Below are 57,671 nucleotides of genomic sequence, written 5' to 3'. Positions count from 1 at the left end.
TGGTTATCGCCTTTGTTGTTGATAGTTATAAAAATAGAAGCAATGGCACTTCTATGACAGCCTTTCGCTTTGCAAGAGAGCTTATCAAAAAAGGACATGAAGTCCGCATAGTAGCTACCAATATCACTGATGATAAAGGGGAAATGGCAAGGGGAGCAATAGGAGAAGAGGGTGAGAGACTATATGGGGTAAAAGAGCGATATATCCCGCTTGTTACAGAAGTGTCTAAACGACAGCACATGATATTTGGAGCGGCAAATACAGCGGTATTAGAAGAAGCGTTTAGCGGTGCAGATATCGTGCATTTATATATGCCTTTTCGCCTTGAGATTGTATCACTACATCTTTGTAGAAAAATGCGTATCCCATATATCACCGCATTTCATGTACAACCACAGCATATAAGCTATAATATGAATATGGATTTTGAATGGTTTAATCACTATCTCTACAAGCGTTTTTATCGTGCATTTTATCGCTATTCACACCACATTCATTGCCCAAGTAAGCTTATGGAATCTGAGCTTAATCGTGTCGGCTATGTCGGCAAAAAGTATGCAATCAGCAATGGCTTTAAATTTAAGCAAACATCGGCAATAGAAGAGAAATTTAATGACTCTTATTTTCATATCGCATCTGTTGGTAGGCTATCAAAAGAAAAGCGGCAAGATATACTCATTAAAGCGATTGCAAAAAGTAAATATGCAGATTTTATCAAATTGCATTTACATGGAGTAGGACCTAGAGAATCTTATCTTAAAGGGCTTTGTGAAAAACTACTAAAAACCCCTTATGAGTTTGGATATATTGAAAATAGTTTATTAATGGAAAATATTGCTAAAATGGATTTATACATACACCCAGCTCAAGTTGAGAGTGAAGCGATCTCTTGTCTTGAGGCGATTTCATTTGGGATTGTGCCTGTGATAGCTGATTCTAAAATCTCTGCTACAAATCAGTTTGCCCTTGATGAAAGAAGCCTATTTCAAACAAATAATATTGATGATTTGTGTGCTAAGATTGAATACTGGATTGAACATAAAGATGAACGCCTAGCTATGCGTGATAAATACAAAGAATCCGCAAAACAATATGCCCTAGATTTAAGCATAGAAAAGATTGAAAAAGTATATGAAGAAGCTATAAAAGACTTTAAAGATAACCCTATGCTTTTTACACAGATTAATCCACTAAAGCAATCTTAGATTTTATTAAAAACCTTATTCATGATTGTATAGATATAATGCTATAAATAGTAGGGGCAAAAATAGATACATGCTAGATTAAAATCTGTGCGGCGTATTTGTTTTGTTGTAAGCAACTTAACTGCTCTATATGCTGTAAAACGATACACAATAAAACAAGATAAAAAGCAAAAAAAGACTTAAGGTTTCAAATACTTTTTATTGTTATTAAAAAGGCGGGAACAAATCAGATTCTATTCTTTAAAGTAACTTATTAATGAAAGATAACAAGAAAATATTATGCGTAGAAAAAGTGGCGGAACGGACGGGGCTCGAACCCGCGACCCCCTGCGTGACAGGCAGGTATTCTAACCAACTGAACTACCGCTCCAAATGGTGGTCGCTACAAGACTCGAACTTGTGACATCCACCTTGTAAGGGTGGCGCTCTACCAACTGAGCTAAGCGACCTAAAGAAATTATTATGTAGTGTAGAAAATATCGTAAAGCTTGGTGACCCCTAGGGGATTCGAACCCCTGTAGCCACCGTGAAAGGGTGGTATCCTAACCGTTAGATGAAGGGGCCACAGCTTAGACTAAATGGTGACCCGTGTTGGATTCGAACCAACGGCCCATTCCTTAAAAGGGAATTGCTCTACCAGCTGAGCTAACGGGTCTTTTTAAAAGTATTTAAAAATTAAAGACATAATCATATCTTTTTTTTTCTGTAAAGTCAATATATTTTTACATTTTTTCTTATTTTTGTATAAATTATGTAAAATACATATCGCTTTAATAAATTTTTATGACTAAATCTACAAATCTATTTTAAAATAGACCGCCTATATAGCCTTTAAGACAGAAAGCAATCTTTAGAATCTATCTTTAATTTAAGGCGTATTTGCCCTAAATCGTAAAAGAAGCTAAATATAACCTATTTAATATCCGTATAATATTTATCAAGGTTATTTAGAATCTCATCAAGTGGCTTTTTCATTTCGCATGAGACTGGTTCGTAGTAGTCTTTCATTTTACATTTATCGCTTACTACACAACCATCTTCCCTAAGTTTAGTCCTCAAAGTGTAAAGTTTTTGCTGCAAAGATTCAAAATCTTTCTTCATCGCATTCATTAAAGCATCGGATTTTTTCATATACTCAAACTTCTCTACCTCTTTTAATCCATCACGCAAAGAAAACTGACACAAAGCATCATCACTTGGCACTATGGCGTAAAACACTCCCCAACCACCATAAATTATTGTCTCAATATCCTTATAACAATAATGTGTTATACTCTTACCTGCATTATCATCATAATACGCCTTATACAACTCATCTCCACCCACCTCAACAGCATACGCATTTGAGATAAATGCACCAAGCACCAACGCTATTAAACCTTTTTTCATATTGCAACCTTTTTGTAAAATATCTGCCTTTTACCGCCCTAAATCTTAGAATCTACATAAAATCCTACATGCAATATCCTAAAATCACACACAAAGCATTCAAAAGCCTATGCGCAATTTACAAAAAAACAAAGTCAAGGCTAAAAGCCACTTTTACATTATTTTGCTTTATTTCATGTCATGTTATAAACCAAAACAACCCACCAAACATTCCCATATTTTCTTAAACATGCTAGAATCTCATTCTCATATCAACACAAGGCTATCAATGGAACAACAACTCATGTCGCTTGCCATACAAACCTATAAAATCACGCTATTTTTATCCCTGCCTGTCTTGCTTGTCGCACTCATCATGGGTCTTTTGATTAGCATTTTTCAAGCTACAACGCAGATTAATGAAATGACACTCGCGTTTGTCCCAAAGATTCTAGCTGTTGTTGCTATGATTATTTTCACTATGCCGTGGATGCTAAACATGCTTATGGACTTCACTAAAATGGTGATTAATATGATACCTACTATTATCTCCTAAATATGCAAGAAATACTTATTGACTTTCAAAAATATTCAAGCCTAAAGATTGGCACAAAGCTACCTGTAAAAGTCTTTGATATAGCTGATGTGGGGGCGTATTTTAGCAATAAAGATTCTAAAATAACAAGTAAAAAAATCACATTTTTTGAAAATACAACACTGCAATTTAGCACGCCTCTCACTCATACAAAACGCACATTTTTAGAGCTAGATTCTAAACAATGGCATATCATTGGCAAGGCAAATAATCTGCTTGTATCCCCAAACGCAAAGAATCTTGCGATACTGGGTGATAGCTTTAAGTATATCGCATTAAATGAAAATTGCATTGAAATGGGCGCGAGCGTGTCAAGTTTGCAGGCGTTTTTATTCTTTAAAAAGCATGATCTAAGTGGATTAGAGTTTCTTAAGAATCTGCCCGGAAATATCGGTGCATTATGTAATATGAATGCGGGTATGAAGCAATATGAGATAGCACAGATTTTGCAAAGCTTAAATATCAATGGCGAGTGGATTGATGTGGAAAAAGCAGGGCTTTTATATAGGACAAGGGAGAGTGATGGCGTGATATTTGCGGCAAGATTCCATAAAATACCGGGCTTTCGATATGATTTATTGCCGCTTTTTACACAAATGAGAAGCACTCATCCGCATGACCCAAGCTGTGGGAGCTGCTTTAAGAATCCACCAAATGACTATGCAGGCAGACTGCTAGAACTTGCTGGTATGAAAGGCTTTTATATCAATAATGTAGGCTTTAGCGATAAACATGCAAATTTTTTAGTAAATCTAGGTGGTGCAAGGTTTGAAGACGCGATAGAAGTTATAGAGCTAGCTAGACAAAAAGTCTATGAGATAAGTGGCATAAGGCTTGAATGCGAGGTGCAAATATGCGAGTAGAAGTTGATGAGAGCTTTTTTCTACTAAAGCCTTGTAAAAATTTATGGAATCACTTTAAGACAACACATATTTTTCCATATATGCAAGAGAAAATGAGGGGGCTTAATCATGAAAGATTGTTAGATTCTAGTAATTGTCATGTTGAGCGAAGTGAAACATCTAAAAGTCTAGGTGCTATGTCAAATCTGGGTGAAGCACAAGACTTAGGACATAATCTATGGAATCTAGATTCTAATCAAAATGCAATGGATAAGCCCCCACACACAGAGATTTTACAAGCATGGCAGGATTTAAAGCAAGATTCTAACAATGATTTAAACACAGATTTAACACAAGATTCTAGCATAGAGATAAATGGCTATATAGAGTTTTTAGCTGATTTTATCATGCAAACAATACGACTAGATTCTATAAAAAAAGACTTAAAGCTACAAGAAAGTATCTATAAATATATAGAATCTTTAGATAAACAAAATCTCTATATAGAATTAATCTTTGTAGATAGTGAATCTATGCAAGAGTTAAACAAGCAATACATGGCAAAAGATTATCCCACAGATGTGCTAAGCTTTCCTTTAGAGATACAGGATATAGAATCTAGCGATATGCCCCAATGTTTAGGCAGCATTATCATAAATATTTATGAAGTGTGCGATAAAGCCGCATTATATAAGCATAATCCCTATGCAGAGTTTTCATTGCTTTTTATCCACGCATTTTTGCATTTATTGGGCTTTGATCATGAATGTGATAATGGCGAACAAAGAGCAGTGGAACAAGCAATTATAGAATCTTTAGGTTTGCCAGATAGTCTTATTGTGCGGGTAGATTCTAAAAACAAAAGTTAAAGATTGAACTAAGGATTAAGCGAACATATTTCATTCAAAAAAGTAGCCATATTAAGCGTGTGTCTTCTATTGATATTCATCAGGTCTTTTTCTGTTAGGGCTTTGCCATTATGGCATTTACCACTTATAATCCCATAACCCGTTGTTTTAAGTAGGGCAAGCGGCTTCTTATCTTCTGCGTAGAATTTTAAGTCCCCATGTAAGACATTGTTTAACATTGGTATTTCTGCCTGCAAGTTCCCATTTTTATAATACAACTTGACAATACCCACTGCTTCATTATTTTTATATGGTATTATACGCGAAAGATTTCCATTCTCATAATATACCTTACTTATTCCCTCCAATCTACCATTTTTATATGGTATTTCTACCGTAAGAATACCATTTGTATATATTCTTTCTATGCAACCACTTATTTTATCTCTTTCACTTTCGCATTCTTTTTGCACATTTGTGCCTAAAGTATAAAATGAGAAAAAAACCAACAGCACACTTTTTAACAACATAACCCATCCTTTTTACTACAACATTAAAGCTTGTATTTTACAAAGTAACTATTGAGATAAGACTAAGATTCTAATACCCTAGATATGAAAAGTTGAGATTTTAAAGCCTATCACAATGAATTGTTTATTGAATAGTAGGAAATATCCGAGATTGCACCTAACCCATAGCCCACCCATATTTCATACAGAAAATAGATTCCACAATGTATTTTTATATATCCTTTATTTTATGTTATAATTCCTGCTATTTCGCGATGTGAGGTGTGTATGAAAACTTTATTATATAGTATGTTTCTATGTTGCTTTGGATTTTGTATTGCAAATGCACAAGACACAGAAAACTTGCCCCCGGTTGAAGTCATACGCATAGGACCAGATACGCCAAGTGGTGGTATGAAGACCACAGATTCTAAAAAAGAAAAAAGTTTTGATACCCTAGATGAACTTCGCGTAGATGAGCTAACGGGCGTGCAAGATACGCCACCCAGAAATGAGCAGTTAGTTACCTCCAAAAGTCGTCAGCAAACCTATAAAATCGATGATAAATTTAGAGAAATGCTAACACAATGCGTAAATAATAACAAAGCAATGTGTGCTCAAGCCCTAGCATTTGCGGATAAAAACTCAAAGCAATGCAATCTCAATAGCACCGAGGTTTGCAGGGCTTACGCACAAATCTATCTTTTACATAATCAACGACAAAAAGCCCTAAATGCAAGGCAAATCGCATGTAATGGCGATAATGCTACTGCATGTTTTGAAGCATGGAATCTTTATGAAAGTGGTAAAGGCATTAAGAAAAATCCAAAGCAAGGATTTGGGCTACTTACTCGCTCATGTGATTTCAAAAACGCACAGGCTTGCTATCAACTTGCAGGATATTATCGCACAGGAGTTGGAGCGGAACTTAATCTAAAAAAAGCAAAAGAATTATATAGCAAATCATGTGATTTAGGGAATTCTGAAGCATGTGATGCGTATAATGAGTTTTTATAATCCTAAAGAGATTTGATGTATATACGATTTTTCATACTTCTTTTATGTAGCACATTTTCTTATACAATCTTTGCAAAAGATATTGAGTCTTATGTAAAGATTCCGTGTAGTGAGACAAACGCTACGCTGTGTGATTGTGCGAAAAGCTTGTATAAAGCACTCACAATACTTGAAAAAATACAAAATCACAACTTTAAACTTATGCAACAACAAATAAGAAAACAAGCACAAGAAGGCACAAACACACACATAAAAGAAGCGAAAGACATGCAAAAAGACGACATTTTTACAATCACAACCGATGAATATCATGCGTTAAGCAATAATATGCAAAAGTTTTGTAAAGATTTTAAGAATCTAGATGAGAAGGAACAACAAATCCTTTTTACACTAGAATGGAATAAAAAAGCGTTATTTCAAAGTCGTAATGATGTAGCAAGATTCTGTAAAAATCAAATGTAAAGGGATATAATGTTAAATGATAAAAGCATACTGATTACAGGTGGCACAGGTAGTTTTGGCAAGAAGTTTGTAGAAATCGTGCTGAAACTCTACAAGCCAAAAAGACTAATTGTATATAGCCGCGATGAGTTAAAGCAATATGAAATGGCTCAAATCTATAATGATAAATGTATGCGATATTTTCTAGGTGATGTGCGGGATTTACAACGATTGGAATCTGCATTAAAAGATGTGGATATCTGCATACACGCAGCCGCCCTAAAGCATGTCCCAATCGCTGAATACAATCCTATGGAGTGTATCAAAACAAACATTCATGGTGCAAGTAATGTCATTGAAGCATGTCTAAAAACAGGTGTGAAGCATATCATCGCTCTCTCAACAGATAAAGCCGCAAATCCCATAAATCTCTATGGTGCTACAAAACTTTGCAGTGATAAACTCTTTATCAGTGCGAATAATATTAAGGGCGATAATCCAGCGAAATTTAGCGTTGTGCGTTATGGCAATGTTATCGGTAGTCGTGGCAGTGTCGTGCCATTTTTCCGCAAACTTGTGAGTGAGGGAGCAGCTGAGCTACCAATCACTGATGTAGATATGACAAGGTTTTTTATCTCGCTTGATATGGGCGTGCAGTTTGTGATTAAGAATCTAGCTAGAATGCAAGGTGGCGAGATCTTTATCCCAAAGATTAAGAGCATTAAAATTACGGACCTAGCACATGCTATCGCACCAAATGCAAGTTTTAAGATTATCGGTAAGAGAGCGGGGGAAAAGCTACATGAAGTAATGATAGGGGAAGATGATTCTCATCTCTCTTATGAGTTTGATGACTTTTTTATTATATCACCTAGCATTATGTTCCAAACACCAATTGATTATACAACTACACTTTTAAATGAAAAAGGCAAACCCGTCCCACCACATTTCACTTATGCAAGTAACACAAACACACAATGGCTTACTAAAGAAGAGTTATTGCAAGAACTTGCTAGGCTATCTTAGATTGAGTGTGATTTGCTTAGATTCTATAAATAGACATGAAACTATTGATTTAAGCAAATGTAGGGCGTAAGGTGCATAAACGCTATTACTCTAAAAACATAAAGGAAAAGTATGCTTACTAATATTTTATATCTTTGTGTAGGCATATTGCTTTGCTTTGTATTGTGGCGTGTTATGCTTGGATTTTTTTTAGCAGGGCTTGGTGTGTCTTATAAGATAGTGAGATATGCTATGTTGCATTATATGCTAATTTGTATTTATGTAGTGTTTGCGTATATTATGGGTTTATATTGTATAAATGGGGCTATCTATATAGATATGCTATATACACAAGATTCTATATTTGTAGCCCTTTGTTGTCTTATGGGCTTTGTGCTTTTACATATATTAAGTGTGCTTGATTTTTATACGCAAAAAGTGCCAAATATATTGCTTGCTATTCTCTTTATTTGTGCTAATATTCTTTATTATGTAACACATGAAATGTATGATTTGTATGCTTTTGGTGTTTTAGGTATTGTGTATGGGGTGTATTTTATGTTGCATTTAGTAGGCAATCGGCAATATATGGGTGAAGGTGATGTGTGGATTATCGCTAGTCTTGCTGTTATTTTAGAATCTTTTTTTGCCTATCAAATAAGCTTTATTTTTGAAATGTTATGTGTGGCTTCTTTAATGGGTATTGTATATTCTTATTTTAATGTATGGAGATTAAAGAGAGTGTGGTCTAGTGACTATAATGTTAAATGTGATAATGCAGATTCTATTGAGTGTGATGAAATATCTAAACTAAATGACATAAGGGATTTTTCGCCTTCGGCTCGCACAATCCGCAAGGATTTTGCCCACACTTGCAAAAATGACAAGATTCTAGATTCTAAAAACCATATAGACAACACAAAACAGAATCTAGATTCTATAAAGTTTGCACCCTTGCACCCTGCACCCGCCCATTTGGATAAGAATCTAGATTCTACACAAAAACCATCTCAAAACCCCGCATACATTCAAGCGGTTGAGAACCTAGAATCTAAAAAAATGCACCCTAAACCCTGCACCCACCCAGATTTGGTAGAGAATCTAGAATCTAAAAATTGTCATACTGAGCAAAGCGAAGTATCTCGCATAAAATCTAGGCAGGGCTTAGATTCTATAAAAGATTTGAAAAAAGATATTTCGCCTTTTTCAAAGGCTCAAAATGACAAGATTCTAGAATCCAATAATCCTGCTGCTATTCAAGCGATTGAAAATCTAGATTCCAAAAATTTCACACAAAAAAACCACGCACATAATCAGACAAAAAATAATATAGAATCTAAATCCAATAATTTAGCAATAAAACAAATCCCATTTATCCCCTTTCTTTCACTTAGCTTTTTATGTGTGAGTGCTTATCATGTTGCTTAAAAAATATGTATTACGCTCGATTGGCGAGATGTTCTTCCCATTCTTTTTTGTGTTATTTTTCATCGCTTCTATCATTCTTTTATTAAACATCGCCATGCTTACAAATGGGGTAAAATTAAGCATGATTGACTTAATGCAGCTTTATCTCTATGGCATTCCTGCAAATACTTTTTTTGTTATTGCCCTTACTTTTTATAGTGCATGTATTTTGGGGTTAAGTAAGCTTTCTTATGAATCTGAAATGCTAGTCTTCTTCTCACTTGGTGTAAGCCCTAAGGATATTATACGCATTTTACTGCCCTTGTGTGTGTTGGTTAGCTTTGTGCTTTGTATGTTTTCATTTGTGATGACGCCTAATTCTAAACAGGCATATAAAGATTTCATAAGCCTTAAAAAAAATGAGATTAATATCGATTTAAAGCCCGGTGATTTCGGACAAAAGATTGGCGATTGGCTTGTATATATTGATTCTAAAGATAAGAATGTCTTTCATGGGCTTGTGCTATATGCAAACACGACAGAACAGATAAAAGATAATTTTATCATCGCAAAAACAGGTAAAATTGAGAATAGGCAGGGCATATTAGAGCTTGTGCTATATGATGGTGATGCGTATTTTAATGATAAGGATTTCTTACAAAAAATAGAGTTTAAAGAAATGATTGTGCGGAATTTCCTTGATGGCACGCAAGATAGCGATTATAATGTCTTTACATATTGGGCGAGTGCGTTTCAGGGTGATTATAAGCAGCTAAAAAGATTCTCACAATCATTTTGCACTTCTTTATTTCCACTCGTAAGCATATTTTTGATACTCTTTTTTGGGATTAAAAATCCTAGATTCCATAAAAATTATGCGTATTTTTATGTGCTAGGCAGCGGAAGCTTTTATCTTTTAGCAATGTATGTATTATCTATGAATTTCCCTGCTTTAAGCCTATTGCTACCACTTGTATGGCTTCTTGCAGGATATTATTTGTATAAAAAATATATTAAAAGATTTTATTAATGAGTTGTAATATTGTTTGCATTATCGCTTATGATGGCTCAAAGTTTTGTGGCTTCAGTCATCAAAAGCATACAAAAGGTGTGTTAAGTGTGGCTAATTTTTTTGAGCTTACTTTGCAAAAGATTGGCATAAAAGCAAAAATTATTGGCAGTGGTCGCACAGATAAAGATGTGCATGCGACAAATCAAGTGATTAATTTTCACGCAAAGCTATACATGCCTTTAGACAAGATGAAAAAACTACTCAATGATAGATTATATCCATTTGTTTTAATTAAGAGAATCTTTATCGCAGATTCTAGCTTTCATGCGAGATTTAGTGCGAAATTGCGGATTTATCGCTATGTTTTCACACAAGCTGAATTGCTGCCCTTTTATAGCAACTATATTGCAAAAGTAAGACATGGCGATATTTCACTCTTACAAACCGCCCTTAATGAGTTTATCGGCACACATGATTTTTCACTTTTTAAAAAGAATGGCAGTGAAACAAAAGATTTTATACGCACGATTGTAAAAGCGCATATTTTTCCTGCAAAGATTCATAATATTTCGTGTTTTGTAGCACATATTGGGGCAAATGGCTTTTTGCGTTCACAAGTAAGAATTATGCTTAAAGCTTGTTTTGAGTTTAGTTTAGGTAGAATTACACTTCAAAATCTAGTGCGTCAAATACAAAATGATATAACACTAGAAAAAAGCCTATGTGTGCGAGAGTTAGCCCCAGCTTGCGGGCTATATCTACACCGCATTATATATTAATTTTAAGGTAAGATTATGCAACAATTACAGCAAAATATCGCAGAAGATGATGTCAAAATCCACTTAGCATGTAAAAATGTCTTTTTATCTCTATCGCTTGGATTCTATTTAAAGGGGCATTTGAGTGCGATTGATAAGGCAGATTTCATTATCACAGATTTTACTCTTGCAAAGGAAAAATTCGCACATATTCCCATTTGTGTGATTGGCAGTGACTTGCGTATCCCTTGCAGTGTGTATGAGATGTTTTCCCAACTCCACGAATTTTATAGCCATGTCAATGCAAAACAAGCTCAAATATTCCAAAAAGATATACATACGCTGCAGCAAAATGAATTAAGATACAACAAAGCACCTCAAACAAAGAATCTCAACACGCAAGATTCTAAAACAACAAAACAAACCCCAACAAATAAAGATATAGTAGAAGCTATAAAGCAGCAAAAAATGCAAGAGATTATCCAGCAAACAAACCCCGCCCTAAGCGGACAAATAGAGTTACTTTTCAATGAACTCTCACAAAAGATTTATGATACTTTGAATAATAATAAAGGGTAGTAAAATTCTAGAATCTACTTTCAAATCAAATCTGCTACAATACCACATAAAATTAACACAATATGGATTTCACTTGCAACGCATAAAATATAGCATGAATACAAAATATGGCTTTAGCATACTAGAAGTGCTACTTGCGATATTTGTTCTTGGAATCTTAGGGGTAAGCCTTATGAAAAGCATAAGTGCCTTAAAAGCACAAAACTACAAAATACAGCATTTTCTTGTAACAAATGCAAGTCTTTTTGAAACACAGCTTTTTATCAATAGACATTTAAGCAGTATAAAGCCAGAAAGCATTATAATAGCACCAAATAACATATCATGGGAGCAATATGACAAGCTTTTTATTGATACAGATAAGAGCGAATATATGGATTTTTCTTTAAATACCACAAAGGCTAATTTAACCTTACAAAATGATAATCTGTATTTTAACAACGCCATTTTATTGCATAATGTCAAAAGTATGCAGTTTGTTAGAGAAAAGATAAACTCACATGATATTCTCTCATATAGAATCTGCTCTACCAATATATGTATAGCAGATTCTATAATCCTTGAAAAAGTAAGACAAAAAATGCCCACAATAAAAACAAAGATATAAATCCATGTCTTTTAATACAAAGAAAAGTTTTATAAGCCTTTATGCTCTGCTTATCACACTTGCTATAAGCCTTAGTGCCTTGCATACTCTGCGGACACTTACTATAAAGCAGGATATAACACTTATGCTATATTTTCAAAAGCAATCGCTTCTATACGCAAAGACCCTGCATGATATAGCCTTGCAATGCTACAGGCAATATGATAGTAAGGATTGCAAAAAAGATTCTATCCAGTTTGACCCGCATTTCTATGGGGAATACATTTTTCACAACGCAACTATAAAAGAGGGTAAATCTCAAACTGATAAAAAAGTGCAAGTGCTAGATATTGTGATATACTCACAAACACTATTAAGCACACACCCATTGAGATATGCGAAACGCTATATTTTAGAGTAAAGAAAGGAAGTGTATGAATATGATGTTTGTGAAGATTTTGGAACAGGTGATAAATGATGCAATAAAACATAATGCAAGTGATATTCACCTAACACATGATGGAATCTATTTTCGTGTGAAAAAGCAGGTATTGCTTTATGATCTTACAGAGATTGCCTACTCAATATGGAATGATAGAAAAGCAAGATGTTTAAAAAGGATAGAAAAGCTTGAGACATTTGATATAAAGTCATATAAAGATAATGAAGAAGAGCGGTTGCATTACAAACTGATTACTGGCATACCATTTCCGAGGGATATCAATGATAAGCGACTCTTACGTGGAACCCCTCAAGAGCAAAAGCATGTTTTAAAGAAAGAATTGGAATGTAGTAAAATAGACTTAGAGAATCTCCAAGATGAAAAGAAAAATATTGCTAAAATAAAATTAGAGCTAATTAACAAACTTTTTCAAGAGATACGAGATTACAATCGCAAAGACTTAGAAAACGAGCAAAGTGTTAGTGTGTATATTGGGGAAGTGCGATGCCGTATCAGTAAATTTACAACTATAAATGGTGCGAGTTATGCTATCCGTATATATAATAATCAAATGCCAACACTAGATTCTATACAAGCACCCCTAGCCCTAGCAAATCTTTGTGAAAACACAAGCGGCTTAATCCTTGTATGCGGCACAACTGGGGCTGGTAAAAGCACGACCCTTGCAGCTATGATAAATCATATCAACACAACCACAAAAAAACATATCCTAACATTAGAAGACCCAATAGAATATATCCATAAAAGCAATAAATCTCTAGTCAATCAAAGAGAGATAGGTTTGCATTCTAAAAGCTTTGAATCTAGCCTTATTGCAAGTCTAAGAGAAGATCCTGATGTGATTCTAATAGGCGAGATTCTAAGCCCAGAAGTCTTAACTCTTGCTATCACACATGCTTTAAGCGGACATTTAGTGCTTGCAAGCTTTCATGCGAATAACTGCATGGACGCTATAACGCGAATGATAGGTATGAAGCAAAGTGATTGCAATATACGCGCAAATCTTGCTACATGTTTGCAGGGCATTATCACGCAGAAACTTTATGATAATGGAGAGAGACTAACAGCTGATTTTGAGATTCTCATCGCAAATCCTGCAGTTAGTGCGCTCATTAAAGATGATAAAATATGGCAGCTAGATTCTCAAATCTCTATGGGTAAATCAGTTGGTATGCAACATTTTAGTAAAATATGATAGAATCCAAAGTTTCGTTAATATATTAAGATTTTAAGGAAATATATGCAAAAACAGCAAGTAAAAATGCGTGTTCTTGACTGGTGGAATAAAGATTGCGAAGAAAATTTTTACAATAATTTTTTCATTCAGATATTACAAAAGAAATATGACATAGTTTATAGCGATAAGCCTGACTTTATTATTTATGGACCTTTTGGATATGAACATTTAAAATATGATTGTGTGCGTATTTTTTATACTGGAGAAAATATCCGCCCAGATTATAACATAGCAGATTATAGTATGGATTTTGATTATATTGACTTTGAGGATAGGCATTTAAGACTACCCCATATGTTTTGGGTTTTTTGTGATGAAATGCGACAAAAAGAGATGGATAATAGGATAAGCCTACTAGATAAAAAGGAAAAATTTTGTGGTTTTATGGTAAGCAATAATGCCTTAACAGATAAGAGAGATATGTTTTTTGAAGCATTAAGTAAATATAAAAGAGTAGATTCTGGTGGTAGATGGAAAAACAATATAGGCGGAAATGTCGATGATAAAATTGAGTGGTTAAAGTCCTATAAATTTAATCTTTGCTTTGAGAACTCAAGCTATCCGGGCTATCTCACAGAGAAGCTATTTGATGCGTTTTTAGCTGGTTGTGTGCCAATCTATTGGGGAGATACAAGCCTTAGAGTCCATAAAACACCACATAACAACAAGCACAATTTGGAAACTAAATTTAATGCAGTTACACATGAGAATGATGATTTTGACATGCAAATACCACACATTTCTACTTCAATGCTTGACTATGAAATCAACCCAAAAGCCTTTATTAACGCACACAATTTTCCAACTTTTCAGGATTTAATAGACGAAATAAAAAGAATTGATAATGATTCTTATGCTTTTGAATCTATGTTAAGAGAGCCTATATTCCTTAATAATTTTAATCCGCATGAATTTTATGCAACAAAGATTGCTGCATTTTTAAATCGCATTGTTTCACAAGGGGCTATTCAAGCAAAAAGACGCGGTGATGGCTTTTTACTCAAAGCATACAGAGAATTTCAAAGTGCTATTGCAGAAAATACGCAAATCTCATCTGGTTTTTTTAGCTATTGCGTGAAGCATGGAAGGGTTATACAAGCAATACGAGATTCATCAAAATTACCTAAAAGATTCTCTCGTTTTATACGCAGCAAAAGAAAATAAAATCGACTTAATGAAAAAACTTAGAATCGAGTCGATACGAGCTCCATATGCTTACTAGATCTTAGGTAACACACAGCACAGAATCACATATACCCAAATTCACGCAAGGCGTTTGCAAGCTGCACGAGTAATGGACCACCACGACCTCCACTTCCACCATGCTCTATTAAGATAGTAATCACATATTTTGGATTCTCATAAGGTAAAAAGGCAGTAATCCAGCTTTGCGATCTATGCCAATATTCCATATCAGCTTCCCTTTTTCTTTTTATTGCATCTTGTGCGATACCTACGACTTGCGCTGTCCCTGTTTTACATGCAAGTTTTACTTGTGTGCCTTGTGTTACACGATATGCCGTGCCAGATGGATCAGAACAAACTTGATACATGCCAAGTCTTAAGGCGGGTAGCTTTGAGTGCTCAAACTTTGTTAATACATCTTTTATAGGCATATTTGTTGGCTTACCGCCTAATTCTTTAGCAAAATGCGGTGTTACAAGCTTACCACTTGCAATAAGGGCGGTATATCGTGCCACTTGCATGGGTGTGGATAGAAATGAGCCTTGCCCTATGGAAGTAACAATCGTATCGCCTACATACCATTGCTGTGCATAGTTTCTCATTTTCCATTCTGGTGTGGGGAAGATTCCAGAGTTTTCGTAAGGTAAATCAACTCCTGTTTTTTGCCCAAATCCCATTTTATTCATCACAATGGCTAGATTATTTATCCCTGCGATTTGTGCGAGTTTGTAGAAATACACATCAACACTTTCTCTAATCGCCTTATACACATCAGAGCTGCCATGTCCCCCTGCTTTCCAATCGCGAAATTTATGTTTATTGACTTCAATATATGGAGGTGTAGAAATGATTGTCTTTTCTGTGGTATCGGTAAATTCCAAAAATGCTAATGCCATACCCATTTTGATAACAGAACCGGGTGGATACTGACCGCTAATAAGCTTATTAATAAGCGGTTTATAGGGATTTTCTAATAAGTCTTTATATTTTTTATGTGAGATTCCGCCGACAAAGTCATTAATATTATATTCTGGATAGCTTCCTGCGGCAAGTATCTCGCCATTATGTGCGTCCATAATGATACCCGCACCATTATGCTCACTAAATACAGAATCAAGCCGCTCTTGCAAACGCATATCAAGGCTTATTTTCATATCATTATTGCTTGTAGCGGGCTTTTCATCGATTAGTCGTAATTGCTGATTAAGGCTATTTACCTGTATGACTTTTTCGCCAAGCTGCCCTTGTAAAAATTCATTATATTGCTTTTCAATGCCTTGCTTACCGATAATCTTTGTGTATCGTGAAACACGATCATTTTCTCTATCACGCACATCACTTGCCCCGATATAGCCTATAACATGTGCGGCTGATGCGTTATTTGGATAGTATCGCTTAGTAGTTGGGGTTATAATAATATTATTTTCTTGTATCATGGCTGGATATATAATCTGCATTTGTGCGTAAGATACAAAGTCTATAAGCGTAACTGGTGTGCGGCGATAAATGCTATTAAATTTTTTATAAGTTTCTAATAACTCTTCTTTATCTATATCAATGATATGAGAAGCGATAAAGTCAATGCTTTTTTCTAGCTCTTCATTACTCAAGCGATTACGCAAGGATAGAGTAAAGCCTAGCTCATTTATCGCTAGAGGCTCGTTATTCCTATCAAGTATTTGACCTCTTGTTGGCACAAGGATTTCTGTTTTAATCGTATTTGCAACTGATAGTTTATCATAGTATTCATGCCTAGCAACAGCAAGTATATAAAGCTTTATAATAATAATGGCGAAGACAACACCAAAAATAGCATATAGAATCCGAAAGCTTTGCGGTATATTTTTCATCATCACTCTTTAATAGCAAGGTAGTAATATATTAATGCGATTATACAATCCACTATAAGATAATACATATAGATTGTTGAAAAGGATAACATAGGTGTTTTAAACAAAACATTACATAATAATAAACCCGCAAAATAAAGCAAATATAAAGAACACACATAAACAAGCACAAAAGGTGCATTTATAAGCACAATAGATTCTAACTGCTCTGCTACAAAGAATCTAACGATAAAAAACACGCAAGGGATAACTCCCACAAGTAAGGTTTTATCAAACTCATAGAAAAATAAACACGCAAGGACAATCGTTGGGATATAAAACTTTTCATCATTATAATGCTTATGAAATATAAGAAATAACACGCCCATAAGCGGTGGCAAAATAGGATAAATATCACTCATCATAACATAGAATAAATAGGCTATGATACCTAAAACAATAAATGTTATATGCTTTGTCTTTGTTTGTTTATAAGTCATAATTTCACACTCTTTTTATCCGCAATTATACATCATTACTATTTTAAGTGCAATATTTTTTAAGTGATATTTTTAATTGACTAGATTCTATTTGTTTAGATTTTATAATGCTAAAATATTAAGATTTCATAGCTAACAAATATTAGAAAAAAGTCCAAACAAAGTTTAAGCTATGGATTGTCCCTAAATCTAAATCATTAGACTTGCCATAGATATTTGCACGATAGGTAATATCGGTATTGACTAAAAGCGGAATCTTTTTGAATAAGCCCAAACCCACTTCAATATATGCTCCATTTGCTTTGAGATTATGTTTCTCGCTAAAGTTTGCTCCGACACCAATTATAAGGTGAATTAAACCCAAACCACTAAATCTACTAAATTCATCAGGGTGGATATATAGCACTCCGCCCACAGAGTGAGTGGGAGCATAAGTGTCCATATAAAGATATTTAAGCCTTGCTCCAAAACCCACATACTCATAAGTAAAAGGAATAGGTGCGGCAGGTTTGAAATAGTAAGTGCTGCTATGCCTATACTCAAAATCCACAAAGAAATTCCACCCTACACTAGCACCAATGATTCCGCCAAATCTATCTTTAGCTACTTTATTTGAATCTATTGTGTTTAAATCTGTGCTAAAGCCATAGTGAAATGAAGCTATTTGAAACCAATTTCCTATTATATGTGGTAATTCCTCCCATCCACCCTCAGCCCTTAAGCTCCCACATATCATAATGCTAAGTAGAAAGATTCTTAATAGTCTCATTATTTTACCCCTTTAATATACTTTACTTGTAAGTGATTTATAAGCAAGGTTTATTATATTATTATATTTAAGATTCTTAATATATTAAGTATAAGCAAACATCTAAAACTTAAAGTCTAAATTAGATGTTTCATCTTTTTTGTAATGCTTAGTTATACAAGCGATTGCGTTAGGTTTTAGAATCTCAACCATTTGGGTGGGTGCAAAATAGCAAGAATTTAAAATCTTTTAGTAAAAATAGATTCTATAAAAACAGAATCTATACAAGCTATTGCGTAACGCGTGCTTTTGTCGGTGTGTCAAGTCTAATCCTATCGCCCTTTTCATTATAGACTTTACGCCATTGATTTTGAAACTCTACATTTTTGTTTGAAAAGTAGTCAATCCATGCTTCCTCACATGTCTGCTTATCTACAAAGACAATATGCGGTCTAGGCATAGTCCAGCCATTTTTCATACTGCCTTTAATGCAATAAATCTCGCCCTCCATAGGTGTAAATAGCACATAGCTTGTAGCCTCTGTCTTTGCCATAAGGGCGATAGGATAGCCAGCCTCAACATCAGCTAAAAAGGTCTTACCCATTGCCATATAGCCAAGTGAATCTTGATAGTTCTTATAGCTTGGACGCCCTTTAGAATCTGTCTTTGGCTGATGCTCAATCCGCAAGGTATAGCCTAGATATGAACCGACATGATTATTCTCCCTATACACATAGATTCTTGCTTTACCGGGTGGTGGGTCTTGCAATACAAAACTACCATCACTCACAAAGCCGATTTCCTTACTCTTTGCAAGTGGGACAAGCTGACGATTGATAGAACATGCAGTAAAGCTAAAAATACATAATATAAAAAAGATATAAAAACGCATAATCTACTTAATCTCTGTGAGACGAGACAACACTTCTTTATAAGCACTTGTTACATTGCCTAGATTTTGACGGAAAATATCTTTATCCATCTTTTTATTTGTTGCCTTATCCCATAAACGGCAACTATCAGGGCTTATCTCATCAGCAAGTAAAATATTCCTATGAGAATCTCTGCCAAATTCAAGCTTAAAATCAATCAGTCGCAATGAAGCCTTATCAAAATACTCTTTCAATATCTCATTCACCTGCAATGCTAACTCTTTAAGTTTTGCTATCTCATCAGTGTTTGCAAGTCCCATTAAAAGACAATGAGAATCTGTAATAATAGGATCATTCAAAGCATCATCTTTATAATAAAACTCTACAAGCGGGGCTTTAAGCGGCGTGTCTTTTATGTCTAAAGATTCTTGAATGCCTAGTCTTTTACTCAAACTCCCAGTAGCAATATTTCGCACCACAATTTCAATGGGGATAATCTCTAAGCTCTTGCATAGCATATATGTATCTTGCAAAGTTTGTATAAAGTGAGTTTTTATCCCCTTAGATTCTAAAAGTGTAAAAATCTGCGTTGAGATTTGACAATTTAGGCTACCTTTGCCCTCTTCGCTACTTTTTTTCTGTGCGTTAAATGCTGTTAAATCATCTTTAAACGCCGCTAACAAAGTATTCTCTAATGTCGTTTTATACAGCTTTTTCCCTTTGCCCTCATAAAGCAAATTTGCTTCTACAAGATTTTCTTGCAAAAAGTCTTTTTCTTGTGTTACTACATTTTTCATAAGTATGTCTCCTTAAGGTTTTTATATTTTATTTGCATTTTAGAATCTAGACTGAATCTTATAGCCACTCAAGTATAAAATGGCGATTAGATTCTAATATATCATACTCAATGCAACAAAACACCTAACCTAGATTCTATCATGAAATTGGGCAATTTTTGGGAAGTCAGATTCTAAAAATACACCATGTACAACAGCAACTAGGCGTGGGATAAAACTAGTTTTATCCCTTTATGCTACAAGTTATTAAAAGCCTACTTTGCTGTGCCTTTAATAACTGCCCAAGTTTTTAGCACATCGATAGCGCTTTTTAGCTGCATGTCTTTCATAACCATGCTTTGTGTAATATCTTTGCTTTCAGAATCTTTAGAATCTGCTTTCGAGTTATTCTTCTTTTCTTCTTGTAATAATTCATTTTTTAAATGTCGTTTTAAATCGGCTTCTTTAAACTCAAGCTGATTCTCATCACTTAGAGGCACTTCAGTTTCTGCCACAACAAGATCTGGGGTAATGCCTACTGCCTGTATGCTTCTGCCTGTTGGCAAATAATACTTTGCTATGGTAAGCTTCATTGCCTCTTTAGCTTCTCTGCCAAATGGAAAAATCTTTTGCACACTTCCTTTGCCAAATGTGCTTTCTCCCACAACAACTGCCCTTTTATAATCCTGCAATGCTCCCGCTACAATCTCACTCGCAGATGCACTACCACCATTTACAAGCACCACAAGTGGCTCATGTAAAAACTCTGCTTTACCTGAAGTCTTAAGCTCGACATTCTCTATTTTACCTCGCTCACTCACAACCACGCCATCTTTTACAAAAAGGCTTACAAGCCCGATAGCTTGATCTAGCAATCCGCCCGGATTCCCACGCAAATCAAGCACAATGCCTTCAAATTTGCCAAGATCCTTTAAGCCCTTTTTCACTTCACGCGTTACATGCTGATCGAATGTCGCAACGCGAACATAAGCGTAATTTGTCTCTTCAATCTTACTTACCAAAGTAGAGCGGACTTTGACATCATCTCGCTTAATCTCAAATTTTAGCGGCTTTGTTTCGCCTTTTCTTATGATTGTAAGTGTTACTTTTGTGCCTTTTTTGCCTTTCATAAGCGATACGGCTTGGTCTATTTTCATATCAAGTGTTGGGTTATCATCAATTTTTAGGATAATATCCCCGCTTTTTAAGCCGACTTTTTTAGCAGGTGTGTCATCAAGTGGTGCGATAATCGTTAATGCCCCATCTTTCATGCCAACGGTTATGCCTATACCGCTAAAACTACCGCTTGTTTTTGTGCGTAAGTCCTCATAATCTTTTTGCGGTAAATACGCAGAATGTGCGTCAAGATTGCTTAACATGCCAGAGATTGCTTTCTCAATAATCTCATTTGTATCCACATCGCTGACATAGCTACTTTCAACAAGATTCACTGCTGCCATAAACTTTTGTAACGCCCTATCTCTTTCTGCCTGTGTTAGCTTTTTCTTTGGCGGTGTTTGTGCGTTGGGTGTGCTTTGTGCGATTTGCATTTGTGTGTGGTCTGCAATATTTTGTGCTTGTAAGATTCCAAAGCCACCTACAAGCAAAGCCGATGATATAAACCCTGATAAAATATAAAAGTTAAGATTTTTCATTGTGTCGTATCCAAAAAGTAAAATTTCAAAGAATTATTGTAAATCTCTTAAGCAATCTTTTGAGATACCTACAATCTCAAACTTTTCATAGAATCTAGCAAAGGTATCATCAAAAAAGTAGATATTATCGCAACCAAGCCTTACAAGCCTGCTCCCCATAGCAGACGCCCTGCCCCCTCTTTTACAATGTATGAGTATCTTTTTGTCTGGATTGTCTTTAGCAAGGTTGAAAAGGGCATGGGTTTCTTTAATATTTGGGACACCCTTAATGCGTGCTGCACACACTTCCTCTTCATCTCGCATATCAACCATAATATAATCATCTAGATTTGCTTCTTCAATATAAACCGCCTTTGCAAGACTTTTATTTCTCTTGCCATACTCTTGCATGTATATCCTTGAATTTTAGTGAGATAAAGGCTATATTCTATCGTTATTTCATAAATAAAGGGAGAATATGTAATTAAAAGTTACTAGATTCTATAACTTTATATAATAGATATTGCCAACAAACATTTAAAACTGCAAAAAACCAACAAAATCAAGTATAATTAAAACTTTTTATTTATATATAATAAACGCATAAAAGGACTTAAATGAAGAAATTATTAACAACGCCTATTTACTATGTCAATGATGTGCCACACATTGGACATGCTTATACTACCATTCTTGCTGATGTTATGAAAAAATATTGGACTCTTAGGGGCAATGATGTATTTTTCCTTACAGGCACAGATGAGCATGGACAAAAGATAGAGGAAGCGGCAAAAAAGCATGGGATAAAAACGATTGAATATGCAAATTCTATCAGTGAGAAATTCCGCGATACATGGCGTGAATACGACATAGATTATGATAAATTTATCCGCACAACTTATTTTGAGCATATTCTATCCGTGCAAAAAGCCTTTGAGATTATGTATGATAGGGGGGATATTTATAAGGGGGCTTATGAGGGTATGTATTGTGTTGGCTGTGAGAGCTTTTTCACACAAACACAAGTCATAGATGGAATCTACTGCCCTGATTGTAGCGGTAAGAAAGAAACTCGCCTAGTCAAAGAAGAGAGTTATTTTTTTGCCCTTTCAAAGTATCAAGACAAACTTTTAGCATGGTATAGAGAGAATCCAGACTGCATTGTGCCTTCACACAAAAGAAATGAAGTTATAAAATTTGTAGAGCAAGGCTTACAAGATTTATCCATTACTCGCATAAGCTTTGAGTGGGGGATTAAGATTCCATTAAAATTGCGTGATAGCAAGCATATCATTTATGTATGGCTTGATGCGTTGATGAACTATGCTAGTGCGCTTGGCTATGGACTAGACTATAATAACGCAAAAGAGCAGCTAAGCTATAAAATGGAGCAAAATCCATGTTTAGAATCTAAAATGGAATACTTTAATAACACAACGCATATTGTAGGTAAGGATATATTGCGATTTCATGCGATATATTGGCCTGCATTCCTTATGAGTTTAGATTTGCCACTGCCAAAGCACATTTTAGTGCATGGCTGGTGGACTATCGATGGTGTGAAAATGAGTAAAAGTATCGGTAATGTAATCCACCCGCTTGATATTAAAAACGCTTATCCTACCGATATATTCCGCTACTTTTTATTACGCGAAGTGCCGTTTGGACAAGATGGCGACTTCTCACAAATAGCCCTTATAAATCGCAATAATGGGGAGTTAAGCAATGATTTAGGGAATCTGTTAAATAGACTTATTGGCATGAGTGAAAAATATTTTCAGTTTGATTTAAGTAAAAGTTATGATGAAAACGCATATATCTCACAGAAAGAAGAGATTTCCCGCATTATTAATCAAAGTTTAGCCTATATGGATTCTATGCAGCCGCATAAATTTTTAGAGTCTGTATGGGAACTTTTCTATCTAGCAAATACTATGATTACACAAATTGCCCCTTGGGAACTTATGAAGCAAGAAAAAAGTATAGAATGTAAAGCCTTTTTGAATCTTATTGCAAATATCCTTGCAAAAGCAGCCTTACTTCTTTATCCAATACTGCCTAACTCATGCAAAGAGATAAGCAAGGCATTAAATATCAGCATAGATTCTAAGCAGTTTGATACACTGATAATAAAGCAAGGATACATACAAGATTTTATGATACAAAAAGTTTGTGTGCTTTTTCCAAAGATAGAAGAACCACGCATGAAGACAATGCACCAACCTTTTGTAGAAAATAAGCCACAAAAAGAAAAAGATTCTATCCATAAGCCATGCATAAACGATACGATTAATATTGACTATTTTCAGCAAATAGTCATTAAAGTCGGCACAATTATTGCCGCAGAAAAACTCCCAAAAAGCAAAAAGCTTTTAAAGCTACAAGTTGATTTAGGTGAAGAAAAACCGCGTCAAATCATCGCAGGTATTGCTGAATTTTATGATACAGAAAATCTCATTGGCACACAAGCATGTGTATTAGCAAACTTAGCCCCAGCAAAGCTTATGGGTGAAATCAGTCAAGGCATGATTCTAGCATGTAAAGATGAAAATGGTTTAAGCCTTTTACGCACAGAACATGCAAGAGTGAATGGCTCAAGAATCAGCTAATTGATAAATTCACTAAATCTACAAAAGCATTGATACAGGAAAAAGTATGCAGTATGATAAAGCTAAGATAGAACAATGGATTAAAGCCTTTAAAATCGCTCTTATTGAAAATAATACACAAGAAGCATTTATGCTAACACAGAATCTACCTTTTGATACAAGCATGTCTATGAATAATGCGGATAAAGAATTGCTAGAATATTTAGATATAGCAAAAGAGCTTATATCTCAAACCATAGATTTACTAGAATCTAGCCAACATGATACACGACAACAAATGGAGAAAATACGACAAGCAAAGAAGTTTTTCTCTTAAACATGAGACTTTTTTGCTAAAAAATGTTGTTTCTCTGCGTTTTTATTACCATTATTAAGCTTGAAATAATAAAAAAAGTGTATAATTGAAGCTTAATCAAATTACAGAAAGGATAGATTATGAGAAAGATGTTACCATTGATGGTTGTTGTAGGTTTAGGTAGTGTTGCATTTGCGGCGAGTGATCCAGCTGCAATCATTGCGAAGCAATGTAAAACTTGCCATGGTGCAAAAATGGAAAAGTCTTATCTTAATAAGACAGCTGTTGTAAAAAATCTAAGTAGCGATGAAATTAAAAAAGACTTACTTGAGTATAAAGCAGGTAAGCTTAATCGCTACAAAATGGGCGCTCAAATGAAAGCTCAAACTGCAAAGCTTAGTGAAGAAGATATTGAAGCATTAGCAAAATATATCCCCACAATAAAATAAGCTAAGACTTGTGCCTTACTTTGCAAGAATGTTATTCAAGTGAAAGTTTGGTGCAAAACCCCATAAATTCCCTTTAATCAAGAGTCTAGTGTTTCAATGGTTTTTACTTTGAAGTGCTAGATCTTTAATCAAGATTCTAAAAATCGTTGTTTTGTGATAATTTATATTATAACCCTATGTTACAAAACCCTTACATTTGCAGCAAATCTATATAATAATTCATGTAAATTTCAAGCTATTTTATAAAGCGTTACTTTTAAACTCAACATAAAATAGTGTAAAATTACAAAAACTTTTAACAAAGGAATAAATTTGAATCTTAGCATTATTTTTGGCGGTATAAGTTATGAGCATGAGATAAGCATTGTAAGTGCTATTACTATGGCACAAAAACTTGGTAAAAACATTAAAATCACACATTTTATTTTCCTTGATTCTAATCATGATTTCTACCTTATAGAATCTAGCAATATGAAGTCAAAATATTTCAGCAGCCTAGCCTATAAACAAGCTAAAAAGATTGAAATCGGTGCGGGTGGATTCTATGAATCTGGCTTTTTAGGTAAGAAAAAGATGCTAAATACAGGCTTACTACTCAATCTCATACACGGCGGTGATGGCGAAGATGGCGTGCTATCTGGCTTATTTGACTTTTATAAAATCGCCTACATTGGACCACGACTTGAGGCTAGCATATTAAGCTATAACAAGAGATTAACAAAGCTTTATGCAAAAGAATGCGGTGTTGAAACACTTCCCTACTATGTGTTAAAGCGAAATGAGACTTGCGAGATTCCATTTGAACTGCCCTATATCATTAAGCCCACATGTCTTGGCAGCTCTATTGGCGTATGCGTAGTTGAAGATCAAGCAAAGCTTTCTTATGGGCTTGATTGTGCGTTTGAGTTTAGCAATGAAGTCATTATTGAGCCATTTAAAAAGGGGATAAAAGAGTATAATTTGGCTGGAACAAAGGTAAATGGCGAGTTTATCTTATCGCTTATTGAAGAACCAGTGAAAAAAGATTTATTAGGATTTGAGGATAAATATTTAGATTTTTCTAGGACAGAAGAGATTAAAAATGCAGAAATTACAGAATCTTTAACAAAGAATTTGCATGAAGCATTCAAAAAAATTTATAATACAACATTTGAGGGTGCGCTTATACGATGTGATTTTTTCGTATCTAGTGATAAAATCTATCTAAACGAGATTAATCCAATCCCTGGCAGCATGGCAAACTATCTTTTCTCTGATTTTGAATCCGTGCTAGAAAAGATCGCCACTTCCCTGCCAAGAAAACATGTCATTAATATAAACTATCAATATATTAATCAAATCCAACATGCAAAAGGGAAGTAATCTAATTTAGATTCTAAATGCACCAAAACTTTAGAATCTATTGCATCATACACAAAATTTAGTTTCAGCTTTAGTTAATATATAAAAATCTTGCTTAATGCGGCTCTTCGCCTAGAATCACACATATAATACCCACAAAGCCAACTGCTATGCCTATATATTCTTTTATTGTGAGATTTGGTGGGAAAAAGAGAAAAGATATAAATAAGATTCCAATCATACCTACAATCTCCCACACAGAATATGCCACGCCTAAGGCGATTTTACGCAAGGCAAGAGACATGCAGTAATATGAAGCCGCGATCATGCTTAGCATAACAGCTTTTGCTATCATTGGCGGGGCTACTTCCACAGAAGCAATATCTACAACACCATCACTACTAAAAGGCTCAAGCCATAAAGGGATAGCATTTAGCATAGCCACACCACCAACTTCAAGCAAAATCGCAATAATCAAAAAAGTCCATGCGAGTGTGCGAGTTTGCCCTGAATTTACCGAATCTTTTGAATTTATAGAATCTTTTATTGTATTCTGCATATTACCCCCTTTTACAGCACGCTTTTTGTGTCAATGTAGGGTAATGAAAAGCTTTTTGCCACAGATTCTAAGGCGATTTTACCATCATAAGCATTTAAGCCACCGATTGCACCAGGCATTTTTAGCATTTCTCTCCAACCTTTATTTGCGATACATTGCACATAGGGCAGAGACTCATAAGAGTAGGTAATACTTGAAGTTCGTGCAATCACACCGGGGATATTTGGCACACCATAATGGATTAAGCCCTCTTCAACATAGGTTGGATCATCATGTGTTGTCTGCCTTGAAGTCTCAATGCAGCCGCCAAGATCCACGGACACATCTAGCACGACACCGCCTTTATTCATAAGTCTTAAATGCTCTCTTGTGATAACCTTTGGGGTAGCCGTTGCAGTTACTAAAACCGCACCGATGAGTATGTCTGCTCCGCTCAATGCTTGTGTTATAGAATCTTCATTTGCGTATAGCACCTTGATTCTATTCTCTAGTGTAAGTGGGTGGTTTGCTATCTTTTGCGTATCAATGTCAAGCACACTTACATCAGCGCCCATGCCTACTAGTATTCGTGCCGCATTCATACCTACCGCACCGCCACCGACAACCACCGCTTTCGCAGGGGCTACACCAGCACAACCGCCAATAAGCACACCCCGACCGCCATAGTTTGTAGCAAGCAATGTCGCGGCATGCTGTGCGGCAAACTTACCTGTTACTTCACTCATCGCCGCTAATATGGGATAATTCCCCTTTGGTCCGGCTATCGTCTCACCACATATTGAAGTAACCCTAGATTCTACCAACGCACTTGCAAGCTCTTTGGAGTAAGCAAGATCAAGGAAGCTATATAGAATCATATCATTTCGCAGATATTTAAACTCAGATTCAATAGGCTCTTTACATTTTACAATCAGTTCAGAATCTTCCCATATTTTCTTAGCATTTGAGACAATCTTTGCCCCTGCTCTTTCATAATCCTTATTTGTATAGCCTATGCTGCTACCTAAGCCATCTTCTACATAAATAGTGTGATTTGTGCTTGATTGTTGTAATAATGCCACATCACTTGGCACAAGCCCCACTCTATGCTCGTGATTCATAATCTCTTTTGGAATGCCAATAATCATTGCTTCTCCCTTATATATTCTTATATTCATAAAAGGCTAATTGTTATAAAAGTGTCATTATATCGCAATATTGCATAGATTTTACCGGTGTGATTGCTTTGTGCTGTTGTAGATTAAAATAGATTCCATGCGGACAAATTACTTTTGTTTTGAAATATAAAGTAATCCCTTAAAAACTGCCTATGGAATACTTCTTGCATGTGTTATTATGAAAATCTTTAACAATTGTGATTTTGGAGTTTCTTTTATGGCGTAGCGTGGATTTCTATAACGATAGCGTTTGTTTCTAGTGATAAATTTATTAATTTTTTGCTAGAATCCTGCTTTCGGTAGAATCTTGCAATAATGAAGAACAATAGGAAATTTAAGTTGATGAATACACCCTTTTTAAGCAAGGCAAGGAAGTCGAATGATTGAAAATCAGGCAAAACAGCTAGAAACCATGATGAGAAATAAAGCGAATACAAAATATGTCGCTATTACTTCAGGTAAGGGTGGCGTAGGCAAATCCACTCTTAGCGCAAACCTTGCCTATAAACTCAATAAGCTAGGCTTTAAAGTCGGCGTATTTGACGCGGATATTGGACTAGCAAATCTTGATCTTATCTTTGGCATTAAAACCGATAAAAACATTCTTCACGCGATGAAGGGCGAGGTAAGTATCGATGAGGTCGTGTATGAAATAGAGCCAAATCTCTATCTCATACCCGGCGATAGCGGCGAAGAGATTCTAAAATATGCGGGGAATAATCTCAACATTGTGGAGAATTTCATACATGAGAGCAATATCCTTGATACGCTTGACTTTTTGCTAATTGACACGGGGGCAGGTATCGGTCCGCTCAATCAATCTACACTGCAAGCATGTGAGCATATTATCGTGGTTACTATGCCAGATCCTTCAGCCATTACAGATGCGTATGCGACTATCAAGCTAAACGCACATACAAAGAAGCAAATCTTTATGGTGATAAACATGTGTAAAAGTCAAAAAGAAGCCCTTGCAGTGTTTGATCGCATGGAGAGCATTACAAAAAAGCATATACCACACCTTACGCTAAAGTTTCTAGGTGGGCTTGAGCTAAACGCTGCGGTGAATAAGGCTACAAGAAATCGTGCGTTAATTACAAAAGTAGAGCCATTTAATAGCGTATCGGTAGGCATAGGTGATATTGCCGCACTTTTAGCACATGAGATTACAGACATGGAGCATAATATGCTTTTAGAATCTAAAGGCTTTAAGAGTTTCTTTAAGCGTATGCTTGGGTATTTATAGGCTTAAAGAAAATAATTGATGAATATAGGATTCTACCGAGCAGGATTAATCGGTGATAATATAGTGGTGTTACATGCTATGTATGCCCTGCGACATTTATATAGAGATTCTAAAATCATCGTTTATACTAATTCTTGCGGGGGGGGGGGGTAACTTTATACGCACAATTTGAATTTATAGATTCCATAATCAATATAGAATCTATGGATAACGAAAGTCTCATTAAAGATATCAATGCGAATAATTTTGATATATTCATTCTCACACAGCCAAATAGAGCTAAATGCAAACTTCTAGCACAGACGGCATGCAAACGCATAATTACTTTTATGACTTTTGCGAATGCCCTGCATTTCCGCTTTGAGAGCGTGTTTATCCCAAAGCATTTAAACCACACTCCACAATATCAACGCATGTTGCAACTTGTTAGAAAAATTAACCCCAAGTATTATGATAAAAATATAGCTACGATAGACTACTCTTATATTAGATTCAAAAGTAGCGACAAAAATAAGGCAAAGATTAAAGAATTTATAGAATCTAGACATATACAACAAAAAATCGTGGTAGTTAATCCATTTGTGCGTAGCACATTTTGCAATCTCACCTTGTGCGGATATGAAAAACTTCTATATAAACTATCAGGGTTATATCCAAACCTGCATTTTGTTATACCAACATATAAAGGCAATGAAGCGGGCAATACAGAATTATTAAAACTTCAATCTTTACATAATGTATCTATATTTTATAATGATGATGATTTAATAAACCTTGTGGCTTTACTGGAGCAAAGCATAGCCCTTATTAGCCCTAGCACAGCAATTAGTCATCTTGCAAATAATCTTAATATGCCTTTAATATGGCTATGTAGCAAGAGAGATAGCTATCTTTGGTCTGGTGATAATATGGATTCTAAATATTTTGTGATTTTGCATAAAACAACGCAAAATATGAATGAAACTGATGAGATTGTAGCCATCAATGAAATTATAGAAAAGTTACAAGATATAGTGAGTCGAAAATAGCCTTGTAAGGTTTTGGTGAATATTGTATTCCCAACCAATATTTCACTCAAATTTAATACAACAACTAACTTTTTAATAATATCAAAGCGTAGAAAAGCATTAGAAGTTACACAATAGCCCTATACTACTAAATTTGCTCGATAAAGACAAGCAAATTGCTTACAAGCAGATATGACAAAAAACATAGAATCTAAACACAATAAATCTTGTTTTAGATTCAAATAGCCATTGTTGATAGCCAAGTTTACAACACAATAAACTATTATGCCACTTATCTTAGAGTATTTGTCGCTTTCACATTCAACACCCTTTGTGCTATTGCGAACTAGCTATCTTTGCTTTCTTTTTTACTTGCTTTAGAATCATTTGCAGAAGAAACTCCTATTGGCTGTCCTTTTGCAATTATACATTGTCTGCCAAAAATAATAATATTCCAAGAGCTTGAACGAATATCCACATTTACAAGCGCATCGTTTGGTTGTCCTTTCTTCGTCGCCTTATCTAACGCCTTGCCAACAGCATTACTTACCCTATTATTCCTATTGCCAAATGGGATTCCAAAAACTCTAGTAATACAATCCTTGCCCTCAACGGTTGTGCCTTTTTGTAAATTTGATGGCATATTCATATTACCTGTCGTTGCAACTGAAAACTTTGCGATATTCTGCGAACAACCAGAAATAAAAAACGCACCACCTAAAAATGTGCCTACAATCAAAGATTTTGATAATCTCATGTTTATCCTTTCATAAAAAATAGAAAGCCGATTTTACAAAAAAAACGAGTCAAGTGCATTTTAAGAAGTGATTAAATGTTGAATTAAAATAGAAAAATAGAAAGATATTTTGTTGTTGTAAATATAGAATTGCGAATTATGGCGAATAACATTTATGTTTTCACAAATCAAGTGTTAGGTGGAAAGGGGATTAAAGGTCCTAATAACCCCTTGAATAATATAATTATTATATGTATAAATCTATCCAAAAATTTGTCTAAACATACACCATAATACTTTATATGAAATCACGCTTTTTTACTATAATTACAACAAATAAGGAGTGATAGTGCAAAACGAAAGATTAAAAGGTGTGATTTTATCAAATGGCTTTATTAAAGCAGATAATGGCGAAATATATGAATTATCCCTTACACACATTAATAATCTTTATGATATACAAGGCTATTCATTAATCAACAGGCAAGTTATTTTTGATATACATAATGACATAGCTTGTAATATTGATATAGAGATAACACCACAAAACAATCAACACACAACCACAGAATCTATATCAACAAATACAAGCCAAATACATGCAGAAACTACACCAAAGGGTTATATTATCCCGCTTGAAAATATCACACTTTTTAAACGCAGAGTAAAAATCATGCTAGTTTGTAACTTTATATTGCCTATATTTGTAATACCGCTTTTTATCGCAGCGTATATGCAGTTTTTACTCACAAAGCAAATCGCCATACAGGCACAAAGTAAGACACTTATGTTTTATTTTTTTATGTCATCTGGTAGTATGTATTTTATTACATTATTAGCGTTATTTTCTGGAATCTTTGGTATTGAGATGAGTGGTGAACTCTTCTTTGGCTTTATAGGATTTTCATCAATCAGTATATTTATAGGCATGATTCTATACTTAAGGCTTTTAGGTAAGATTACAGGGGAAAAACTCTTTATGAGTGCATTTTATATTGTGCTATGTGCGGGATTAGTCGGTCGCTTTGTGTTGCCACTTGGGATTATATGTCTCATACTTGCACCGATATTTTATAGTATAGCATGGCTTCGCATTAAGATGATACTATGTGTGATAGATTCTATTAAGCCTTAAACTTTTGGGGTTTTGGAATCTTATGTGGGATATATCACAATCAATTTACTTTTTTTTATTGTTTTGCCTGTGTGAGATGAGGTTAAAAGGTTGTTTTAGATTTTATGCTTGGGTGTTTTGCTTAAGTATAGATTTATTCGAAACCCCTTGTGCTTACCTAAAAATTTAGATAAGTTACAAGGCTAAAGCATACATTTACAAGACTATAAAACCTAAATCAAAAATGAAAGTGAGCCTTTAATCACAATCGCATTGATAATATCAATAAAAAATGCGCCGCATAGTGGCACGATAATAAATGCCATGTGGCTTGGTCCATAATGTGAGGTAACTGCCTGCATATTTACCATAGCAGTCGGTGTAGCACCTAATCCAAAACCACAATGTCCAGCCGCAAGGACTGCAGCGTCATAATCTTTACCACAGAATCTAAATGTAACAAATACTGCATAAAGTATCATTAGCACCGCTTGTGATACAAGGATTACAATCAATGGTAATGCAAGGGCTAGTAACTGCCAGAGATTTAGTGTCATCATCGCAAATGCAAGGAACAAAGAGAGTGAGACATTGCCTAACACAGACACTTCTCTATCAAATACTTGATGAATGTTTAGTATTTGCAATGTATTACGCAATATTACTCCTGTGAAAAGGCAATATACAAATGTTGGGAGATTAAGCCCGGGCATGACATCTTTCATAACATCTTCTAACACTTTACCGATTAATAAACATGCTGCAATCAATGCAAGGCTCTCTATAAAGCTAATAGGTGTGATTAGTCTCTCTTTTGTCGGCGTTTCAAAACCATGTGCTTCATCATTATTATGCTCTGCACCCGGCAATTTGAGATTATGCTTTTTAATAAGATATCTTGCAACAGGACCACCGATAAGCCCACCCATAACAAGCCCAAAAGTCGCACATGCCATAGCTACACCCGTTGCCGCAGAGAAGTTGTATGGATCTGCTTCAAAAATCTTAGCCCATGCAGCACCTGTGCCATGCCCGCCACTCATTGTGATAGACCCGCCAAGCATACCAAGTAAAGGATCTACACCCATAGCATAGGATATACCAACGCCAACGATATTTTGCAAAAAAAGCGCACCAACGATGATAACAAGGAATATGGTAAGCATTTTCCCGCCTTTTTTCAATGCGGAGAAGTCGGCACTAAGCCCAATTGATGAAAAGAAAGCAAGCATTAAGGGCTCTGATAATGAAGTGTCAAATTTAAACTCAAGCTGTAATGTTTTATAGATTAATAGAATCATAATCGCGGTTATAACCCCACCTACAACAGGCTCTGGTATATTATAATCCCTCAAGACTTTTACACGCTCGATAATGAATCTACCAAGCAATAAAACTGCCACCATACACACAAGCGTGAAGTAGAAATTAAAGTCAATGCTACTTAGACTAACATCTTGCACACTGACATAGCCCTGTTTAGTCTCTTTATCATGCGTATAGCTTATGGAATAGTAGTTATCCACTTTGCCAAGCACTTTTAGCTTTGTGTCCTTAGGTATGGTTGTATCGAGTTTGCACTGCTTATTTGGTGCAGTATAGATTGTCGCATTTTGTGTGTTGATTCTATATTCATCACGCCATGCAGCTACTTTCTCTAGCTTTATATCATCTGTGGCACATTGTGTCGTGCTATTTTGTGCGTTCTCAGTCGCATAAAGCGGCAATAATGTGTTTAAAAACAAAAACAGGCATAAAATATGTCGCATAAAAATCCTTATAGTTAAGATTGTGATATTTTGGCTTTTTAGATTCTATGTTTGTTTTAGAAACTTAGAATCTATAGATTCTACACTTTTAATCTTGTAATTACTCAATAAAAGTAGAGAAATTATATCCTTTAGCATTTGAGTGAGATTTTAGTCAAAGTATCTAAAAATACAGAATCTATAAAACACTTTGAAAAAAGATTTTTCGCTCAACACTCAAAACGACGAGAAACTAAATGCCAAAATATCAGCCAAAGATTATTTTGATTATAAAGCAGTCCTTTACAAACTCATTGAAATAATTACTAAATTGCCATTTATATTTTTATATAAACTTACAAAAAGTAACATTATGTCATTTGTATGGAATTCAGAACAAATATAAAATTCGTGCTAAGCATGACTTTTATATTTTAGCAAATATTAGCGATTTTTGCCATAGATAAGGGTTTAACTCACACCACACCTGTTCGCCTACTCTATAATTATTTTCTTCTTTATTGCATATTTTTATAATTAATGTTTGTAAATCTTTTGGGTTTCTCACTAGATTACATTCTAAAAAATCTTTAGAGTGTGCTATATCTAAAAACCATTCTTTTAATCCATTCTCTTTTCTATCTCGCTGCATCCATTGCACGATAGGGGAGACAAAGCCCATCTTGCTTTTACGCCAAATCACAGATTCTGGCATAATATCATGCAAAGCATCGCGAATTAGTGCCTTTGTATAGCCATTTCTAATTTTATATGTATAAGGTAGGCTAAAGACAAATTCCACAAGTCTATGATCTAAGAATGGCATACGCACTTCTATGCCATTAATCATGGAATATCTATCATAATTTCTCAAAAGTGTTTGTAATACATCTTGAGTAAATAATTCATAAAGCCATTTTGAAAAATAATCAAGTTTGTTAAAATTAGGATGAGAATCATGGGGTGTGTATAATTTATTTCGTATCTTTTTATTGAATCTTGATAAAAGAAATTTGGCTCCATCTTTATAGAGTTTTAGTGTTGGTTTTGGTGCTTCGCTAGAATCATTAAGAGTATGCAAGATATTTTTTATTTGTTTAATATTAAATCTTGCATCCCATAAAGATTGCAATACATGTCCATAACCGCTAAAAAGTTCGTCTGCGCCATGCCCATCAAGTGTTACGGTAACACCTTTTTGCTTTATGGCTTGATATGTTGCGATCATTGGCACAGGGCTTGTTGTATATAAATCCTCAAAGAGATAAAAATAATGCTCTATTTTATCCCAATGTGCCACCGGGTTAATCTCTAAAAATTCACCTTGTATATGAATATGATCGCACACTGCCTTAGCATACTTACTCTCATCAAATGGCGTATCTTTAAAGCAAGCAATGCAAGCATGCTGCCAATCATTTGATTGTCTTAAATGTTGTGTGCTATTTTTGCTTACATGCGACATGGCACATATTGTAGCACTAGAATCTACTCCGCCACTAAGGGCTGTGCCTAGACTTACATCAGAACGCATTCTTAATGCTACTGAATCAAAAAATAAATGGCGAAATTCCGCAACAATATCTTCATAAGGTTTTGGTGTCTGCGGATTATATGGCATATTATCAAGTATGTGATAATATCTCTGCGGCTTAAGACTATCTACACCATTTTGTATAGAATCTGTATTTATAATCGTAAAATGTGCATGTGGAAAACGCTTAATGCCATCTATCAATGTATGCTCTGTGCATTCATAGCTATATATTTTGTTATATATCATATCATTAAAATGGCTGGAAGGCTCTAAATCTTTTAAAAATGGATAGATTGCCTTCATCTCAGAAGCAAAAACAAATTTCTTTTTATTGTTTTCATCAGTAATGAAAGCATAAAAAAGAGGCTTTTTGCCAAACCTATCACGGGATAGAAAAAGATCTTTTGTTTCATGGTTAAATATAGCAAACGCCCACATGCCATTAAATTTATTTAAACAAGCACTCCCATAAGCATCATAACTAGCAAGTAATACTTCGCTATCAGAATCTGTGTGAAATACATACCCTTTTGCTATGAGTTCATCGCGTAGTTCTAAAAAGTTATAAATCTCTCCATTAAAAACTAGACTATATTTTATATGCAGTTTCGCTGTATCTATTTGCTGGGTTACCCCCCCCCCCACATTGTCAATATTTAAGGGAAAGTGCATGGGTTGGGCTGCCTTATTGCTTAAATCAACAATTTTTAATCGCGTATGACCGAAACTTATATTCTCATTATGAAATACTCCATTACTATCTGGTCCCCTGTGATGTATTGTCGTTAATGCCCTATTGAAAAGTTCTGTATTGCTTGATGGAATTGTCCCTAAAATACCACACATATTCTGCCTTTTTGGATAAATTTAGAATTAATTATACATTAAAATAATATGTTATATGTATTAAAAATCCTTTATCCACTCAACAACTTAGATTCCATAATTTAATCTTTCATAGAATCCAAACGCGATATAACAGAGAGTTTGTGAGCTTCAAGTCCTTCAGTTTCAGCTAAGATAGCACAAGGATTCGCTAGATTTTTAATACCTTGTTTTGAAAAAGAGATAAGAGAACTACGCGTGCAGAAATGCTCTACCCCAAGTGGTGAGAAAAATCTCGCACTACCGCCTGTTGGCAATGTGTGATTTGGTCCTGCTAGATAATCGCCGATTGCCTCTGGTGTATAATGCCCTAAGAATACCGCACCAGCCGCTTTAATCTCACCCAAGAGTGAGAAAGGCTCTTGCGTTACAATCTCTAAATGTTCGGGGGCTATGGCATTCATTAGCATTGCGGCTTGTTTGAGATTCTCTACAATGATGATTGCCCCCCTTTCTTGTATGCTTTTTTGTGCTATGTCTTTACGCATTAGATGAGTTAGCTTTGTATCAATCTTTTGTGCGACTTCTTTAGCTAAGTCTTTATTATCTGTGATTAATATCGCACTTGCCATAGAATCATGCTCTGCTTGTGATAGCATATCTATTGCTAAATAATCGCTATTAGCATGAGAATCTGCGATGATTCCAATCTCGCTAGGACCTGCTATCATGTCAATATTTACTTCTCCAAACACAAGCTTTTTTGCAGTGGCGACATAGATATTTCCCGGTCCAGTGATAACATCTACTTTTTTAAAGCCTTTTTGCGTAGTCTTTGTATGTGAAAAAAGAGAATCTTTACTCCATTTAGTCTCGCCAAAACCATAGGCAAACATACCAATAGCACCAATCCCCCCGATTTTATACCCCTCTTTAATACCGCAAAGATACATCGCTGCAAGCACTAATTCATTTATATGATTATTGGGTGTTGGACTTGCCATAATGATTTCTTTCACACCGGCGACTTTTGCGGGGATTGCATTCATTAAAAGTGAGCTTGGATAAAAGGCTTTACCACCGGGGATATAGATACCAGCACGCTGAATGGGCATAATATTTTGCCCTAGCATATTTGCGTATTCATCATGATAGATAAAGCCTTTTGGGGCATTTTTCGCGTGGAATGTATAGATTCTATCGTGTGCTATTTGCAATGCGTCTTTGGTTTTAGAATCTAGATTTTTATACGCATTAAAGGTATCTTCTTCTGCGATTTTTAGATCATTAAAAGTCTGTGGATTCCAAGAGTCATATTTTCTCACAATATCTAGCAGGGCATCTTCACCCCTTTGCTTAATATCTTGCAGCGTTTTTAACACTTCAGGGATAATGCTATCCATATCTGTATTTGCACGCGCTAAAAGAGTGTTAAACTCCGTCTCAAAATCCTTGTCGTGTATATTTAATATCTTAATCATTTTAGAATCCTTAGTGATAGTTTTTTCATTATAGCAAACAAACTATAAAGTCGGCTTTTTTGTAATAATCTTAGCGAAACTTTGATAGAATCTTACTTTTACTTTGTTACAAAAAAGGCACTAACGCATGGAACAGCAAGCCATTATATTTAAAGACATTACACTGCAAGATAGGGAAATAATTAATACATATCTACAACAAGAAGAGTTTATGATTTCTGATATTTCTTTTGGGAATCTTTTTATCTGGCGTTTAGCTAGAAAGATAGCATTTTGTATTTTGCATGATTGTCTTATTATAGAAACAACTTATACAAATGAAGCACCATTTTGCTTTTTCCCTATCGGTAGCGGGGATAAAAAGAAAGCTTTAATCTCACTTCATAATCACTATAAACAAAAAGGACAGAATCTTATATTCCATTCAATAGAAAAACAGAATCTAGACTTATTACACGAAGTATTTGGCGATAGTATAACGCCTATTTTGAATCGTGATAGAAGCGATTATATCTATAAAACACAGGATTTAATCGAGCTTACCGGACGCAAATATCATAAAAAGAAAAACCATCTCAATAGATTCTTTGATGAGTATAAAGGCTTTAGCTTTGAATCTATTAGTGAGAATAATCTTAGCGAACTCTTACATGTATGGAGAAAATGGGATAACGCAGGAAATGATATAGGGCTACAAAATGAGTCAAAAGGCATTATAAGCGTGTTTGAAAACTATGCGGATTTGGGATTTTTAGGCGGACTTTTGCGATTTAATGGCGAAGTGATTGCCTTTAGCTTTGGTGAAGTTATCTCAAAAAATCTTTGTATTATCCATATAGAAAAGGCGGACATTAACTATCGCGGGGCGTATCAAGCGATTAATCAACAGCTTTTATCCCATTGCTTTAGTGATATTTTATATGTAAATCGTGAAGAAGATTTAGGTATAGAGGGTTTGCGTAAGGCAAAGCTATCGTATAATCCAGAATTTATTTTAGAAAAATACGAAGTGAGTATTGTATAGATTTGAAATTGTGAGTTTATTAATACCAAACATTTTAAAATCTTAATCTTTATGGGTGCGTGCAGGGTTTAGGGTGCATTTTAACAATATTTTAGAATCTTAAGGTGGTATAATGTATATTTGTGCGGGTGAGTGTGAGCAGTTTGTCTTTGCAAAAAGTATTGGTATGGGTTTAGTGTCTAGTGCAATAGGGCTCACAAAGATTTGTTTGCAGTATGCACCAAAAGAGCTTGTATTTATAGGTAGTGCAGGGTGCTATGATGAAAGTTTGCGTATAGGTGATATGGCGTATAGTTATAGTGCTACGCAGATTGAGCTTAGTTTTTTAGATAATCATTCTTATACGCCGATTGATAATAGCGTAAAACTTGAACTTAAAGATAATGTTTCACATGAAACATTTATACAGAATCTACATGATAAGATTCAGAAATTACCGCAAGTTATTGTAAATTCAAGTAACTATATCACAAACACAAATAAATATAATGCGATGATGAGTCATGCAAATATTACGCTTGAGAATATGGAATTTTTCAGCGTTTTAAAAGTCGCACAATATTTTCAGATTCCATGTATTGGAATCTTTTGCGTGAGTAACTTTGTCGGCAAAAATGCACATAATGAGTTTATAGAAAATCATACGCTTGTAAAAACAAAACTGCATGATTTTATAGCAACTCTTAACAGATAAAACTATATACTTAAAAATATCATAAGCCCCGTAACACAAAGCCCACAGAAAAAGGCAAGTAAAGCAGCACCCCTTTTATGCTTACAAAATGCAGTGATAATAAGTCCGCTAAAATAAAATAAAAACAAAGATACAGAAAAGCTAATAGCTATAATATCAAAATAAAATCCACCTTTGCCCTTATGCATAAGCAGCAAAATCCCGTAGAATCCACGCTCAACCGCCCGTAATTTCATCGTGCCATCTCTCTCTTTTATCACCATAACGCTATATCGTATCGACCCCATGCTAGGATTCCCACGCACCATTTTTAAAGTTGTATCGCTTGGAATCTTTAGATTATTGTCCTTTAGAATCTGCAGCATTGTGTCTTGCTCTTTTCCTTTAGGCAAAGATTCTATTTGAATCTCATGGATAGTAGCCCCTGCCTCTTCTTTAATATCAAAGAGATAAAGAGAACCCGTTATTGCATAAATGAGCGCTGCTGGAAGAAAAAATAGACTAAGATACAAATGCACTTTCATCCAAATTTGCTTTTTCTTAAACAAGTGAATCCTTTTATATAAAATTACTTAACATTATAAATAAAATAATAAGAATGAAATCTAATTTTAATTATAGCAAAATTTCGATGTTTTAGGATGTTTTCTGTTGAATAAATATTTTACAAATATGAGAAGTTAGAATCTCATTTAGTTGCGTTGTCTCTTTGACACTCATACAACAAAGCTATGCACTATCAATTAAAGGACTTTTTCTTATATTTTAGATTCTCACAGCCTACCGAACTAAGATTGTATTATTTATTAACAAATCGTATATTTTGTAAAGGGATATAGCCGTCTATAAAAGTTTCTTTATTGATGGCATAGCGGACATGAGCCCATGATTTTTTGGTGTCTATAACCTGCATTTTGATACCATCTTTATTAATGGCGATTATCTTTGATTGCGTGTTTGGTAAGTGGTAGATTTTTGCTTGTTTTGTGGTTGGGGTCGCCCATTGTTTTTTATTCTTTTGTGCGATTTGTATGCTTTTCACATCATAGGGATTGTTGGTATTGTAGAGTTTAATGTTTGTTGGGGAGTTTAGATTTGCTGAAAATGCGTTTGGTAACTCATGCGTGTGAATCTGTCTATATGGGACATAATCTACATTATCAATTTTATTCACTTCTATTGTGCTGCGATTTTGTGGGTTACTTGGCTTTTGTTTTGGTTCTGTCTGTGCGATTGCTTTTGTGTCTTCAAACTCTATGTTTGCATAGGTGCTAATGCGATTTAGATTTTCCGATAGAGTATTGTGGATAAAATCGACATTTGAGCTTTGCTTGATTTTTTCTAGCTCTTCTTTCATACGCACTTTTTCATCAATTTCATCATTGTTTTGTGGATTTTCTACTTGGGTAATAGTAACTACGCGTTGCTGATATTGAGTGAGAGAATCAAAAACAAAATAATATACTAAAAAACATGCACATATAATACCAAGTGGTAAAGCATATAATTTCGCATAGAATTTTAGTTTCATAGAATCTACTTTATGATAACTTGCTTTTGCCCTGTCTGTATATGTCCAATGACACTAGCTTGCATACTTTGTGCTAACTTTTGTGCGTTTTCTTTTGGCACGATAACTACCATGCCAACGCCCATATTAAATACACGCCATGCCTCTTCTTTATCAACATAGGGCAGGAAAAACTGATAAATTTCTGGAATCTCTATGGCACTTTCACTAATAATAGCCTGTGTATTTTCTGGCAAAATGCGGATAAGATTCTCTTTAATACCCCCGCCTGTGATATGGGCTAGTCCTTTTATAGAATCTTTATGTTGCAAAAATGGTTCTACATAGATTCGAGTAGGCTCTAGTATAGAATCTATGAGTGTTTTTCCTAAAAAATCCATCTCTACATTAATCTTTTTTGTATCGATAATGCCCCTCACAAGAGAGAATCCATTGCTATGAAATCCACTGCTTTTTAAGCCGAGTATCACATCACCTTCTGCTATGCTTGAACGCTTTTGTATATCATCTCTTTCTGCAATGCCTACTGCAAAACCCGCTAGGTCAAAATCACCCTTTGCATATACGCTTGGCATTTCTGCAGTTTCACCGCCTATTAAGGCACATTTTGCCTGTTTGCAACCCTCTGCAACACCACGCACAATACGCAAGGCATCTTCACTCACAAGCTTATGCGTAGCATAATAATCAAGAAAAAACATAGGCACAGCAAAATCACAAATAAGATCATTCACACACATAGCAACCAAATCAATGCCTATATTATCTAGCTTATTATGACTAAGGGCTAGACTAAGCTTTGAGCCAACGCCATCAGTCGCCGCACATAATATAGGATTTTTGTAACCTGTCGGCATGGCAAAGCAACCAGAAAAGCCACCCAAACCGCCTAAAACAAGCGGATTAAAAGTTTCTTTTACAAGTGGTTTTAATGCTTGGACGAAGCTATTGCCCTCGTCTATATCCACACCAAAGTCTTTATATTGCAGTGTTTCCATATTTTCCTCATCAGTCTTTAATCGCAGGAATTGTAACAAAAAATCACTCAAAATATGCTTTAAAACATAAAAAAATCAAAGTATATTGTAATAGCATTAATTTTATTTGTGTAAAAAACACGCACAAAAGTCTATCTACTTCAGCATACATACCATATCTGCTAGGCACAAGAGAAACTACACGCAATAAAACGACACACCAGCAATATTTTTTATCTTTATTTGTCCTATCGCACACATATTTTCAAGTCGATTTACACTCTCTTTTGTGAGTAAAATTTCACAATCTACATGCGTTAAAGGTCGCCTTTTTAATAGTTCTAGAATCTCTGTTTCGCTAAGGTCTTGTTGTGTAACATTTATCGCATCATTTTTACGCGTAACAACACATACATTTAGCCCTTCATACAATGTGCTTAACTCATATAACTTTTCATTACTCACAGGATATACTCTATGGGAGCTTGGTCGATCAATGGTTGAAATATCCACGCGTTTAATATCCACTTCACGCAAAAATGCGGCATTCTCCTTATTAGATTCCATATCATCATTCATGTTTGCTACAATCAATACTTCAGCGACTAACTCACCGCCATATTGCTTAGAAAAGTCTTTAATGCCTTGTTTAATTGTAGCTAAATCAAGCGTTTTACTTGGCTTATCCACGCGTTTAAAATTCTTTGTAACCACAGAATCAAGCGAAAATTTAACAATATCAAAGTGATTGAGTGCATTTTTTTGTGCGTGGAAACGAGAGCCATTGCTTAGTATAAGGGTTTTAATGTTTGGATATTCTTTTAATAATTCTTTTACTTGCAATATGAGTTTTTCTAGGTGTGGATAAAGAGTTGGCTCTCCATTCGCAGTAAAGGTTAGCACATCAATATCGGTGTGTGTTCTCAAAGCATGCTGAATAGATTCTAAGATAACCTCTAGCGGTGCGATTTGTGTTTGTGTATCCATTGGCTTTTTTGCCTCAAGCTCACAATATACGCAGTCAAAATTGCATTGCTTTGTATAGGGGCTTAAATCTATACCCAAACTCACACCAAAGCGTCTTGATAGAATAGGTCCAAAGACAATTTGCATGTATATCCTTTTATATTTTTATCATTATAGCAGTAAAATGTAGTGGGAATCTAATAATCTTTAAGGCGTAATATGCAGGGGAATGATAATATCACTTGCATAATTTTTCAAAAGATTCTGACATAAATTAGAGTTTTGAGATCTGTTAAATAGAATCTCTAAAGCAGTTGTTTGGTTAAAGCGAATGCTAAGGCAGTCATTTTGAGAATCTGGCACACCATTTTTAGCAAGTTTTAGAGAATCTCCACTGACAACCCATCTCTGTGGCGATAAACGCAGGTAGCTAACAAGCCATTGTGGATTAGCATTTTGTGGCATAAACTCATTTGTAATCGCATATTCTTGTGTGCTTGAAATAATGGTTTGTATATCGCTTTGGATAGCAACACTTAGGGCATTATTGCGAGAAAAGCTTATGCGTGGTAATGCAAGACTTGCTAATATGCCGATTATCACAAGCACAAATAAAAGCTCCATCATGCTAAAACCTGTGCTGTATCGTATGATTTTATGTAGCTTTTTAGGATCTAGATTCCATATTAGCTTTGTATCTGTCAAGGTTTTATTAGAATCTGGTGCATTGCGACATGATAAGCTAAATGTGAATTTATGGTTTAGAGCTTTTTTCACATAGGAATAAAGAGGTTTTACTTTAAAAGCACATAGGGAATGTTTAATCTTATTAAATACACAAGATACATTGAGCCATTTTAGTTTTTTCATATCCACTTCTTACATATACTTAACTATATAGCTATAAAATATAGATTCTATACTAGATATTTCGCTACACTCTACAAGTTTCTAAATTCTTACCCAAAATTTTAACCGACATTTTTTTCATTGTCAAGTTGATTCATATATTCTAAGTTGAAATAAAAGATGGTCCTAGCAAAATATTACAATTGAAATGATATAGAAACCAATAAACTCTAATTCACATTATATTCATGTCTATTTCACTTAATATTCACTTAATATTCATGTATAATATATAATTATAAGCTTAATTCACTATTTTTATACTATACTACGAAAACAAAAAGTGAATATACTAAGGATAATTATGGATAACACAAACCTACTTCAAAGACTCCAACATGAAATACCAGAAAATGAATATCAACAATATATCAGTAAAATCTCTTTTGATTCTATGAACTCAACGCCAAGTCATCTCATCTTTATAGCCCCAAATATTTTCATAGCAAACTGGGCGAAGAATAAATACACAAAACTCATGCTAAAGATTCTAGAAGTTAAAACAATAGATGAAATCAAAATAGAATTTATAACAAAAAATCAACACAATAAACCGCCCGTAGAAAATAATAAGGATAAAAAATACATAACTACAAATAATCAAACTTTTATAAATAAAAATGTCTCATTTAATAGCTTTATAGTAGGCGAATGTAATAAATTTGCCTTTGAAACCGCAAAAGAAATAGCAAAAAATCAAGGTAAATGGAATCCACTCTTAATCTATGGCAACACAGGATTAGGAAAAACGCATTTATTATATGCTATCTGCAATGCTGTATATGAAAGAACACCAAACGCAAAAATTGTATATATAACCGCAGAAAGTATGTTTAATGAATACAGACATAGAATCCAAAACAACACAATGCAACATTTTAGAGAGAGATTTCGCTCATGTGATTATTTACTCATTGATGATGTGCAGTTTTTATCAAATACAGATAAATTCCAAGAAGAATTTTTCAATACCTTTAATGTCATAGTCCAAGAAGGCGGACAAATCGTAATGACAAGCGACAAAGCCCCAAAACTCATAGATAAACTTGAAAAAAGGCTAAAATCCCGCTTTGCAGGGGGTATGATGACAAAGATAGAATCTCCAGAACTCGATATGAAAATAAATATTATTAAGCAAAAATGTGCGTTAAATAACATTACGCTTGAACCAAATATAATAAATTTTATCGCCACACAACTCCATGATAATATACGCGAAATAGAAGGAACAATCATTGATATATACGCCAATATGTCAATTATGAATATACCAATAACACTTGAAATAGTAAAAAACATATTAAAAGACAGAGAAATAGAGGAAAAAGCCACAAACTTTGATGATGTAGTCAATCTTATAGCAAGAGAATATAACATTAAACCAAGTGAAATAAAAACAAAAACAAGGGGTAAAAAAATCATAGCAAGATCAAGAAAAATAGTAGCCTATATCGCAAGAGAAGCAATCAATACGACTTTTCCCCATATTGCAACAGAGCTAAACCTAAAAGACCATAGTGCAGTAAGCAAACAAATAAAATCAATCAAACAAGAAATGGAAAAAGACAATGCACTAAAAATAGAAGTGCAAAATCTCTTATCAAAACTCAAACAAAATACACAATAACTACGAAAATAAAGCCATATTCCAATATATTTTTGTTATACTTCTTACTTTGTTTGTGTCCTAAAAATGAATTAAATGTGAATGAAAATAGCAAAATACAAATGCCAAAAAGTGCCTAATTAACGCTTTAAAACAAATATAAAAAACTTTATTCACATTATTCAAGCACACTACTACAACCACTATACTTTATTAAAAGGGAAAACGCATGAATATGATAAGCATTGATAAAAGCATACTCGACCAAGCCATAACAAATATGCAATCAGCAGTCAATAAGAAAAATGTGATCGATATCACCGCAAATATATCCTTAGAAACAATTGATAATAATCTTATCCTTAAAGCAACAGATCATGAGATATACATACGCACAATACTCAAAACAAACTCATTACAAGGTGAAATAAAATGTGCAGTAAATGGTGAAGCAATAGGTAACTTCATAAAAGGACTAAATGATTCTGAAGTTATCATAGAGCAAGACAATGAGAATCTTTATATAAAACAAAATAATGCTTCGGTATTTAAAATCCCAATCTTTGAAATAAATGAACTCCCTTTTAGTCAAAACTACAAAAACGAACAACAAGGCTTTCAATCAATAGATATAAATAACAACTTCTTATTACAATCTCTAAAAAAGATTATGCACTGCTGTAATGATAAAGAAACATTTAATATCGCTATGCAAGGTATCCTTTTTGAAGTTAAAGATAAAGAAATAAATATCGCAGCAACAGATTCTAAACGACTAGGCTATATACAAAAACAAACAGAATGCGATAAAGATTTTATAAGTATTATCCCTAAAAAAACACTGCAAGAGATTCTAAAACTATTTTCAACAGATTGTGAGCTATATATTAAACCAATACAAGATAGTAATAAAATAGAAACATTATGCTTTGTAAGTGAGAATATAGAATTTTACGCAAAACTTATCAATGCAAACTTCCCAGATTTTAAAAGTATTATTGCAAATAAACCGCAACTACCAACATTAAAAATCAATAAAGAAAAGATTCTAAAAACTCTTAATCAAATGAATGCTATATGCCAAAGAGCTAAAGTTACATTTGAATCTAATAAAATCATTTTTGAAACTCTAGAGGGTATAAATGGTGCAAGCGCCTCAATTACAATCAATGATATAGAAAATCACAAAGCAGAGCCAATGACAATAGGACTTGTGAATAGACATTTATTAGAATGTATCAGTAATATTAAACAAGATGAGTTTGAAATCATTATTGATGATCCTTATAAACCAATCTTTGTAATAACAAAGGATTTTGAAGAAGTTATCATGCCACAAATCATATAAAAATTCTATAAATAAAGAGAAAGGAAAAAATAATGGAAAATACAACAAAAGAATACTTAGCAGATAATATCAAAGTCTTAAAAGGGCTAGAAGCGGTTAGAAAACGACCGGGTATGTATATCGGCGATACAAATACAAATGGTTTGCATCACATGATATATGAAGTCGTGGATAACTCTATCGATGAAGCAATGGCAGGATTCTGTAAAAATATTAAAATTACTCTCACAGACAAAGGCAGTGCTATCATTGAAGATGATGGCAGGGGAATCCCAGTTGATATGCACCCAACAGAGAATATGCCAGCAGCAACGGTTGTTCTAACCGTATTACATGCAGGTGGTAAGTTTGACAAAGATACTTATAAAGTATCAGGTGGTTTGCATGGAGTTGGTGTAAGTGTTGTAAATGCTCTCTCTTGTAAGCTTATTATGACAATTTATAAGAATAATAAAATCTATAAGCAAGAGTTTGAGAAAGGAATCCCAACTACAGAGCTAGAAATAATTGGCGAGACAAAAAAGCATGGCACTACTATTGAGTTTTTCCCAGATCCAGAGATTATGGAGATAACAGAGTTTGATTCTAATATACTTACGCGTAGATTTAAAGAGATGGCATATCTCACACATGGCATAAAGATAAGATTCAAAGATGAGAGAGATGGTAGCGATACTACATTTCATTTTGAGGGTGGTTTAAGCCAATTTATAGAAGATATCAATAAAAAGACTTTAATCACACAGATTCTAAGCTTTGAAGCAACAGAAAATGAATATGACTCAGAGATAGAAATCGCCCTAGCCTATAATGAGGGCTATGATGAAAAGGTATTAAGCTTTGTAAATAATATTAGAACACCAGATGGTGGCACACATGAAGCAGGTTTTAGAGCAGGGCTTAGTCGTGCGATTTTAAACTATATTGAAGCAAACGCAAATACACGCGAAAAAGATGTAAAAGTATTAGGCGATGATGTGAGAGAGGGTTTAGTCGCTATCGTTGCAACCAAAATCATGGATCCACAATTTGAGGGGCAAACAAAGGGTAAATTAGGCAGTTCATTTGTAAAAGGCATAGTCCAAAAGCTTACTTATGAAAAAATATCAAAGTTTTTTGAAGAAAATCCTACTCAAGCAAAGCTTATCATGCAAAAAGTGCTTATCGCAGCAAGGGGCAGAGAAGCAGCAAAGAGAGCAAGAGATTTAACTAGAAAAGATAATAAAGTATCAGTTTCTACACTTCCGGGTAAATTTGCTGATTGTCAAAGCAAAGATCCAAGCGAATGTGAAATCTATCTTGTAGAAGGTGATAGTGCGGGTGGCTCTGCAAAGCAGGGAAGAGATAGAAGATTCCAAGCGATACTTCCCTTACGCGGTAAGATTCTAAATGTTGAGAAATCAAGGCTTGATACAATCCTAAAAAGTGAAGAAATCAAAAATATGATTACTGCCTTTGGTTGCGGCATTGGCGATGAGTTTAATGAAGAGAAATTACGCTATCATAAAATAATCATTATGACAGATGCCGATGTCGATGGTAGCCATATACAAACCTTACTTATGACCTTCTTTTATCGCTATTTTAAGCCTTTAGTGCAAGGCGGATATATCTATATCGCCCAGCCACCACTCTATAAATATAAACGCAATAAAAAGGAAGTCTATCTCAAAGATGATAAAGCTTTGAGTGATTTTTTGATAGAAAATGGCATAGAGCATTTTAACTTTAAAGGCATAGGGCATAATGAATTATTACAGATTCTAAAGATTATCGCACATTACAGACAGCTTGTAAATGATTTAGAGAGACGATATAGCGTGCAGTATGTCTTAAGATATTTAGTCGAAAACGAGCTTGACACGCATGATTTAGAATCTTTATCTAAAAATATAGAATCTTATCTTTTAAGTAAGCAGTATAATGTCTTAAAAAAGCATATTGATGAAGTAAGTATCACGCTGAACGCACAAACAAATCTAGGTATAACAGAGATAAAAATCACACGAAACCTATTCCATGACATAAGCTTTAAAGAATGTAAAAGGATTTATCAAAAAATCACTGAAAGAGAGCTTGAGTTTTTAGAAGGTAAAGACATTATAACGGGCTTAGAAGAGATTGAAGAAGCCACAAGAAAAAAAGGCGATATAAGCCGATATAAAGGCTTAGGTGAGATGAATAAGGAAGAGTTATGGGAAACTACCATGTCCCCGCAAAATCGCACTCTAGTCCAAGTAAAGATAGAAGATGATGAAATGGCAGATGAAATGTTTAATATCTTTATGGGTGATGAAGTAGAGCCAAGACGACAATATATCCAAAAACACGCCCGAGATGTTAAGAATCTTGATGTTTGATTCGTAAAAATATATCTTAAATCATAATAAAAACTGACTCAAACTTACTTAAAGTGGTAGGCTTTCTGTTGTGTCGTGTCCTAATGCAATCCTATTATATAGATTCTTAATAAAGCTTATTTCAATTTCAAAAAAATATCTGTAATCCTGCACTCATCTCAATAAAAACAATAAGCAATAAACCAAAAAATAATATACATATATGAAATTATACAATGCTGTATAATACAAAGAAATCTTATAATGTCATAAAAAAGGTAAAAAAGTGTTTTGCCTACCTTAACATGACAAGCTATAGAAAAGCTAAAATAAGCTTAATAGTAAGCCAAATGGCCTACATTCCAAAGTTTAATTTTCAAGTTTTAGGTTTTGATTCTAAATCTTTAAAATCATGAGTGAGTTTTTTTACATGTATCTCAACATGGTAAGGTTAAAAATGAAAAAACAAGTTAAAAAAATAGTATCTATTAGCTATGCAAAACACAGCATAGTAACTACAACTCATAGTGCCAAAAGCTATGAGATTATCTCTTAAACTTTGTCATGTTAAGACTATGTCAAAACACCTTTTAGAATCCACTGCATGAGATTCTATTTGCACCCTTAAGCCCTGCACCCACCCAAATATAAAATATCCTTAAACCTCTCTTTCAGTCTTTTAAAAAAGACTTGTAATTATGTTAAGCTTTATTGTTATGCAATAATAACAAAGCTTAACATAATGAAAATATAGATTGCCATGAGCTTTTCTGTAATGAACTTCTTTGCAAAACATGACAATAAATCATCATTGCAGTAATGCAATATAACTTCTTTTCATCATTGCAAACATGCTAAAGCAATCCAATCTGCTTTGTCATATTTGCAAGTGTGGGCAAGAGCTTCGCTCGTGCGAATGCGTAAGCATGAAATATCTAAATATCTAAACCTTAGAATCTTATAAACCTTAGATTAGAATCTTAAAACAAAGATTACTTAGCTTAGTCTATGCTAGATTTTTCGCTACGCTCAAAATGACAAGGCAAGTTAAAATAACAAATAAAGTTAAAATGGCAAAGAAAGCCAAAATAACAAATAAAGTCAAAATGACAAAAGATTTAAAACCTGTAAAAGTATCAAAGAACACATAAGGTTAAGGTTTTAGAATCTATTATGCCTATCTAAAATCAGTTAAGATATAGATTCTAAAATTACACCCTATAAAGCCCCTAGCCCACATAAAGTGAGAGAGATTGCCATGAGCTTCTTTGCAAGTCTAGCACATGACATAAAATAATCTCTTATATCAATACTATAAGAGATTAACATTGCCAATCAAACCCTTATATTAAACTATAAGAGATTAAAACTGCCAACCAACTCTTACATTAATGTTATGAGTTTTTACTTGCGCACCAAACTCACCACCATAAGATAGGTTAATACTTGCATTTTGTCCTAGTTTAGCTCCTAGTCCTGCTTCTAGCACACCTACAAAGCTATCAATGTTATTTGTAGCATAGAAAAGTCCATTTTGCACATTTATAGAGCTTACAAAGCTATTACCTGCCATTGCATAGCGGATACCTGCTTTAATAGTTGGGAATAATGACATTTTCTCTAGTTTAATAGCTTTTGTATATCTAATTTGTGCTAATAGATACATAGGTGTTGCTGTTGTGCCTTTTATTGTTTGATTATTAGCTGCTGTATTAAAGCTATTAAATGTAAGTTCTGGCATAATCACTGCTTGTTGCATTAGACCTATTTCTGGTGTGATATAACCAAAGTTTGTAGGCATATCTAAACCAAACAATGCACTTGCACTAAAGCCGCTTACAAGTCCAGTAGCTTCTCTTGTAGTATCCATTAAAGGTGTTAAGCGATAGCTATTTGCAGCTAACATAGCATTAGCTTGAAGTTTTACAAATGGCACTAGACTTAGACTTGCTTTATTTACTTGTCCTAAAGGCATTTTAGTATGCACACCTGCCATAAAGCTGCTGCCTAGTGATTGCATTTCAGCACCAACTTTACCTGCATTTTGACTTTCTACACCAATGTGTGCTCCAAATAATACACCATTATCAAGAGCTTTAGCAGCACCACCTACAAAGCCCATAGCACTTCCATTTGTAGCAGCAAAGCCTGTAGCAGCAATGCTTGATGTAGAGAAGTATGGAGTAGCAAAGCCTATCCATGATTTATTTGCTCTCTCTTTTTCAGCAAGTAATAATGCTAGTTTTTCTTCTTTTGCTTTAGGATCTTTTTCAGATTCTACTGCTTCTGCTAGTTCTTCTAGCTTAGATTTTTTACTTGCACCTGTGTATTGTGTAGATATAGCACCCTCTCTTGGATAAGGAAGATTTCCTATCTCACCTGTAGCTACTGCATCAAATACACCATCAATAATGCTTTGTGCGCGTGTCATTTGAGAGTTCATATTAGCAATAGATTGGATAGCTCCTAATGCACCGATTGATTTGTTTGCTTCAACGCTGATAGTCATAGCACCACCACTGAAGTTAATATCATAGATATTTTGTGTAGTATCTATTCTACCTTCAAGGCTTTGGGCTAGAGTATCTTTGATACTTGTGCCTTGTGCGTTTTGAATAGCATTTGCTTTAATAAAGTTTTTCAAATCATAGGCTTCACCTACTTGAAAGCCTTGTCCTATATTTACGATAAAGGCTTTATCCCCTGCTGCTCTTGCATTGCTTACACCCTCAAGCTTGATTGTAGAATTCGTGTTTGTTCCTTCAATCTTTATCGCACCATTTGTATCATAGCTTGCTTTATCTTCAAGCGTTACAGCAAAGTTTTTGCCAAGCACTGCTGTGCCAGCTGCTGCAAAGTTTAGCGAACCAATGCTACCGCTATTGCTTATATGTGCTACGCTATTTGCTTGATTAAGCGTGATTTTATCTATGCTACCGCTATTGCTTATATGTGCTACGCTATTTGCTTGATTAAGCGTGATTTTATCTATGCTACCGCTATTTGTGATTGTTAAATGCTCATTTGCATTTGCTGTGCCACCTTTTAGTGTAATCTCACCAGTGATACTACCAGAGTTTGTAAGGTTTATGTTTTTGCCTTGTAGTAGCGTTGTGCCGCTGATTGTCCCGCTATTTGTGATACCGCCACCTTTTGCGTCTTGATCATGTCCTCCACCAAACTCAATAGCACCAGAGATTAAGCCCTCATTTTCTATTTTATTGATTTTACCATCTGCGGCTGCTTTTGTCATCTCGATTTTAGAGACGATTTGTCCGCCTGTAAGGTTTCTTATCGTATGTCCTGCTTTACCTGCTGTTTGTCCTATGGCTACATTGGTTGCAGTATTTTTATCGCCTATTATACCTTGATTTTCTATCACACCATGATCGTCACTGAAAGTGATTTTTGTGATTTCACCGCCATGATTATTTACGAGTGTTGAAGCATTTGCTGTGTCTTTACCGCCGCTTAATAGCACTCCGTCTGCAGAAGTGATTTTCCCAGAGTTTGTGAGTGTAGAAGCAAAACCTGTCATGGTTATCTTACCACTGATTGTGCCACTTGCATTGTTGATAATGCTTGTTGCGCCTCGTCCTGTCCCTTTGATTTCACCGCTCATTGTTCCGTTATTTACAATGTTTAAAGCCCCGCTAGATTCTACGGCTGATTCTATCTTTGCATTTTCTTTATTATTGATAGTTAAGCCACCATCACCGCCACCGATTTTACCTGTCTTCATTGTGCCGTAGTTATTGACTTCTGTTGCTGCTTTACCACCTGCGATTTCGCCAATCCATTCAGAATCTGCATGTTTGTTGTTGATAACAAGTTTGGCATTATTGGCAGTGTTACCTGTTACTTTGCCATTCCATTTTCCTAGTGCTTCACTTGTGCCGTTATTGATTGTGAGTGTTAAGCCCTCTTTGCCACCTTGGACTATTTCACCTGCTGCTTTTGCGCCATCTTGTGCGTAATTATTGATAGTTACGCTATTTGTTGTGTGGTCATCTTGGATAGTAACTTTACCATCTGATATACCTTTGCTATCATTTTTTATATTTAATGTTTCTGTCTTTGCGCCAAGCGTTGAATTACCGCTGATTTCCCCATTACCACCTTTTATATCTACTATTTCTACATTATATTTTCCGCTAAATTCATTATTTAAATCTTTCCCATTCACTTGTTCAGAAAGTTCAACAGCAAAAAGAGGGTTAGTTACCCCCCCCCCCCATAGTGTAAGGGCTGCTACTATGCTCACTTTAGCTAGTGTGCTTGCCTTTGCTTTTGTATTGCCTTGTGTCTGTGCCATTATGTCATGTTGTAGTATTGACATACTATCTCCTTAAAATCTAAAGTAAATGAAGTGCAAATTCTAGCATAAAAAAGTTGAATTTTTGTTTTTTTTTTGTAAATGTGGCGGTTTTATGGATTTTTGCTTTTTTATATTGATTTTAGAGTTTGTAGGGGATGTTTTGCTTCGCTCAACATGACAAAAAAAAGGGGTAACATGACGATTAAAGATGTTTTGTTTTCGCTTAGTATGACAATGTTAAAGGGTAACATAGTAAGAGATTCGTTTAGATTCTATGTTAGATGTTTCGCTTCGCTCAACATGACAAAAAAAGTAATATGACAAGGTTACAGATTGCCACGACTTACTATCACAAGGGGTGTAATGACAAGTTTTCAAAACTCATTTCTTTCCCTCAATCTCCCTAGCAAGTTCCTTTGTGCTTTTTAGATCTACTTTGCCACTGCCAAGTATTGGAATCTTATCTACGATAAAATATTCGCTTGGTTTTTTAAGCGGGATAATATCAGATTTTTTAATACTCTCAATTGCTATGGCACAATGCTCTTGTGGTGATTCTATAAGTAATACTACTTTTTCACCTTTTTTGCTATCTTCGAGTGCTACTGCACAAAACTTTACTTCGCTTGAAATCTCTTTATGTTTAAAGACTTTTGCAATCTCTTCTTCAACGCTTGATAAGCTAATCATCTCACCGCCAATTTTTGCAAAGCGAGAATATCTATCTGTAATATGCAAGAAACCATCAGAATCTAGATAGCCTTTATCCCCGCTTTTATACCAGCGGATTCCATGTAAATCAATAATGACTTCATTTGTTTTCTCTTCATCATTGAGATAGCCCACCATGATTTGATGTCCACCTATAAGGATTAGTCCATGCTCTCCTAATGGCAGCTCTTCTAGCGTGTCATAATCTACGATTCTAATAGCAGTCCCAGGAAGTGGCATACCTACACTACCCTCTTTATTTGCTCTGTGAATCTGCCAGAATGTAACATCAAATTCATCAGGTAGATTCACACTTGCAACAGGTGTAGTTTCAGTCGCACCATAGCCTTCATATATTGGCTTATTAAACTTCATCGTGTAAGCCTCACGCACTTCTTTTTTTAGCTTTTCAGCTCCAGCCACAGTTAAACGAATGCTATCAAACATTACTCTATCTATCTTTGGATTTCTCGCATAGATTCCAAGTAGGGTAGAAGTCGCACACATGATTGTTACATTATTTTGTGCTATTGCCCTTGCGATACCTAATGCGTCTGTTGGATCAGCATGTGAGATGACAAGCATATTTTCAATAAGTGGCATAAGCGTTGTAACAGTTAGTCCAAAAGCATGGAATGGTGGCAGGGAAGAAAGCATAGTCTCATCATTTCTTGCATGGATAACATCAGCGATTTGTGCGATATTACTCATAATGTTTAAATGACTAAGCATAACACCCTTTGGCACGCCCTCACTCCCGCTACTAAAGAGAATGGCACATACAGATTCTATCTTGCTTTCCTTTGCAAATAAAAGCTTTAAAAGCCAAGTAGGTGCAAGTGTGATAAAAGAAATATTGAGTATAAAGGCTACTTTTTGCTTACGAATCTGTGCGACAATATCTTCCATAAAATGCAGGGTAACACCGCTAAAATCAATCTCTATGCCTTTGTCTTTTAGCTTTTCTAAAAACTTTTTTGAAGTATAGATATGTGAGATATTAGAAGACACTATCGCACTTTTAATAGCGTTTAATCCTGCAGTAAAGTTAAGATTTACAACGATTTTTCCAGCCATCATACTTGAGAAATTACACAGCACACTTGCTAAAGAAGCAGGCAGCATAATGCCTATACAATCATTTGGAAGAGAACAGCTATTTGTCCTTTTTGGTAGTGGCTTATAGCTTAACTCTTTCATATCTTGACTAAGCATAACACAAAGTGTAAGCAATTTACGATAAGACATACTGCCTGTTTGTGTATCAATGATAGCAATATCGCCTCCACCGCGTTTGCAAGATTCTATAAATGCAGCAGGGATAGTTGGCGAGTTTTGACACTGATGTTCCCATGCTTTAAAACTCATCTCAAATACTTTTGCCTTAATCTTTTCTTTTTGTGTATGAAGTGGCAGGGGCATACCAAAGGCAATGCTTACACTTCTTTTTGTAAAGCTTTTTTTACGCTCTCTAAACTGCTCGTTGCTACGGCTAAAGATACTGCCCCACATACCGCGAATGTAAAAAGGCAGAACAACAGCAAGACTCTCATCAACACCTTGTGCGATTTTCTCAAATCCGCTTTTAAATTCGTTTAAATGTCCATGCCGACTAATCACACCTTCAGGGAATAAACACACAATATCCCCATTACTTAATCTCTTTTGAATCTGCTCTATTGCCCCACGACTTCCTAAGCTAGATACAGGTATCACACCAAAGAAATCAAGGAAAAACTTAATATACCAACGAGAATAGATACTTCTCTCCATTACAAAATACACTTTCTTAGGCACAGCCATCTGCACGATAGCCCAGTCGATAAATGAGATATGATTCCCAAGCAGCAATACACCGCCTTTTTGCGGGATATTATTAAAGCCCTCTACAACGAGTCTGTATCTCTGCAATATTGCCATGCTAACTAAGATTCTAACAAGTGAGAAAGGCAATAGCTTTATCATATATAAAGTAGCAACTATTCCAAGCAAAGCACTCACATAGAAAAGCCACTCAACAGGTAGATTCTGTATGCCAAATAAAGTAGCGATAAATAGGGCTAAAAGCATGCCGATATTCTGCACGAAGTTATTTCCAGCAAGGATTGTCCCCAATTCCTTATCATTGCTATAAAACTGCATTAACGCATTTAACGGCACAACATATAATGCCCCGCCTAAGCCAAAAAGAAAGAAAAGAAGTGAAATGCTAAATAGAGAGTTAAAAATACCAAATAATAAAAGGGCAATAGACATGATACACGCACCAAGCGGTATGAGACCTGTCTCAATATAGTTTTTGGAATAGCGACCAGCAATGATTGAGCCTACAATAATGCCAAGCCCAGTGCAAGCAATAAGCATATTGACAATATCTGTATCCATGATTCTTAATACATTTTTCGCATATACAGGAAAGATATTAACAAGCAGTTGTGAGATAGTCCAAAATACTGCTATAAAAAGCACAGAGAGATAAATCATTCTATGCTTTTTCATAACAGCTAGATTCTCTTTTAAAAGCTCACCTTTTAGATATTTGTCTTTATTAAATGAAATATTAGAATCTTGTCTTATTGTCGGTAGTCTAAAGCTTAATAGAAATTCCAAACATGCAAAGAAGCAAAGCAGTATCGCTAAAAACACCATATCTTTTATAATGAGTGAGGGATCTGTAAGTCCATCTGTATAGAATCTCTCAAAAAGGGCTGAAAAAAATATCATACCACCAAGCATTGCCACAATAGCCGTTGCTTGTATAATGCCATTTCCCCATGTAAGATTCTCTTTACCTACAAGCTCTTTTATATATCCATACTTTGCAGGGGAGTAAATGGCAGCTTGCATACCCATAAGAAGCGTCATATAAAATGCACCCCAAAAAAAGCCTATGGAGTAAAAAAACATAAGAATACACAAAAGAATTATATTAACAAAAGCCCCAATCTTTAGAATCTTATTTTTTGAAAATCTATCACTAAGAAAACCAGCAGGGGAGAAAAGCAGAACAAAAGGCAGAATCACAAGTGCATTTGCAATGGAGTTATAAAATAAATGCTCCCCCTCACTAAATGACTTATAGATAATGCTTAGCATTAGCACCTTATGCCCTAAATCAATAAAGGCATTGATAAATGCTACAATGATAAATGGAGTAAAACCTTTGATTTTATAAATCTTATTCATATATATCCTTATATTTATGCTGAAACTCTTATTGTATAAGATTTGGGATTCTAGCAGAAGTTTTATAGTAAAGTAGTTAGATAAGTTTGAAGAAGACAAAAAAATTAACAAAAAAGGTATCTTCCATACAGATGATTATAATTATATAAAACACACAATTAAACAAAAGCACAAGAGGCTTACAAAAAAACAAGCAGAAAGATATAAAGTTTATTTAAATCCACCTGCAAACATAGAAGATAAGCAAACACCAAAGACTACACGAGAAATAATAGATGAAGCGAAACAAAATATACAAAAGGAGCATAACTACACGGATAAAAATTTGATTATAAACGGCAGAGATTTTAGCAAGTCTTTTGAGGTTATGCGTGCGGAGATTGAAGCAAAGATAGGCATTAAGCCCATAAAAGAATTTGGCACAAACTATGCAGAACATTATCACAGCGGCGAGACTGCTATTGCAAAACTCATAAATGAAGCGGAGCTAAGGGCGAATATAAAGGACAAGTTGCAGGGGCATTTCATCGTAAAGAATTGGG

Annotated in this window: 51 protein-coding genes and 4 tRNA genes (1 of these 55 running past the window's edge); 29 read left to right on the top strand and 26 right to left on the bottom strand. The window is 34.8% G+C overall.

The annotated features are described in order from the left end of the window. On the top strand, positions 1-1,205 hold the 3' portion of the coding sequence (locus C6H17_RS00520) for a glycosyltransferase (protein ID WP_005216554.1). It extends 1 nt beyond the left edge of the window; the window shows 1,205 of its 1,206 coding nt (coding positions 2-1,206); the start codon is cut by the window's left edge — 2 of its three bases fall inside, at positions 1-2; the stop codon is at positions 1,203-1,205. 293 nt (positions 1,206-1,498) lie between these two features. Here C6H17_RS00520 and C6H17_RS00515 read toward each other — a convergent pair. The 5 genes from C6H17_RS00515 to C6H17_RS00495 all read right to left on the bottom strand — a co-directional run bounded on the left by C6H17_RS00515 (position 1,499) and on the right by C6H17_RS00495 (position 2,594). Continuing rightward, positions 1,499-1,575: transfer RNA gene (locus C6H17_RS00515), tRNA-Asp, on the bottom strand. A gap of 3 nt (positions 1,576-1,578) precedes the next feature. Beyond that, positions 1,579-1,654 (bottom strand) — tRNA-Val (locus C6H17_RS00510). Positions 1,655-1,694: 40 nt separating this feature from the next. Then, positions 1,695-1,769: transfer RNA gene (locus tag C6H17_RS00505), tRNA-Glu, on the bottom strand. A 15-nt stretch (positions 1,770-1,784) separates the two neighbouring features. After that, positions 1,785-1,860: transfer RNA gene (locus tag C6H17_RS00500), tRNA-Lys, on the bottom strand. Positions 1,861-2,117: 257 nt separating this feature from the next. Next, entirely contained in the window at positions 2,118-2,594 is a 477-nt protein-coding gene (locus C6H17_RS00495) for a hypothetical protein (RefSeq protein WP_005216556.1), read from the bottom strand. A gap of 268 nt (positions 2,595-2,862) precedes the next feature. Between C6H17_RS00495 and fliQ the strand changes: the two genes are divergently transcribed. The 3 genes from fliQ (at position 2,863) to ybeY (ending at position 4,879) form a co-directional block, all read left to right on the top strand. Further along, the gene (fliQ, locus tag C6H17_RS00490) at positions 2,863-3,129 is read left to right on the top strand and encodes a flagellar biosynthesis protein FliQ (RefSeq protein WP_004086408.1); all 267 of its coding nucleotides are present in this window, start codon (positions 2,863-2,865) and stop codon (positions 3,127-3,129) included. 2 nt (positions 3,130-3,131) lie between these two features. Further along, complete coding sequence (locus C6H17_RS00485; protein ID WP_005216558.1) at positions 3,132-4,031, top strand: UDP-N-acetylmuramate dehydrogenase; 900 nt, start codon at positions 3,132-3,134, stop codon at positions 4,029-4,031. A 386-nt stretch (positions 4,032-4,417) separates the two neighbouring features. After that, positions 4,418-4,879 (top strand): rRNA maturation RNase YbeY, encoded by a 462-nt coding sequence (gene ybeY, locus C6H17_RS13490; protein WP_040462671.1) that lies wholly within the window; start codon positions 4,418-4,420, stop codon positions 4,877-4,879. An 8-nt stretch (positions 4,880-4,887) separates the two neighbouring features. Here ybeY and C6H17_RS00475 read toward each other — a convergent pair whose 3' ends face one another. Continuing rightward, on the bottom strand, positions 4,888-5,388 hold the full coding sequence (locus tag C6H17_RS00475; RefSeq protein WP_005216561.1) for a toxin-antitoxin system YwqK family antitoxin: 501 nt from the start codon (positions 5,386-5,388) through the stop codon (positions 4,888-4,890). Positions 5,389-5,655: 267 nt separating this feature from the next. On the opposite strand from C6H17_RS00475, the gene C6H17_RS00470 reads away from it, so the two are divergent. The 11 genes from C6H17_RS00470 to C6H17_RS00415 all read left to right on the top strand — a co-directional run bounded on the left by C6H17_RS00470 (position 5,656) and on the right by C6H17_RS00415 (position 15,036). Further along, complete coding sequence (locus C6H17_RS00470) at positions 5,656-6,384, top strand: tetratricopeptide repeat protein (RefSeq protein WP_020995417.1); 729 nt, start codon at positions 5,656-5,658, stop codon at positions 6,382-6,384. 15 nt (positions 6,385-6,399) lie between these two features. After that, the gene (locus tag C6H17_RS00465; RefSeq protein ID WP_005216564.1) at positions 6,400-6,846 is read left to right on the top strand and encodes a hypothetical protein; all 447 of its coding nucleotides are present in this window, start codon (positions 6,400-6,402) and stop codon (positions 6,844-6,846) included. Between the two features lie 9 nt (positions 6,847-6,855). Continuing rightward, positions 6,856-7,851 carry a UDP-N-acetylglucosamine 4,6-dehydratase (inverting) gene (gene pseB, locus C6H17_RS00460; protein WP_005216570.1) on the top strand — a complete coding sequence of 332 codons (996 nt, stop codon included), beginning with the start codon at positions 6,856-6,858 and terminating at the stop codon, positions 7,849-7,851. 111 nt (positions 7,852-7,962) lie between these two features. Beyond that, a complete protein-coding gene (locus tag C6H17_RS00455) occupies positions 7,963-9,258 on the top strand; it encodes a prepilin peptidase (protein WP_005216573.1) in 1,296 nt (431 codons plus the stop codon). Further along, on the top strand, positions 9,248-10,267 hold the full coding sequence (locus C6H17_RS00450; protein ID WP_004086390.1) for an LptF/LptG family permease: 1,020 nt from the start codon (positions 9,248-9,250) through the stop codon (positions 10,265-10,267). The genes C6H17_RS00455 and C6H17_RS00450 overlap by 11 nt, the downstream gene beginning before the upstream one ends. Next, positions 10,267-11,028, top strand: coding sequence for a tRNA pseudouridine(38-40) synthase TruA (gene truA, locus C6H17_RS00445; protein ID WP_005216577.1), 762 nt, complete (start codon positions 10,267-10,269; stop codon positions 11,026-11,028). The genes C6H17_RS00450 and truA overlap by 1 nt, the downstream gene beginning before the upstream one ends. A gap of 15 nt (positions 11,029-11,043) precedes the next feature. Next, positions 11,044-11,586 (top strand): hypothetical protein, encoded by a 543-nt coding sequence (locus tag C6H17_RS00440; protein WP_005216578.1) that lies wholly within the window; start codon positions 11,044-11,046, stop codon positions 11,584-11,586. Between the two features lie 73 nt (positions 11,587-11,659). Then, on the top strand, positions 11,660-12,193 hold the full coding sequence (locus C6H17_RS00435) for a type II secretion system protein (RefSeq protein WP_005216580.1): 534 nt from the start codon (positions 11,660-11,662) through the stop codon (positions 12,191-12,193). Between the two features lie 4 nt (positions 12,194-12,197). Then, a complete protein-coding gene (locus C6H17_RS00430; RefSeq protein WP_040462596.1) occupies positions 12,198-12,593 on the top strand; it encodes a hypothetical protein in 396 nt (131 codons plus the stop codon). Positions 12,594-12,606: 13 nt separating this feature from the next. Then, positions 12,607-13,830: a type IV pilus twitching motility protein PilT gene (locus C6H17_RS12665; RefSeq protein WP_005216582.1), complete on the top strand. Its 1,224-nt coding sequence runs from the start codon at positions 12,607-12,609 to the stop codon at positions 13,828-13,830. 45 nt (positions 13,831-13,875) lie between these two features. Next, on the top strand, positions 13,876-15,036 hold the full coding sequence (locus tag C6H17_RS00415; RefSeq protein WP_020995419.1) for a glycosyltransferase family 10 domain-containing protein: 1,161 nt from the start codon (positions 13,876-13,878) through the stop codon (positions 15,034-15,036). A gap of 83 nt (positions 15,037-15,119) precedes the next feature. Here the strand turns inward: C6H17_RS00415 and mrdA are convergent, their stop codons facing one another. From mrdA to C6H17_RS00380, 7 genes are all read right to left on the bottom strand, one after another. After that, positions 15,120-16,907, bottom strand: a complete 1,788-nt coding sequence (gene mrdA / locus C6H17_RS00410; RefSeq protein WP_020995420.1) for a penicillin-binding protein 2 — start codon at positions 16,905-16,907, stop codon at positions 15,120-15,122. A 2-nt stretch (positions 16,908-16,909) separates the two neighbouring features. Further along, on the bottom strand, positions 16,910-17,386 hold the full coding sequence (locus C6H17_RS00405; protein WP_005216587.1) for a hypothetical protein: 477 nt from the start codon (positions 17,384-17,386) through the stop codon (positions 16,910-16,912). A 142-nt stretch (positions 17,387-17,528) separates the two neighbouring features. After that, entirely contained in the window at positions 17,529-18,155 is a 627-nt protein-coding gene (locus C6H17_RS00400; RefSeq protein ID WP_005216590.1) for a hypothetical protein, read from the bottom strand. Positions 18,156-18,423: 268 nt separating this feature from the next. After that, positions 18,424-19,026: a hypothetical protein gene (locus C6H17_RS00395; protein ID WP_005216591.1), complete on the bottom strand. Its 603-nt coding sequence runs from the start codon at positions 19,024-19,026 to the stop codon at positions 18,424-18,426. 3 nt (positions 19,027-19,029) lie between these two features. Further along, positions 19,030-19,803 (bottom strand): phosphoribosylaminoimidazolesuccinocarboxamide synthase, encoded by a 774-nt coding sequence (gene purC / locus C6H17_RS00390; RefSeq protein WP_020995421.1) that lies wholly within the window; start codon positions 19,801-19,803, stop codon positions 19,030-19,032. Positions 19,804-20,057: 254 nt separating this feature from the next. After that, the gene (locus C6H17_RS00385) at positions 20,058-21,437 is read right to left on the bottom strand and encodes a S41 family peptidase (protein ID WP_005216593.1); all 1,380 of its coding nucleotides are present in this window, start codon (positions 21,435-21,437) and stop codon (positions 20,058-20,060) included. A 33-nt stretch (positions 21,438-21,470) separates the two neighbouring features. Continuing rightward, positions 21,471-21,827, bottom strand: coding sequence for a rhodanese-like domain-containing protein (locus C6H17_RS00380; protein ID WP_004086374.1), 357 nt, complete (start codon positions 21,825-21,827; stop codon positions 21,471-21,473). Between the two features lie 206 nt (positions 21,828-22,033). On the opposite strand from C6H17_RS00380, the gene metG reads away from it, so the two are divergent. From metG to C6H17_RS00360, 4 genes are all read left to right on the top strand, one after another. Then, positions 22,034-24,025, top strand: a complete 1,992-nt coding sequence (gene metG / locus C6H17_RS00375; protein ID WP_005216595.1) for a methionine--tRNA ligase — start codon at positions 22,034-22,036, stop codon at positions 24,023-24,025. Between the two features lie 46 nt (positions 24,026-24,071). Then, the gene (locus C6H17_RS00370) at positions 24,072-24,341 is read left to right on the top strand and encodes a hypothetical protein (RefSeq protein WP_004086370.1); all 270 of its coding nucleotides are present in this window, start codon (positions 24,072-24,074) and stop codon (positions 24,339-24,341) included. 119 nt (positions 24,342-24,460) lie between these two features. After that, positions 24,461-24,769 carry a c-type cytochrome gene (locus C6H17_RS00365; protein ID WP_004086368.1) on the top strand — a complete coding sequence of 103 codons (309 nt, stop codon included), beginning with the start codon at positions 24,461-24,463 and terminating at the stop codon, positions 24,767-24,769. 312 nt (positions 24,770-25,081) lie between these two features. Continuing rightward, positions 25,082-26,131, top strand: a complete 1,050-nt coding sequence (locus C6H17_RS00360; protein WP_005216598.1) for a D-alanine--D-alanine ligase — start codon at positions 25,082-25,084, stop codon at positions 26,129-26,131. Between the two features lie 94 nt (positions 26,132-26,225). On the opposite strand, the gene C6H17_RS00355 is transcribed toward C6H17_RS00360, so the two are convergent. Beyond that, on the bottom strand, positions 26,226-26,669 hold the full coding sequence (locus tag C6H17_RS00355; protein WP_005216605.1) for a DMT family transporter: 444 nt from the start codon (positions 26,667-26,669) through the stop codon (positions 26,226-26,228). Between the two features lie 11 nt (positions 26,670-26,680). Then, entirely contained in the window at positions 26,681-27,796 is a 1,116-nt protein-coding gene (locus C6H17_RS00350) for an alanine dehydrogenase (protein ID WP_020995422.1), read from the bottom strand. Positions 27,797-28,205: 409 nt separating this feature from the next. Between C6H17_RS00350 and C6H17_RS00345 the strand changes: the two genes are divergently transcribed. From C6H17_RS00345 to C6H17_RS00340, 3 genes are read left to right on the top strand one after another with little or no spacing between them, the layout of a single operon-like run. After that, positions 28,206-29,072: a P-loop NTPase gene (locus C6H17_RS00345; protein WP_005216607.1), complete on the top strand. Its 867-nt coding sequence runs from the start codon at positions 28,206-28,208 to the stop codon at positions 29,070-29,072. 15 nt (positions 29,073-29,087) lie between these two features. Further along, on the top strand, positions 29,088-29,225 hold the full coding sequence (locus C6H17_RS12025) for a hypothetical protein (RefSeq protein WP_158654997.1): 138 nt from the start codon (positions 29,088-29,090) through the stop codon (positions 29,223-29,225). Beyond that, positions 29,207-30,100, top strand: a complete 894-nt coding sequence (locus tag C6H17_RS00340; RefSeq protein ID WP_233714075.1) for a glycosyltransferase family 9 protein — start codon at positions 29,207-29,209, stop codon at positions 30,098-30,100. The genes C6H17_RS12025 and C6H17_RS00340 overlap by 19 nt, the downstream gene beginning before the upstream one ends. A gap of 325 nt (positions 30,101-30,425) precedes the next feature. Here C6H17_RS00340 and C6H17_RS00335 read toward each other — a convergent pair whose 3' ends face one another. Then, positions 30,426-30,836, bottom strand: coding sequence for a hypothetical protein (locus C6H17_RS00335; RefSeq protein ID WP_005216611.1), 411 nt, complete (start codon positions 30,834-30,836; stop codon positions 30,426-30,428). 328 nt (positions 30,837-31,164) lie between these two features. Between C6H17_RS00335 and C6H17_RS00330 the strand changes: the two genes are divergently transcribed. Further along, positions 31,165-31,950, top strand: coding sequence for a hypothetical protein (locus C6H17_RS00330; RefSeq protein ID WP_020995424.1), 786 nt, complete (start codon positions 31,165-31,167; stop codon positions 31,948-31,950). A gap of 212 nt (positions 31,951-32,162) precedes the next feature. Here C6H17_RS00330 and gltS read toward each other — a convergent pair whose 3' ends face one another. The 3 genes from gltS to hisD form a co-directional block, all read right to left on the bottom strand. Continuing rightward, a complete protein-coding gene (gene gltS, locus C6H17_RS00325; RefSeq protein ID WP_005216613.1) occupies positions 32,163-33,392 on the bottom strand; it encodes a sodium/glutamate symporter in 1,230 nt (409 codons plus the stop codon). A gap of 712 nt (positions 33,393-34,104) precedes the next feature. Further along, positions 34,105-36,060, bottom strand: a complete 1,956-nt coding sequence (gene asnB, locus C6H17_RS00320) for an asparagine synthase (glutamine-hydrolyzing) (protein WP_005216614.1) — start codon at positions 36,058-36,060, stop codon at positions 34,105-34,107. Positions 36,061-36,161: 101 nt separating this feature from the next. Continuing rightward, a complete protein-coding gene (gene hisD / locus C6H17_RS00315; RefSeq protein WP_005216615.1) occupies positions 36,162-37,520 on the bottom strand; it encodes a histidinol dehydrogenase in 1,359 nt (452 codons plus the stop codon). A 127-nt stretch (positions 37,521-37,647) separates the two neighbouring features. Between hisD and C6H17_RS00310 the strand changes: the two genes are divergently transcribed. Then, positions 37,648-38,544 carry a DUF2156 domain-containing protein gene (locus C6H17_RS00310; RefSeq protein WP_005216616.1) on the top strand — a complete coding sequence of 299 codons (897 nt, stop codon included), beginning with the start codon at positions 37,648-37,650 and terminating at the stop codon, positions 38,542-38,544. A gap of 112 nt (positions 38,545-38,656) precedes the next feature. Beyond that, positions 38,657-39,238 carry a purine-nucleoside phosphorylase gene (locus C6H17_RS00305; RefSeq protein ID WP_005216617.1) on the top strand — a complete coding sequence of 194 codons (582 nt, stop codon included), beginning with the start codon at positions 38,657-38,659 and terminating at the stop codon, positions 39,236-39,238. A 2-nt stretch (positions 39,239-39,240) separates the two neighbouring features. On the opposite strand, the gene C6H17_RS00300 is transcribed toward C6H17_RS00305, so the two are convergent. The 5 genes from C6H17_RS00300 to C6H17_RS00280 all read right to left on the bottom strand — a co-directional run bounded on the left by C6H17_RS00300 (position 39,241) and on the right by C6H17_RS00280 (position 43,582). After that, positions 39,241-39,786: a hypothetical protein gene (locus C6H17_RS00300; protein WP_005216618.1), complete on the bottom strand. Its 546-nt coding sequence runs from the start codon at positions 39,784-39,786 to the stop codon at positions 39,241-39,243. 251 nt (positions 39,787-40,037) lie between these two features. Continuing rightward, positions 40,038-40,769 carry a hypothetical protein gene (locus C6H17_RS00295; RefSeq protein WP_005216619.1) on the bottom strand — a complete coding sequence of 244 codons (732 nt, stop codon included), beginning with the start codon at positions 40,767-40,769 and terminating at the stop codon, positions 40,038-40,040. A gap of 5 nt (positions 40,770-40,774) precedes the next feature. Next, on the bottom strand, positions 40,775-41,767 hold the full coding sequence (purM, locus tag C6H17_RS00290) for a phosphoribosylformylglycinamidine cyclo-ligase (RefSeq protein ID WP_005216620.1): 993 nt from the start codon (positions 41,765-41,767) through the stop codon (positions 40,775-40,777). Between the two features lie 177 nt (positions 41,768-41,944). After that, the gene (locus tag C6H17_RS00285) at positions 41,945-42,859 is read right to left on the bottom strand and encodes a radical SAM protein (RefSeq protein WP_005216621.1); all 915 of its coding nucleotides are present in this window, start codon (positions 42,857-42,859) and stop codon (positions 41,945-41,947) included. 60 nt (positions 42,860-42,919) lie between these two features. Further along, the gene (locus C6H17_RS00280; protein ID WP_020995426.1) at positions 42,920-43,582 is read right to left on the bottom strand and encodes a type II secretion system protein; all 663 of its coding nucleotides are present in this window, start codon (positions 43,580-43,582) and stop codon (positions 42,920-42,922) included. 343 nt (positions 43,583-43,925) lie between these two features. Between C6H17_RS00280 and dnaA the strand changes: the two genes are divergently transcribed. The 3 genes from dnaA to gyrB all read left to right on the top strand — a co-directional run bounded on the left by dnaA (position 43,926) and on the right by gyrB (position 48,935). Further along, complete coding sequence (dnaA, locus tag C6H17_RS00275) at positions 43,926-45,248, top strand: chromosomal replication initiator protein DnaA (protein WP_005216623.1); 1,323 nt, start codon at positions 43,926-43,928, stop codon at positions 45,246-45,248. Between the two features lie 208 nt (positions 45,249-45,456). Continuing rightward, on the top strand, positions 45,457-46,575 hold the full coding sequence (gene dnaN / locus C6H17_RS00270) for a DNA polymerase III subunit beta (protein ID WP_004086338.1): 1,119 nt from the start codon (positions 45,457-45,459) through the stop codon (positions 46,573-46,575). 32 nt (positions 46,576-46,607) lie between these two features. After that, positions 46,608-48,935, top strand: coding sequence for a DNA topoisomerase (ATP-hydrolyzing) subunit B (gene gyrB / locus C6H17_RS00265; RefSeq protein WP_005216633.1), 2,328 nt, complete (start codon positions 46,608-46,610; stop codon positions 48,933-48,935). Positions 48,936-50,277: 1,342 nt separating this feature from the next. On the opposite strand, the gene C6H17_RS00260 is transcribed toward gyrB, so the two are convergent. Together C6H17_RS00260 and C6H17_RS00255 are read right to left on the bottom strand one after the other, a co-directional pair. Further along, entirely contained in the window at positions 50,278-53,253 is a 2,976-nt protein-coding gene (locus C6H17_RS00260; protein ID WP_104731307.1) for an autotransporter outer membrane beta-barrel domain-containing protein, read from the bottom strand. Positions 53,254-53,613: 360 nt separating this feature from the next. After that, complete coding sequence (locus C6H17_RS00255; RefSeq protein ID WP_396279274.1) at positions 53,614-57,135, bottom strand: acyl-[ACP]--phospholipid O-acyltransferase; 3,522 nt, start codon at positions 57,133-57,135, stop codon at positions 53,614-53,616. A 319-nt stretch (positions 57,136-57,454) separates the two neighbouring features. Between C6H17_RS00255 and C6H17_RS12380 the strand changes: the two genes are divergently transcribed. Next, on the top strand, positions 57,455-57,671 hold a 217-nt coding region (locus tag C6H17_RS12380; protein WP_199768853.1), incomplete at its 3' end, for a hypothetical protein.

The organism is Helicobacter rappini (assembly GCF_900198625.1).
Lineage (GTDB): Bacteria > Campylobacterota > Campylobacteria > Campylobacterales > Helicobacteraceae > Helicobacter_A > Helicobacter_A rappini.
Note: the sequence above shows the minus strand (reverse complement) of the source record. Positions and strands in the feature narration are given on the sequence as shown.

Bases quoted from the DNA above. Each gene is read 5' to 3' on its own strand.
- C6H17_RS00495 (WP_005216556.1), bottom strand. From the start codon at position 2,594: ATGAAAAAAGGTTTAATAGCGTTGGTGCTTGGTGCATTTATCTCAAAT.
- fliQ (WP_004086408.1), top strand. From the start codon at position 2,863: ATGGAACAACAACTCATGTCGCTTGCCATACAAACCTATAAAATCACG.
- C6H17_RS00485 (WP_005216558.1), top strand. From the start codon at position 3,132: ATGCAAGAAATACTTATTGACTTTCAAAAATATTCAAGCCTAAAGATT.
- ybeY (WP_040462671.1), top strand. From the start codon at position 4,418: ATGCAAACAATACGACTAGATTCTATAAAAAAAGACTTAAAGCTACAA.
- C6H17_RS00475 (WP_005216561.1), bottom strand. From the start codon at position 5,388: ATGTTGTTAAAAAGTGTGCTGTTGGTTTTTTTCTCATTTTATACTTTA.
- C6H17_RS00470 (WP_020995417.1), top strand. From the start codon at position 5,656: ATGAAAACTTTATTATATAGTATGTTTCTATGTTGCTTTGGATTTTGT.
- C6H17_RS00465 (WP_005216564.1), top strand. From the start codon at position 6,400: ATGTATATACGATTTTTCATACTTCTTTTATGTAGCACATTTTCTTAT.
- pseB (WP_005216570.1), top strand. From the start codon at position 6,856: ATGTTAAATGATAAAAGCATACTGATTACAGGTGGCACAGGTAGTTTT.
- C6H17_RS00455 (WP_005216573.1), top strand. From the start codon at position 7,963: ATGCTTACTAATATTTTATATCTTTGTGTAGGCATATTGCTTTGCTTT.
- C6H17_RS00450 (WP_004086390.1), top strand. From the start codon at position 9,248: ATGTTGCTTAAAAAATATGTATTACGCTCGATTGGCGAGATGTTCTTC.
- truA (WP_005216577.1), top strand. From the start codon at position 10,267: ATGAGTTGTAATATTGTTTGCATTATCGCTTATGATGGCTCAAAGTTT.
- C6H17_RS00440 (WP_005216578.1), top strand. From the start codon at position 11,044: ATGCAACAATTACAGCAAAATATCGCAGAAGATGATGTCAAAATCCAC.
- C6H17_RS00430 (WP_040462596.1), top strand. From the start codon at position 12,198: ATGTCTTTTAATACAAAGAAAAGTTTTATAAGCCTTTATGCTCTGCTT.
- C6H17_RS12665 (WP_005216582.1), top strand. From the start codon at position 12,607: ATGAATATGATGTTTGTGAAGATTTTGGAACAGGTGATAAATGATGCA.
- C6H17_RS00415 (WP_020995419.1), top strand. From the start codon at position 13,876: ATGCAAAAACAGCAAGTAAAAATGCGTGTTCTTGACTGGTGGAATAAA.
- mrdA (WP_020995420.1), bottom strand. From the start codon at position 16,907: ATGAAAAATATACCGCAAAGCTTTCGGATTCTATATGCTATTTTTGGT.
- C6H17_RS00405 (WP_005216587.1), bottom strand. From the start codon at position 17,386: ATGACTTATAAACAAACAAAGACAAAGCATATAACATTTATTGTTTTA.
- C6H17_RS00400 (WP_005216590.1), bottom strand. From the start codon at position 18,155: ATGAGACTATTAAGAATCTTTCTACTTAGCATTATGATATGTGGGAGC.
- C6H17_RS00395 (WP_005216591.1), bottom strand. From the start codon at position 19,026: ATGCGTTTTTATATCTTTTTTATATTATGTATTTTTAGCTTTACTGCA.
- purC (WP_020995421.1), bottom strand. From the start codon at position 19,803: ATGAAAAATGTAGTAACACAAGAAAAAGACTTTTTGCAAGAAAATCTT.
- C6H17_RS00385 (WP_005216593.1), bottom strand. From the start codon at position 21,437: ATGAAAAATCTTAACTTTTATATTTTATCAGGGTTTATATCATCGGCT.
- C6H17_RS00380 (WP_004086374.1), bottom strand. From the start codon at position 21,827: ATGCAAGAGTATGGCAAGAGAAATAAAAGTCTTGCAAAGGCGGTTTAT.
- metG (WP_005216595.1), top strand. From the start codon at position 22,034: ATGAAGAAATTATTAACAACGCCTATTTACTATGTCAATGATGTGCCA.
- C6H17_RS00370 (WP_004086370.1), top strand. From the start codon at position 24,072: ATGCAGTATGATAAAGCTAAGATAGAACAATGGATTAAAGCCTTTAAA.
- C6H17_RS00365 (WP_004086368.1), top strand. From the start codon at position 24,461: ATGAGAAAGATGTTACCATTGATGGTTGTTGTAGGTTTAGGTAGTGTT.
- C6H17_RS00355 (WP_005216605.1), bottom strand. From the start codon at position 26,669: ATGCAGAATACAATAAAAGATTCTATAAATTCAAAAGATTCGGTAAAT.
- C6H17_RS00350 (WP_020995422.1), bottom strand. From the start codon at position 27,796: ATGATTATTGGCATTCCAAAAGAGATTATGAATCACGAGCATAGAGTG.
- C6H17_RS00345 (WP_005216607.1), top strand. From the start codon at position 28,206: ATGATTGAAAATCAGGCAAAACAGCTAGAAACCATGATGAGAAATAAA.
- C6H17_RS00335 (WP_005216611.1), bottom strand. From the start codon at position 30,836: ATGAGATTATCAAAATCTTTGATTGTAGGCACATTTTTAGGTGGTGCG.
- asnB (WP_005216614.1), bottom strand. From the start codon at position 36,060: ATGTGTGGTATTTTAGGGACAATTCCATCAAGCAATACAGAACTTTTC.
- hisD (WP_005216615.1), bottom strand. From the start codon at position 37,520: ATGATTAAGATATTAAATATACACGACAAGGATTTTGAGACGGAGTTT.
- C6H17_RS00310 (WP_005216616.1), top strand. From the start codon at position 37,648: ATGGAACAGCAAGCCATTATATTTAAAGACATTACACTGCAAGATAGG.
- C6H17_RS00305 (WP_005216617.1), top strand. From the start codon at position 38,657: ATGTATATTTGTGCGGGTGAGTGTGAGCAGTTTGTCTTTGCAAAAAGT.
- C6H17_RS00295 (WP_005216619.1), bottom strand. From the start codon at position 40,769: ATGAAACTAAAATTCTATGCGAAATTATATGCTTTACCACTTGGTATT.
- purM (WP_005216620.1), bottom strand. From the start codon at position 41,767: ATGGAAACACTGCAATATAAAGACTTTGGTGTGGATATAGACGAGGGC.
- C6H17_RS00285 (WP_005216621.1), bottom strand. From the start codon at position 42,859: ATGCAAATTGTCTTTGGACCTATTCTATCAAGACGCTTTGGTGTGAGT.
- C6H17_RS00280 (WP_020995426.1), bottom strand. From the start codon at position 43,582: ATGAAAAAACTAAAATGGCTCAATGTATCTTGTGTATTTAATAAGATT.
- dnaA (WP_005216623.1), top strand. From the start codon at position 43,926: ATGGATAACACAAACCTACTTCAAAGACTCCAACATGAAATACCAGAA.
- dnaN (WP_004086338.1), top strand. From the start codon at position 45,457: ATGAATATGATAAGCATTGATAAAAGCATACTCGACCAAGCCATAACA.
- gyrB (WP_005216633.1), top strand. From the start codon at position 46,608: ATGGAAAATACAACAAAAGAATACTTAGCAGATAATATCAAAGTCTTA.
- C6H17_RS00260 (WP_104731307.1), bottom strand. From the start codon at position 53,253: ATGTCAATACTACAACATGACATAATGGCACAGACACAAGGCAATACA.